Source organism: Mycobacterium sp. NGS49 (genome assembly GCF_059812565.1).
Map to the genome: position 1 here is coordinate 1 of NZ_JCALCX010000019.1, position 56,497 is coordinate 56,497.

General features: G+C 66.5%; 55 protein-coding genes, 1 tRNA gene and 1 pseudogene (1 of these 57 cut by a window edge). 28 read left to right on the forward strand and 29 right to left on the reverse strand.

Annotated features, from left to right (window positions below; all coding sequences use genetic code 11):
* Nucleotides 1-5,962: PPE domain-containing protein (locus AC5Y7D_RS19855; protein ID WP_499926950.1), on the reverse strand; the 5,962-nt coding region annotated here is incomplete at its 3' end.
* Nucleotides 5,963-6,444: 482 nt separating this feature from the next.
* On the opposite strand from AC5Y7D_RS19855, the gene AC5Y7D_RS19860 reads away from it, so the two are divergent.
* Both AC5Y7D_RS19860 and AC5Y7D_RS19865 read left to right on the forward strand, forming a co-directional pair.
* Entirely contained in the window at nt 6,445-7,503 is a 1,059-nt protein-coding gene (locus tag AC5Y7D_RS19860) for an NAD(P)H-dependent amine dehydrogenase family protein (RefSeq protein WP_499926951.1), read from the forward strand.
* A 30-nt stretch (nt 7,504-7,533) separates the two neighbouring features.
* Nucleotides 7,534-7,683: a hypothetical protein gene (locus AC5Y7D_RS19865; RefSeq protein WP_499926952.1), complete on the forward strand. Its 150-nt coding sequence runs from the start codon at nt 7,534-7,536 to the stop codon at nt 7,681-7,683.
* A gap of 7 nt (nt 7,684-7,690) precedes the next feature.
* Here the strand turns inward: AC5Y7D_RS19865 and AC5Y7D_RS19870 are convergent, their stop codons facing one another.
* Entirely contained in the window at nt 7,691-8,692 is a 1,002-nt protein-coding gene (locus AC5Y7D_RS19870) for a D-2-hydroxyacid dehydrogenase family protein (RefSeq protein ID WP_499926953.1), read from the reverse strand.
* Nucleotides 8,689-10,239 carry a carboxylesterase/lipase family protein gene (locus AC5Y7D_RS19875; protein ID WP_499926954.1) on the reverse strand — a complete coding sequence of 517 codons (1,551 nt, stop codon included), beginning with the start codon at nt 10,237-10,239 and terminating at the stop codon, nt 8,689-8,691. Before AC5Y7D_RS19875 ends, AC5Y7D_RS19870 begins: the two co-directional genes overlap by 4 nt.
* Nucleotides 10,240-10,746: 507 nt before the next feature.
* Between AC5Y7D_RS19875 and AC5Y7D_RS19880 the strand changes: the two genes are divergently transcribed.
* The gene (locus tag AC5Y7D_RS19880; RefSeq protein WP_499926955.1) at nt 10,747-14,643 is read left to right on the forward strand and encodes a Pls/PosA family non-ribosomal peptide synthetase; all 3,897 of its coding nucleotides are present in this window, start codon (nt 10,747-10,749) and stop codon (nt 14,641-14,643) included.
* Entirely contained in the window at nt 14,640-15,974 is a 1,335-nt protein-coding gene (locus AC5Y7D_RS19885) for a M1 family metallopeptidase (RefSeq protein WP_499926956.1), read from the forward strand. Before AC5Y7D_RS19880 ends, AC5Y7D_RS19885 begins: the two co-directional genes overlap by 4 nt.
* Here AC5Y7D_RS19885 and AC5Y7D_RS19890 read toward each other — a convergent pair whose 3' ends face one another.
* On the reverse strand, nt 15,975-16,361 hold the full coding sequence (locus AC5Y7D_RS19890) for a DUF2237 family protein (RefSeq protein ID WP_499926957.1): 387 nt from the start codon (nt 16,359-16,361) through the stop codon (nt 15,975-15,977).
* A 22-nt stretch (nt 16,362-16,383) separates the two neighbouring features.
* Nucleotides 16,384-16,719, reverse strand: a complete 336-nt coding sequence (locus AC5Y7D_RS19895) for a PE family protein (RefSeq protein WP_499926958.1) — start codon at nt 16,717-16,719, stop codon at nt 16,384-16,386.
* Nucleotides 16,720-16,891: 172 nt separating this feature from the next.
* On the opposite strand from AC5Y7D_RS19895, the gene AC5Y7D_RS19900 reads away from it, so the two are divergent.
* The gene (locus AC5Y7D_RS19900; protein ID WP_499926959.1) at nt 16,892-17,287 is read left to right on the forward strand and encodes a hypothetical protein; all 396 of its coding nucleotides are present in this window, start codon (nt 16,892-16,894) and stop codon (nt 17,285-17,287) included.
* A 323-nt stretch (nt 17,288-17,610) separates the two neighbouring features.
* On the opposite strand, the gene AC5Y7D_RS19905 is transcribed toward AC5Y7D_RS19900, so the two are convergent.
* The 5 genes from AC5Y7D_RS19905 to AC5Y7D_RS19925 form a co-directional block, all read right to left on the reverse strand.
* A complete protein-coding gene (locus AC5Y7D_RS19905) occupies nt 17,611-17,769 on the reverse strand; it encodes an LLM class flavin-dependent oxidoreductase (protein ID WP_499926961.1) in 159 nt (52 codons plus the stop codon).
* Between the two features lie 176 nt (nt 17,770-17,945).
* Nucleotides 17,946-18,413 (reverse strand): VOC family protein, encoded by a 468-nt coding sequence (locus AC5Y7D_RS19910; protein WP_499926962.1) that lies wholly within the window; start codon nt 18,411-18,413, stop codon nt 17,946-17,948.
* A 9-nt stretch (nt 18,414-18,422) separates the two neighbouring features.
* Nucleotides 18,423-19,172, reverse strand: a complete 750-nt coding sequence (locus AC5Y7D_RS19915; protein ID WP_499926963.1) for an SDR family NAD(P)-dependent oxidoreductase — start codon at nt 19,170-19,172, stop codon at nt 18,423-18,425.
* The gene (locus tag AC5Y7D_RS19920; protein ID WP_499927128.1) at nt 19,169-20,365 is read right to left on the reverse strand and encodes an MBL fold metallo-hydrolase; all 1,197 of its coding nucleotides are present in this window, start codon (nt 20,363-20,365) and stop codon (nt 19,169-19,171) included. Before AC5Y7D_RS19920 ends, AC5Y7D_RS19915 begins: the two co-directional genes overlap by 4 nt.
* A 55-nt stretch (nt 20,366-20,420) precedes the next feature.
* Complete coding sequence (locus AC5Y7D_RS19925) at nt 20,421-21,671, reverse strand: sulfotransferase family protein (protein ID WP_499926964.1); 1,251 nt, start codon at nt 21,669-21,671, stop codon at nt 20,421-20,423.
* 101 nt (nt 21,672-21,772) lie between these two features.
* Here AC5Y7D_RS19925 and AC5Y7D_RS19930 point away from each other — a divergent pair, with 101 nt between their 5' ends.
* The 7 genes from AC5Y7D_RS19930 to AC5Y7D_RS19960 all read left to right on the forward strand — a co-directional run bounded on the left by AC5Y7D_RS19930 (nt 21,773) and on the right by AC5Y7D_RS19960 (nt 27,003).
* On the forward strand, nt 21,773-22,156 hold the full coding sequence (locus tag AC5Y7D_RS19930) for a YbjQ family protein (RefSeq protein ID WP_499926966.1): 384 nt from the start codon (nt 21,773-21,775) through the stop codon (nt 22,154-22,156).
* Between the two features lie 54 nt (nt 22,157-22,210).
* Entirely contained in the window at nt 22,211-22,570 is a 360-nt protein-coding gene (locus AC5Y7D_RS19935) for a hypothetical protein (protein WP_499926968.1), read from the forward strand.
* Between the two features lie 168 nt (nt 22,571-22,738).
* The gene (locus AC5Y7D_RS19940; protein WP_499926970.1) at nt 22,739-23,875 is read left to right on the forward strand and encodes a glycoside hydrolase 5 family protein; all 1,137 of its coding nucleotides are present in this window, start codon (nt 22,739-22,741) and stop codon (nt 23,873-23,875) included.
* Between the two features lie 176 nt (nt 23,876-24,051).
* Nucleotides 24,052-24,345 carry a hypothetical protein gene (locus AC5Y7D_RS19945; protein WP_499926971.1) on the forward strand — a complete coding sequence of 98 codons (294 nt, stop codon included), beginning with the start codon at nt 24,052-24,054 and terminating at the stop codon, nt 24,343-24,345.
* A gap of 10 nt (nt 24,346-24,355) precedes the next feature.
* A complete protein-coding gene (locus AC5Y7D_RS19950; RefSeq protein WP_499926973.1) occupies nt 24,356-25,591 on the forward strand; it encodes a cupin domain-containing protein in 1,236 nt (411 codons plus the stop codon).
* Nucleotides 25,588-26,475 carry a ferredoxin family protein gene (locus tag AC5Y7D_RS19955; protein WP_499926975.1) on the forward strand — a complete coding sequence of 296 codons (888 nt, stop codon included), beginning with the start codon at nt 25,588-25,590 and terminating at the stop codon, nt 26,473-26,475. Before AC5Y7D_RS19950 ends, AC5Y7D_RS19955 begins: the two co-directional genes overlap by 4 nt.
* Nucleotides 26,476-26,478: 3 nt before the next feature.
* Nucleotides 26,479-27,003: a hemerythrin domain-containing protein gene (locus AC5Y7D_RS19960; RefSeq protein WP_499926977.1), complete on the forward strand. Its 525-nt coding sequence runs from the start codon at nt 26,479-26,481 to the stop codon at nt 27,001-27,003.
* A gap of 18 nt (nt 27,004-27,021) precedes the next feature.
* Here the strand turns inward: AC5Y7D_RS19960 and AC5Y7D_RS19965 are convergent.
* Nucleotides 27,022-27,305, reverse strand: a pseudogene (locus AC5Y7D_RS19965) (Ig-like domain-containing protein); the annotation flags it as partial.
* 97 nt (nt 27,306-27,402) lie between these two features.
* On the opposite strand from AC5Y7D_RS19965, the gene AC5Y7D_RS19970 reads away from it, so the two are divergent.
* On the forward strand, nt 27,403-28,221 hold the full coding sequence (locus AC5Y7D_RS19970) for a hypothetical protein (protein ID WP_499926979.1): 819 nt from the start codon (nt 27,403-27,405) through the stop codon (nt 28,219-28,221).
* 114 nt (nt 28,222-28,335) lie between these two features.
* On the opposite strand, the gene AC5Y7D_RS19975 is transcribed toward AC5Y7D_RS19970, so the two are convergent.
* The 3 genes from AC5Y7D_RS19975 to AC5Y7D_RS19985 all read right to left on the reverse strand — a co-directional run bounded on the left by AC5Y7D_RS19975 (nt 28,336) and on the right by AC5Y7D_RS19985 (nt 29,431).
* A tRNA-Ser gene (locus AC5Y7D_RS19975) sits at nt 28,336-28,422 on the reverse strand.
* Nucleotides 28,423-28,451: 29 nt separating this feature from the next.
* A complete protein-coding gene (locus tag AC5Y7D_RS19980; protein ID WP_499926980.1) occupies nt 28,452-28,913 on the reverse strand; it encodes a nucleoside deaminase in 462 nt (153 codons plus the stop codon).
* Nucleotides 28,910-29,431, reverse strand: a complete 522-nt coding sequence (locus AC5Y7D_RS19985; protein ID WP_499926982.1) for a tRNA adenosine deaminase-associated protein — start codon at nt 29,429-29,431, stop codon at nt 28,910-28,912. The genes AC5Y7D_RS19980 and AC5Y7D_RS19985 overlap by 4 nt, the downstream gene beginning before the upstream one ends.
* Nucleotides 29,432-29,543: 112 nt before the next feature.
* Between AC5Y7D_RS19985 and AC5Y7D_RS19990 the strand changes: the two genes are divergently transcribed.
* On the forward strand, nt 29,544-30,482 hold the full coding sequence (locus tag AC5Y7D_RS19990; protein ID WP_499927130.1) for a prephenate dehydrogenase: 939 nt from the start codon (nt 29,544-29,546) through the stop codon (nt 30,480-30,482).
* Here the strand turns inward: AC5Y7D_RS19990 and AC5Y7D_RS19995 are convergent.
* From AC5Y7D_RS19995 to AC5Y7D_RS20015, 5 genes are read right to left on the reverse strand one after another with little or no spacing between them, the layout of a single operon-like run.
* On the reverse strand, nt 30,445-31,044 hold the full coding sequence (locus tag AC5Y7D_RS19995) for a putative glycolipid-binding domain-containing protein (RefSeq protein WP_499926984.1): 600 nt from the start codon (nt 31,042-31,044) through the stop codon (nt 30,445-30,447). The genes AC5Y7D_RS19990 and AC5Y7D_RS19995 overlap by 38 nt on opposite strands.
* A 4-nt stretch (nt 31,045-31,048) precedes the next feature.
* Entirely contained in the window at nt 31,049-31,783 is a 735-nt protein-coding gene (locus AC5Y7D_RS20000) for an ABC transporter permease (protein WP_499926985.1), read from the reverse strand.
* Nucleotides 31,780-32,463, reverse strand: coding sequence for an ABC transporter permease (locus AC5Y7D_RS20005; RefSeq protein WP_499926987.1), 684 nt, complete (start codon nt 32,461-32,463; stop codon nt 31,780-31,782). The genes AC5Y7D_RS20000 and AC5Y7D_RS20005 overlap by 4 nt, the downstream gene beginning before the upstream one ends.
* 10 nt (nt 32,464-32,473) lie before the next feature.
* The gene (locus AC5Y7D_RS20010; protein ID WP_499926989.1) at nt 32,474-33,568 is read right to left on the reverse strand and encodes an ABC transporter ATP-binding protein; all 1,095 of its coding nucleotides are present in this window, start codon (nt 33,566-33,568) and stop codon (nt 32,474-32,476) included.
* Between the two features lies 1 nt (nt 33,569).
* Nucleotides 33,570-34,484, reverse strand: a complete 915-nt coding sequence (locus AC5Y7D_RS20015; protein WP_499927132.1) for an ABC transporter substrate-binding protein — start codon at nt 34,482-34,484, stop codon at nt 33,570-33,572.
* Nucleotides 34,485-34,606: 122 nt separating this feature from the next.
* Here AC5Y7D_RS20015 and AC5Y7D_RS20020 point away from each other — a divergent pair, with 122 nt between their 5' ends.
* The gene (locus AC5Y7D_RS20020; RefSeq protein ID WP_499926991.1) at nt 34,607-34,981 is read left to right on the forward strand and encodes a LapA family protein; all 375 of its coding nucleotides are present in this window, start codon (nt 34,607-34,609) and stop codon (nt 34,979-34,981) included.
* Here AC5Y7D_RS20020 and AC5Y7D_RS20025 read toward each other — a convergent pair.
* Complete coding sequence (locus AC5Y7D_RS20025) at nt 34,978-36,024, reverse strand: phosphotransferase family protein (protein ID WP_499926992.1); 1,047 nt, start codon at nt 36,022-36,024, stop codon at nt 34,978-34,980. The two genes, AC5Y7D_RS20020 and AC5Y7D_RS20025, sit on opposite strands and share 4 nt — an antisense overlap.
* A gap of 35 nt (nt 36,025-36,059) precedes the next feature.
* On the reverse strand, nt 36,060-36,668 hold the full coding sequence (locus tag AC5Y7D_RS20030) for a histidine phosphatase family protein (protein ID WP_499926994.1): 609 nt from the start codon (nt 36,666-36,668) through the stop codon (nt 36,060-36,062).
* A gap of 85 nt (nt 36,669-36,753) precedes the next feature.
* Between AC5Y7D_RS20030 and AC5Y7D_RS20035 the strand changes: the two genes are divergently transcribed.
* From AC5Y7D_RS20035 to AC5Y7D_RS20055, 5 genes are read left to right on the forward strand one after another with little or no spacing between them, the layout of a single operon-like run.
* The gene (locus AC5Y7D_RS20035; RefSeq protein WP_499926996.1) at nt 36,754-37,794 is read left to right on the forward strand and encodes a phosphotransferase family protein; all 1,041 of its coding nucleotides are present in this window, start codon (nt 36,754-36,756) and stop codon (nt 37,792-37,794) included.
* Between the two features lies 1 nt (nt 37,795).
* Nucleotides 37,796-38,560 carry an SDR family NAD(P)-dependent oxidoreductase gene (locus tag AC5Y7D_RS20040; RefSeq protein WP_499926998.1) on the forward strand — a complete coding sequence of 255 codons (765 nt, stop codon included), beginning with the start codon at nt 37,796-37,798 and terminating at the stop codon, nt 38,558-38,560.
* A 17-nt stretch (nt 38,561-38,577) separates the two neighbouring features.
* The gene (locus AC5Y7D_RS20045; protein WP_499927000.1) at nt 38,578-39,879 is read left to right on the forward strand and encodes an acyl-CoA dehydrogenase family protein; all 1,302 of its coding nucleotides are present in this window, start codon (nt 38,578-38,580) and stop codon (nt 39,877-39,879) included.
* Nucleotides 39,880-39,881: 2 nt separating this feature from the next.
* Nucleotides 39,882-40,484, forward strand: coding sequence for a TetR/AcrR family transcriptional regulator (locus tag AC5Y7D_RS20050; protein ID WP_499927001.1), 603 nt, complete (start codon nt 39,882-39,884; stop codon nt 40,482-40,484).
* Entirely contained in the window at nt 40,484-41,449 is a 966-nt protein-coding gene (locus AC5Y7D_RS20055; protein ID WP_499927003.1) for an NADPH:quinone oxidoreductase family protein, read from the forward strand. The genes AC5Y7D_RS20050 and AC5Y7D_RS20055 overlap by 1 nt, the downstream gene beginning before the upstream one ends.
* Nucleotides 41,450-41,521: 72 nt before the next feature.
* On the opposite strand, the gene AC5Y7D_RS20060 is transcribed toward AC5Y7D_RS20055, so the two are convergent.
* A complete protein-coding gene (locus tag AC5Y7D_RS20060) occupies nt 41,522-43,417 on the reverse strand; it encodes an alkyl/aryl-sulfatase (RefSeq protein WP_499927134.1) in 1,896 nt (631 codons plus the stop codon).
* 132 nt (nt 43,418-43,549) lie between these two features.
* On the opposite strand from AC5Y7D_RS20060, the gene AC5Y7D_RS20065 reads away from it, so the two are divergent.
* Nucleotides 43,550-44,023: a lipoprotein LpqH gene (locus AC5Y7D_RS20065; protein WP_499927005.1), complete on the forward strand. Its 474-nt coding sequence runs from the start codon at nt 43,550-43,552 to the stop codon at nt 44,021-44,023.
* On the opposite strand, the gene AC5Y7D_RS20070 is transcribed toward AC5Y7D_RS20065, so the two are convergent.
* The 5 genes from AC5Y7D_RS20070 to AC5Y7D_RS20090 all read right to left on the reverse strand — a co-directional run bounded on the left by AC5Y7D_RS20070 (nt 44,020) and on the right by AC5Y7D_RS20090 (nt 47,267).
* Nucleotides 44,020-45,522, reverse strand: coding sequence for a sensor histidine kinase (locus tag AC5Y7D_RS20070; protein ID WP_499927007.1), 1,503 nt, complete (start codon nt 45,520-45,522; stop codon nt 44,020-44,022). The genes AC5Y7D_RS20065 and AC5Y7D_RS20070 overlap by 4 nt on opposite strands.
* The gene (gene tcrX, locus AC5Y7D_RS20075) at nt 45,500-46,204 is read right to left on the reverse strand and encodes a two-component system response regulator TcrX (RefSeq protein WP_499927009.1); all 705 of its coding nucleotides are present in this window, start codon (nt 46,202-46,204) and stop codon (nt 45,500-45,502) included. The genes AC5Y7D_RS20070 and tcrX overlap by 23 nt, the downstream gene beginning before the upstream one ends.
* 142 nt (nt 46,205-46,346) lie before the next feature.
* A complete protein-coding gene (locus AC5Y7D_RS20080) occupies nt 46,347-46,502 on the reverse strand; it encodes a DUF6131 family protein (RefSeq protein ID WP_499927011.1) in 156 nt (51 codons plus the stop codon).
* Nucleotides 46,503-46,513: 11 nt separating this feature from the next.
* Nucleotides 46,514-46,777, reverse strand: a complete 264-nt coding sequence (locus AC5Y7D_RS20085; RefSeq protein ID WP_499927013.1) for a hypothetical protein — start codon at nt 46,775-46,777, stop codon at nt 46,514-46,516.
* A gap of 76 nt (nt 46,778-46,853) precedes the next feature.
* Entirely contained in the window at nt 46,854-47,267 is a 414-nt protein-coding gene (locus tag AC5Y7D_RS20090) for an MmcQ/YjbR family DNA-binding protein (protein WP_499927014.1), read from the reverse strand.
* 90 nt (nt 47,268-47,357) lie between these two features.
* Between AC5Y7D_RS20090 and AC5Y7D_RS20095 the strand changes: the two genes are divergently transcribed.
* Nucleotides 47,358-48,194 (forward strand): hypothetical protein, encoded by an 837-nt coding sequence (locus AC5Y7D_RS20095; RefSeq protein WP_499927016.1) that lies wholly within the window; start codon nt 47,358-47,360, stop codon nt 48,192-48,194.
* Between the two features lie 14 nt (nt 48,195-48,208).
* Here AC5Y7D_RS20095 and AC5Y7D_RS20100 read toward each other — a convergent pair whose 3' ends face one another.
* A complete protein-coding gene (locus tag AC5Y7D_RS20100; protein ID WP_499927018.1) occupies nt 48,209-50,167 on the reverse strand; it encodes a PE family protein in 1,959 nt (652 codons plus the stop codon).
* Between the two features lie 113 nt (nt 50,168-50,280).
* Complete coding sequence (locus AC5Y7D_RS20105; protein ID WP_499927020.1) at nt 50,281-51,228, reverse strand: class I SAM-dependent methyltransferase; 948 nt, start codon at nt 51,226-51,228, stop codon at nt 50,281-50,283.
* Nucleotides 51,229-51,343: 115 nt separating this feature from the next.
* On the opposite strand from AC5Y7D_RS20105, the gene AC5Y7D_RS20110 reads away from it, so the two are divergent.
* The 6 genes from AC5Y7D_RS20110 to AC5Y7D_RS20135 all read left to right on the forward strand — a co-directional run.
* The gene (locus tag AC5Y7D_RS20110; RefSeq protein WP_499927022.1) at nt 51,344-51,691 is read left to right on the forward strand and encodes a nuclear transport factor 2 family protein; all 348 of its coding nucleotides are present in this window, start codon (nt 51,344-51,346) and stop codon (nt 51,689-51,691) included.
* A complete protein-coding gene (locus AC5Y7D_RS20115; protein WP_499927024.1) occupies nt 51,688-52,719 on the forward strand; it encodes a phosphotransferase family protein in 1,032 nt (343 codons plus the stop codon). Before AC5Y7D_RS20110 ends, AC5Y7D_RS20115 begins: the two co-directional genes overlap by 4 nt.
* A gap of 337 nt (nt 52,720-53,056) precedes the next feature.
* Entirely contained in the window at nt 53,057-54,334 is a 1,278-nt protein-coding gene (locus tag AC5Y7D_RS20120) for an ATP-binding protein (RefSeq protein WP_499927025.1), read from the forward strand.
* Nucleotides 54,335-54,560: 226 nt separating this feature from the next.
* Entirely contained in the window at nt 54,561-54,692 is a 132-nt protein-coding gene (locus AC5Y7D_RS20125; RefSeq protein ID WP_499927136.1) for a DUF2256 domain-containing protein, read from the forward strand.
* A gap of 316 nt (nt 54,693-55,008) precedes the next feature.
* Entirely contained in the window at nt 55,009-56,418 is a 1,410-nt protein-coding gene (locus AC5Y7D_RS20130; protein ID WP_499927138.1) for an NAD-dependent epimerase/dehydratase family protein, read from the forward strand.
* Between the two features lie 14 nt (nt 56,419-56,432).
* Nucleotides 56,433-56,497 carry the 5' end (the start) of an SDR family NAD(P)-dependent oxidoreductase gene (locus AC5Y7D_RS20135; protein WP_499927027.1) on the forward strand. 784 nt of this gene lie beyond the right edge of the window, so the window shows 65 of its 849 coding nt (coding positions 1-65); it begins with the start codon at nt 56,433-56,435; its stop codon lies off the right edge, out of view.

Here is a 56,497-nt window from a genome sequence, read left to right on the forward strand (position 1 = left end):
TGTTGTCGCCGAGGTTGCCCAGGCCGAAGTTGCCGTCGCCTCGGTTGCCCAGGCCGAAATTTCCATCGCCGACGTTGCTGAATCCGATGTTGCCGAGGCCGATGTTGGCCAGACCGACATTGGAGAGTGCGCTGTTGTTGAAGAACCCGGAGATGTCGGTCCCGATGTTGCCCAGGCCGGAGATGTTGGCCGGCGTCGCCAGGTTCAGCGTGCTGGTGTTGAAGAACCCGGAGACGGTGTTGCCCAGGTTGGAGATACCTGAGACCAGCCCGCCCAGGTTCTTGTATCCCGAGATTCCGGGTGCACCCGCGTTGAGCAGGCCGGACATATTGGCACCGGTATTGCCGAAGCCGGATACCGTACCCGGCCCGCTGTTGAAGAATCCCGACGACGGTACGTCTGTCCTGTTCCCGAATCCGGGGCCCGTCGGAATGTCGATGAACTGCAGCCTGATCGGCAGCAGCCCGCCGCTGCCGTTGATGTCGATGAACGGTTGTAGCGCTTGGGAACCGATCTCGATGCCCATGTTGGGCAGCCGAAGCCTGATCTCCGGGATCGTGATGGGGTTCACCGTCAGAACGTTGGCGACTGGTTGGTCGAAGAACGTGATGTCGGCGGAGATCGCCGGCAGCGAGAAGCTCTGGACTGTGACGGTGCCCAGCCTGCCGGTGATCGGGATGTAGAGGTGGATCGGTATGTGCAGCTTCACCGGGATGGCGGTGTCCGGAATGCTTTCGGAAGCTTCGATACCCCACAGGCCCTGAAAGTCGCCGCGCCAGAAGAGGCCGTTGCTGTAGTTGCCCGCGTTCAGTGCGCCGGTGTTCACGTTCCCCGAGTTCGCGAACCCGGTGTTGTAGTTACCGGTGTTCCACCAGCCGGTGTTGTAGGAGCCGGGGTTGAAGCCGGCGGTGTTGAAGTCCCCGCTGTTGAAGCTGCCCGAGTTGTAGTTGCCGGTGTTGCCGAGGCCGGTGTTGACCATGCCGGCGTTGAAGAAGCCGGTGTTGACATCGCCCGGGTTGAAGAAGCCGGTGTTGACGGCGCCGGTGTTGCCGATCCCCCAGTTGCCGGTACCGGAGTTGCCGATGCCGACGTTGCCGCTGCCGGAATTGAAGAACCCGGCATTGTTGGTGCCGGAATTGAACAGCCCGGTGTTACCGGTGCCCGAGTTCAACCCGCCGGCGAGATCGACGCCCTGCCGGTTGTCACCGGTCAGGCCGACACCGATGGAGTTGTTCCCGGTGTTGGCCAGGCCGATGTTGGAGTTGCCGGTGTTGGCCACACCCTGGTTGGCGTTGCCGGCGTTGCCGAAGCCGATGTTGAAGCTGCCCACGTTGGACAGTCCGACGTTGTTGTCGCCGAAATGGCCGAGGCCGATGTTGAAGTCGCCGAGGTTGGCCAAGCCGAAGTTGTTGCTACCGAGGTTTCCGAAGCCGATGTTGTTGTCACCGGTGTTTCCGAACCCGATGTTGTTCTCACCGACATTGCCGAACCCGATGTTGTTGTTGCCGACATTGGCCAAGCCGAGATTGAGCACCGCCACCATGGGAGGGGGTAGCTGGCTGTAGAACGCGCCCGCGAGGTTGGCGCCGACGTTGTACAGACCCGAGACGTTGGCGGCTGCCCCGATGCCCGTGTTGTACAGGCCCGACACCGTGTCGCCCAGGTTCGCCACTCCCGAGAGCAGCGAGCCGTAATTGTTGAAGCCCGAGACGCCGAGCGAAGCGTTTTGAAAGCCGGAGATGTTGGCGCCGAAGTTGGCGAAGCCCGACACCGTGCCCGGGCCACCGTTGAAGAATCCCGATGACGGCAGGGCGCTGGAGTTGAAGAAGCCGCTGCCCGCCTTGTACTCGAACAACGTCCATTTCGCGGGTCCGATACTGGCCGTGGCCGGGATGAACACCTTGGTCGACCCGTCCACGGCGCCGACGTTGAACACGACCTCGGGACCGATGACCCGCACCTGCGGGATGGTCATGCTTGCGATCGTGACCGCCTCGATCGGCAGCGGCGGGATGATGCCCAGGTCGATGTTGAAGCCGAAGGCAAAGTCCGACAGGGTTATTCCGCTGAAGAAGGCATCGGTGAAGGTGGCCGTTATGGGGATGTTGATGGGCGCTTCCACGGTGACGTGGGCGGGAATCTCGGTCAACTCGATCGCGTAGCCGACACTCCAGTGACCCTGTTGATCGCCGCGCGAGATGAGGCCATTGCTCATGTCACCGGTCATGAATGCGCCGGTGCCGATATTGCCCGAGTTGGCGAAGCCGGTGTTGTAGTCGCCGGTGTTGTAGAAGCCGGTATTGAAGTCGCCGGGATTGGTGATGCCGGTGTTGGTACTGCCCGTGTTGTACAGCCCGGTGTTGAAGTTGCCCGCGTTGGCTACGCCGGCGTTGACGAGGCCCGCGTTGAACAAACCGGTGTTCGTGCTGCCGGTGTTGCCGATTCCGGTGTTGTAGCTGCCGGAGTTCCCGATGCCGAAGTTGCCGGTGCCCGAGTTTCCGATTCCGATGTTGCCGGTGCCGGAGTTGAACAGGCCGATGTTGCCGGTGCCCGAGTTCAGTGCGCCGATGCCGAATTGGCCGTTGCCGGTGAGCCCGATGCCGATGTTGTTGCTACCGGTGTTGCCGAAGCCGATGTTGCCGTCGCCGGTGTTGCCCCAGCCGTAATTCCGGCTGCCGGTGTTTCCGGCGCCCACGTTGCCGCTGCCGGCGGTCAGTCCGGGGCCCGCGTTGCCGAGGCCGACGTTCGCGTCGCCGATATTGGCGCTGCCGAAGTTGCTGTCGCCGACGTTGCCCAGGCCGAAGTTTGCGTCTCCGAGGTTACCGCTACCCAGGTTGAGGTCACCGGTGTTGCCGCTGCCGAAGTTCCACGCCCCGCTGTTGGCCAGACCGAAGTTCAAGATCGGCCCCGCCGGGGTGTTGAATACCCCGGACATGTCGACGCCGAGGTTGAAGATGCCCGAGACATTGGCCGCGCCGGCGTTCAGCAAGCTGGTGTTGTAGACGCCCGACATGGTGTCGCCGAGGTTGGCGATGCCGGACAGCAGCGAACCGTAGTTCAGCAGGCCGGAGCTTCCCACCGCTCCGTCGAACGCACTGTTGAAGACGCCCGAAACGTTGGCTCCGAGGTTTGCCAGCCCCGATACACCGCCGCTTCCGGAATTGAAGAAGCCCGATGACGGGTTGGTAGTCGAATTCCCGAAACCCGGCGCCGCGGGGATCCGCAAGAAGATGATCTCGCCCTTTTCCAGCGCGCCGAAGATGTTGATCGGGATGTTGATGGAGGGTCCGCCGATGGTGATTGTCACCGCGGGCGTGGTCAGCGAGGAGGCCCCGAGAATGATCGGGCCGAAGAACAGCACACCGCCGGGTGTGTCGTCGGTCGGCAGGATGTTGGTCTTCGGGATGATCTGCCCGTCCACGGTCAGCGGAATCACCTGGCTCGGGATGTTGATGACCTGGTTTATCGGGATGACCATCGACTGGTTTATCGGCAGTTCGGGTGTCTCGTAGGAGAGGTCGATGCCGAAATGACCGGCGTTGTCGAACTCTTCAAAGAACCCGTTGTTGAAGTTGCCGGTGTTGAAGAAGCCGGTGTTGACGTTCCCCGCGTTGTAGCCGCCGGTATTGGTGTTGCCGACGTTGTAGCTGCCGGTGTTGGTGTTGCCCACGTTGAAGCCGCCGGTGTTGAAGCCGCCGGCGTTGTACCAGCCCGTGTTGTTGTTGCCGACGTTGCCGAACCCGGTGTTGATGTTGCCGACATTATTGAAGCCGGTATTTCCGATGCCCGGATTCTGGATTCCGGTGTTCTGGATCCCTGCGTTGAGCAAGCCCCAGTTCCCGGTCCCAGAGTTCCCGATCCCGACGTTCCCGGTGCCAGAATTGAACAGCCCGACGTTGCCCGTGCCGGAGTTGAACAGGCCGAAGTTGGCCGCCCCTGAGTTCAGGCCGCCGATGCCGATCTGACCGTCGCCGGCGAGGCCGATGCCGACGCTGTTGTTGCCGGTGTTCGCGAATCCGATGTTGTTGCTGCCGGTGTTCGCGAAACCCTGATTGAAGCTGCCTGCGTTAGCCCATCCCAGGTTGTTGGCGCCCAGGTTGGCCCAGCCGATGTTGGAACCGCCCAGGTTGCCGGATCCGACGTTGAACGATCCGATGTTCGCGCTGCCGAAGTTCTGGTTCCCGATGTTGCTGGAGCCGAAATTGAGGTTGCCCAGGTTGGCTGCCCCCAGGTTCGAGTTGCCGAGATTTCCGAAGCCCAGGTTTGCGTTGCCGAGATTGCCGTTCCCGACATTCGTGTTGCCGAGATTGCCCAGGCCCAGGTTGTTCACACCGGAGTTTCCCGGCGCCTCCGGACCGCGGAAGAAGCCCGCCACATTGCTGCCACTGTTGAACACACCGGAGATGAAGGCGGTCGTCGTAATCGGTTCGAAGCTGACATTCTCCAGGCCGGACACCGTGTTGCCGATGTTGAAAAAGCCGGAGGCCAGCACCCCGCTATTGGAGAACCCGGAATTGGTGCCGATCGCATCCAGGGCCGCGTTGAGGAAACCGGAAGTAGCCGCTCCGGTGTTACCGAAGCCGGATGCGCTCCCGGTGCCGCTGTTGAAGAATCCTGACGACGGAACGGTGGTGGAGTTGCCGAGGCCGGTACCACCCAGAAACAGGCCCTGGAAATCGCCCCGCCACAGCGCACCGTTACTGAAGTTGCCGCTGATGAAGACGCCGGTATTGACATTGCCGGAGTTCGCGACGCCAGTGTTGTAGCTGCCGGTATTGAAGTAGCCCGTGTTGACGTTGCCCGGGTTGAAGCCGCCGGTGTTGGTGCTGCCTGGATTGAAGCTGCCGGTGTTGTAGTTGCCGGCGTTGCCGAATCCGGTGTTGGCTATGCCGGAGTTGAAGAAGCCGGTGTTGGCATCGCCGGAGTTGCCGATGCCGGTGTTGTAGCTGTGCCCGGAGTTCCCGATACCGAAGTTGCCGGTACCGGAGTTTCCGATACCGATGTTGTTGCTTCCGGAATTGAACAAGCCGATGTTGCCGGTTCCGGAATTCAGTCCGCCGATGCCGAATTGCCCATTACCGGTGAGCCCGATTCCAATGTTGTTGTCACCAGTGTTGCCGAAGCCGATGTTGAAGTTGCCGGTGTTGCCGAATCCCCTGTTGCCGCTGCCGGTATTGCCGATGCCGATGTTGTTCAGCGCGGCCGTCAGCCCGGGCCCGACATTTCCGAACCCGAAGTTTCCGCTACCGAGGTTGCCGCTGCCGTAGTTGGAGCTGCCCCGGTTGCCACTCCCGACATTGCCGCTGCCGATGTTGCCGAAACCGAAGTTGAAGTCACCGAGGTTGGCGTTGCCGATGTTGCCCTGACCACTGTTGGCCAGGCCGAGGTTGCGGAAGCCGAATTGCGTCGCGGCGGCCGCGCCGGCGGGCAGCGCACCCGCCAGGCTCGGTACCGCGGTGAAAGGTGTCAAGGCGGAGACGGCCGCAGCCGCCCCCGCCCGGTAGTCGAACATGGCGGCTACGTCCTGGGCCCACATCTCTTCGTAGTGGCCCTCGGCCGCTGCGATCGCCGGCGCGTTCTGCCCGAAGAGATTGGTCAACACCATCTGCACGACAGCCCGGCGGTTGGCCGCGATGAGCTGTGGATCCACCGTCGCGGCCAGCGCTGCCTCGAATGCGGCCGCGGCCAACCGCGCCTGGATCGCGGTCTGCTCGGCCTGCTCGGCCGCCGCGCTCAGCCACCCAAGGTATGGCGCGGCGGCGCCCGTCATCGCTGCGGCGGCCGGCCCCTGCCACGAGGCACCGGCCAGACCCGCGGTCACCGCACCGAATACGGACGCGGCCGACCCTAGCTCGGTGGCCAGGCTCTTCCAGGCCGCCGCCGCGGCCATCGTCGGGCCAAGGCCTACCCCCAGATACAACCGTGCGGAATTGATCTCTGGGGGTAATACCGCAAAACTCATTGCCCGCCCGTCATTGAAGTCCTGGACCACTGAGGCCACATTGCCGTCCGTCAGCACCTGTCGGGATGGCTGATTATGTAGCAAATGACGGCCGAATGGTCCCGATTTTGCCCCGAAGTCAAATATTTCTGGTCGGCCATCTCGGGGCCGCGCCGATGCAAAGAATTCAACTGATCAAGTGGCTCCGGTGGGGTGACGGCGGCGTTGGCAGGAGTGTGGGCCCGAGTCGCATTCAGGATCGACTCCAGACCGAGTTAAGGCGCACTCCGTCCGTTTCAGAGTTTACGAGTGCCGCTGTATTGAATCCAAAATCGCGGATCTTAGATTCAAAATGATGGCCAGGAATTCGGTGCTCCCGCCGGCGTCCGGTTGCCTGGTCCCTTGACGCGCACCTGGGCCCAGACCCCCTTCGGATACGGTGACAGTTGCTGTCATTCAGGCAGGTCTGCCGTGAGATTGCACGGTCGTTTCGGAGGTGCCGGATGCGCAGCCCGTCCAGTTTCCGTGTCATCCAGTGGGCCACCGGCGGGGTCGGCAAGGCCGCCATCGAGTGCGTGCTCAACCATCCCGAGTTGGAGCTGGCCGGGTGCTGGGTGCACAGCGCCGACAAGAACGGCCTCGACGTCGGGCACATTCTGGGCGCCGACCCGGTGGGGGTTACGGCAACCACCAGCATCGACGAGGTGCTGGCGTTGGATGCCGACTGCGTGATGTACAGCCCCCTGGTACCCAACGACGAGGAAGTCATCGCGATCCTGCGGTCAGGCAAGAACGTCGTGACCCCGGTGGGCTGGGTGTACCCCGACTTGGACAGCCCTCGAGTCCGGGCCATCGCCGACGCCGCGGTCGAGGCCGGGGTCACACTGCACGGTTCGGGTATCCATCCCGGCGGCATCACCGAGCGTTTCCCGCTGATGGTGTCGTCGCTTTCCGCAGCAGTCACCCACGTACGCGCTGAGGAGTTCTCCGACATCCGCACCTACAACGCACCGGATGTGGTGCGCCACATCATGGGATTCGGCGGCCCCCCCGAAGCGGCGGTGCAGGGGCCGATGGCCGGCCTGCTGGAAGCGGGATTCAAGCAGTCGGTACGAATGATCGCCGACCACATGGGTTTTCGGATCGATCCCACCATCAGGACGATCCAGGAGATCGCGGTCGCGACCGGCGACATCGACTACGAACCGGTTGCCATCACCAAGGGAACGGTGGCGGCGCGCCGGTTCCGCTGGCAGGCGATCGCCGACGGAGAACCGGTGATCACCGCGGCCGTCAACTGGCTGATGGGTGAGGACAATCTGGAACCGGCCTGGACGTTCGGCGAACAGGGTGAGCGCTTCGAGGTCGAGATCACCGGTGATCCCAGCGTGAGCCTGACCTTCAAGGGCCTGCAACCACAGACCATCGCCGAAGGGCTGCGCCGCAATCCGGGCGTGGTGGCCACCGCCAATCACTGCGTCAACGCAATTCCCTACGTCTGCCCGGCCGCGCCGGGCATCAAGACCTATCTCGATCTGCCGCTGATCGCCGGGCGCGCATGACGAACCTGGCGGGCCGAGCGCGATGAGTTATTGCTGGTCCAACTTGGCTTCGCCGCAGGTGATTTCGCGTTCCAGCGGTGGATACGCCAGCACGGGACGTCACGCTCGCTGGACCATTACGTGACCGAGGCCATGCAGGCGATCAACAGTTCCTACTGGCAACGCGGTGCCTGGTCGTGAGCGCCGGCTAGGCCGGCAACGCCGCGGGGTTGGCGATGCGCAGCGGTGAGCCCTGCAGCCACGCCACCACAGCCTCCACGGTGTCGGCGTAGAAGGAACCAAGCATTTCGCGGGTCACGTACCCGAGGTGGGGCGACAGCGTGACGTTCGGTAGCTCCCGCAGGGGATGCTCGGCCGGTAGCGGCTCGACATCGAAGACATCGAGCCCCGCCCCGGCGATTCGATTGCCCCGCAGCGCAGCGATCAGGGCCGGCTCATCGACGATCGGGCCGCGAGAAGTATTGACCAGGAAAGCGTTCGGCCTCATCAGCGCCAGCTCGGGTCCGGCGACCAGACCACGTGTGCGTTCGGAGAGCACCACATGGATGGAGACGACGTCGGATTCTGCGAACAGCGCCGCCTTGTCGACCCGGCGGGCGCCGACGGCCGACGCCGCCTCGTCGGTGAGGTTCTGGCTCCAGGCGATCACCTCCATGCCGAAGGCTTTGCCATACCCGGCCATCCGCCTGCCCACCCGGCCAAGACCCAGCAGTCCCAGCGTCCTGCCGTGCAGCGTCATCCCGGTCGTCGTCTGCCACGCACCGGCACGCATGCGCCGGTGCTCCTCGGCCAGATTGCGCACCGTCGCGATCAGCAGCCCCCATGCCAGCTCGGGCGTAGCGTCGCGGACAGCGGCAAATCGGGGATGGGCGAAGTCCGAGTGCGCGACCAAGACGCCGCGCTCGGTGGCCGCGGCCAGGTCCAGGTTGGGCAGGCTCCGGCCGACGATGGTGATCAACTTCAGGTTCGGCAGCCGCTCGATGAGGGTGCGGGGCAGCGCCATGCGCTCGCGCATGGTGCATACCACGTCGAACGGCCGCAGCAACTCGGCTGCCTGTTCCTCGCGCAGGTGCCGGCCGAAAACCGTGATCCGGGCCCGTTCCTGCACCGCGGCCCAGTCGGCGAGTTCCAGCGCGGCACCCGCATAGTCGTCGAGTATCGCCACCTGTGGCGTGCGGGCCGGCGTCAATGCTCTTCCTGGTGCGCGGCCGGGAATTGCGGCCCCCGCTGTGGGCCCGCGTAGTGTCGCCACGCCTCCCGCGTGCTGTCGTGCAGGCCCGGAACCAGGCGAGGATGGGGACCGTCGATGACCAATGCGGCCTGGTCGCCGGAATACGGCGCCCAGCCGGGCGCACCCGTCCGCACGAATCGGATCCAGCGTTGTTGCACGAAGTCGCGCACCGACTCATACCGCCGACGCTCGCCGATCGTGAGCAGTTGCAGGGCCGGCATTTCAGAGCCGAACGCCATCGGCACGTCGGTGGCATGGATGGCGCCCATGCCGATCCATCGCAACACCGACGGGGCGTAGTCGAGGCGGTAGAGGTACGTCGGCGCGTGGCGGGCGTGTCCCTCGGCCACCGCAATCATCGGCCGCACGAAGAAGCAGTCGGTGGCCAGCCGGATCAATGCCGACGGGCTCGGATAATCCGGGTAGTGGGCCAGCACCCTCGAACGGGCGCCCGGATCGGTAGCGGTGAACATGCGGTCCACCCGCGCCGGGGTGGTCGGAACGATGTCGACCACGCGTCGCACCGGGCCCCAACCCGCGTGACCCAGCTCGTCGCGCATCGAGCCGATCAGCAGCGGCACGCGCTCGGCGCGGCCGGCCGCGATCGCCGTCGTCGGATCCTCGGGCAGGAAGTCGCCATCGATGACCGGCGCCAGTGACATCTGGCACGGAACCTCACGCGCCGCCGTCATCATGACCTGAATCGCCGCCCTGGTGATGGCGGTGGCCGGCGCATTGCGCAAGACCTCGGCGGCCCCGGCTGAGTCGGCGCCGAGCGCCTCGACGCATCGACGAGCAGTTTCGGCGGCCTGCGCGGGCGTGCGCACGGCATCGGGCACCGGACTCTGGGCGATGGCGCGGTGAAACAAGCCGCGCGCGGCCGGCAGCGTGAGGTGGGTCAGCACGGCGCTCGCACCGGCGGACTGACCCCACACGGTGACATTGTCGGGATCTCCGCCGAAGGCGGCGATGTTGCGCCGCACCCACGCCAGGGCGGCGACCTGGTCGCGCAGACCGAGGTTGGACTCGAACTCCGACGCGTACTGAGAGAAATCGACGAACCCCAGCCCGCCCAGGCGGTAGTTGACGGTCACCAGCACGATGCCGAACTTGGCCACCAAGGGCTTGGGGTCGTGCACCGGCAGCGCGGAGGTGCCCTCGAAATAGCCGCCGCCGTGGATGAACACCAGAACCGGGCGAAGGGGCGAGCCGGGCTCGGCCGGCGCGCAGACGTTGAGCGTCAGGCAGTCCTCATGCTGTACCTGCCGCTTGAGTATGCCCAGCGGCGAACTGAACCGGTGGGAGTGCGCCGCGAAGCCGAATCGGGTCGCGTCGAGAACGCCGGTCCACGGCGCAACGGGTTGAGGCGCCCGCAAGCGCAGCCGCCCGACCGGCGGAGCCGCATAGGGAATCGTGCGCCACAGGTGGACGTCGCCGAAACGCCGTCCGCTGACGACGCCTGACTCGACGGCGACTTCCACCCCCGATCCGCCGCGATCGTCCATGGACTCACCTTCCTGCCGTGTGAGTTGCGCCGCGACTTCTCTTGCGACGGCACCGGCACGACACGGGATTCGACATTAGCCCCGGCGCCTGGTCGCCGGACAGCTGCACCTGGACTTCCGGTTTCAGCCCGATACGGATCGGCTAATGGAACCATCTCGAAACGGTCCGGTTTCGGCTGCGAGACCACGCGTTGTGGCGGAGAACACGTTCCTCCTGTCAGCGTCGGCGCGAATTCCCAACTGCGACGGCCGAATTAGCGATAAAAGCGGCATTTACCGCGGAAAGAACGTGTTTGCCAGCCGCTTTCATTGCCGGCCGGAAGCGAGCGGCACTGCAAGCCGCACAGAGCCATTCCACACGGCGGACCCGAGGGACGGATGAAAATCATGTCAGAAATCGACTTCGCACCAGCCCGGTACTTTCTCGATCACGCGGGAAGACCAGCCGCGCCGCCGGCAGGCGGCGCCCGACTCGCGCGGCCCGCCGGCGTGGGTAGGGTTCCATGCGTGCCCGAGATCCCAGCGCAGTACCTGCTTTCGGCTGACGCTCCGAGGCCGCGCACGTTGATCGACATCATCCGAGCCACCGCCGAGCGCTACCCGGACGCTGCAGCCATCGACGACGGGGAGGTGCAGCTCACCTACAGCGAGCTCATCGAGGACATGTCCGACAGCGTGGCATGGCTGGCCGCCCGGGGCATCGGGCGCGGCGACCGGATCGGTATCCGGATGGCTTCGGGTAGCTATTCGTTGTACACCGCGATCCTCGCCGTCCTGGCCGCCGGTGCCGCCTATGTGCCCGTCGATGCCGACGATCCCGACGAACGTGCCGAACTGGTGTTCCGGGAGGCCAACGTCGTCGCCGTCATCACCGACAAGGGCATCGAGCGCACCCGGGGTGCGTCGCGCGGCTGGCGGGCCGAGGCCCCACTGGCCCGTGACGACGCGTGGATCATCTTCACCTCCGGATCTACCGGAACGCCGAAGGGGGTGGCGGTCAGCCATCGCAGCGCTGCCGCCTTCGTTGACGCCGAGGCGCAGATGTTCCTGCAGGACAGTCCCATTGGCCCCGGCGACCGCGTGCTGGCCGGGCTGTCGGTGGCATTCGACGCGTCGTGTGAGGAGATGTGGCTGGCGTGGCGGCACGGCGCCTGCCTGGTTCCCGCACCGCGATCGCTGGTGCGCAGCGGGATGGACCTCGGACCCTGGCTGGTCACCCGCGACGTGACCGTGGTCTCGACCGTGCCCTCACTGGCGGCGCTGTGGCCCGCCGAGGCGCTGGAGGCGGTGCGGCTGCTGATCTTCGGCGGCGAGGCCTGCCCGCCCGAGCTTGCCGAACGGTTGGCGGTGGATGGTCGCGAGGTGTGGAACACCTACGGCCCCACCGAGGCCACCGTCGTCGCCTGCGCCGCCCGGCTCGACGGGTCGGGGACCATCAGCATCGGACTGCCGCTGCGCGGGTGGGATCTGGCCGTCCTCGACGGCGAGGGCCGGCCGGTCGGCTACGGCGAGACGGGCGAGCTGGTGATCGGCGGTGTCGGCCTGGCCCGCTATCTGGACGACGACAAGGACGCCGAGAAGTACGCTCCCATGCCGACACTCGGTTGGCAGCGGGCCTACCGCAGCGGTGACCTGGTGCGACTGGAGGCCGACGGGTTGTACTTCTGCGGTCGCGCCGACGACCAGGTCAAGGTCGGGGGCCGACGCATCGAACTCGGCGAGGTGGACTCCGCACTGGTCAACCTCACCGGGGTGAGCGGCGGTGCGGCGGCGGTACGGCGCACCGCGACCGGCACCGCGGTCCTGGTCGGGTACGTGGTCAGCGCCGACCCGTCCTTCGATATCGCCGCGGCGCGCAGCGAACTCGCCGAGCACCTGCCCGCCGCACTGGTGCCCCGGCTGGTGCGCATCGCGGAGCTGCCCACCCGCACCTCGGGCAAGGTCGATCGAGACGCATTGCCCTGGCCGCCGCCGGGCAGCACCGACACCGAGGAGGCCGCCGACTTGGCCGGCACGGCGGGCCGGCTGGCCGGCATATGGCGGGATCTGCTCGGCGCCAACATAACGGGGCAGGAAGCCGACTTCTTCGCCCTCGGCGGTGGCTCGCTGGCCGCCGCGCAGCTGGTTGCCACGTTGCGACAGCAGTACCCGCAGCTCACCGTCGCCGACCTGTACGACCATCCGCGGCTGGGCTCGCTCGCCGCTTTTCTCGACGAACTCGGTCCGCCCCCGCCGGTCGACGAGCGGGTGGTGAAGCCGACGCCGCGGCCGGCCCAGTTGACCCAGACCGCGCTGACCGTGCCGCTGGCGACGCTGTCGGCGCTGCAATGGCTTACCTGGCTGGCGTTGGGGAACAACATGGCGCGTGCTGTGCACCTGGTGCCGTGGACGGTGGCGGTGAATTGGTGGGTGGTGGCGAGCGCGTTCGTTCTGTTCGTCACCCCGCTGGGACGGATGGGCATCGCGGTGCTGTTCGCCCGACTGCTGCTGCGGAACGTCAAGCCGGGCAGCTACCCACGCGGCGGGTCGGTGCACCTGCGCGTGTGGTTGGCCGAACGGCTGGCTGAAGCAAGCGGTGCGGAAAACCTGGCGGGTGCACCCTGGCTCGTCTACTACGGCCGGGCGCTGGGCGCCGAGATCGGCAAGGGGGTGGACCTGCATTCGGTGCCTCCGGTGACGGGCATGCTGACCGTCGGCCAGCGCAGCGCGATCGAACCCGAGGTGGACCTGCGCGGACACTGGGTCGACGGGGACGTGTTCCACGTCGGCACGATCACGATCGGCAATGACGCGACGATCGGCGCGCGCACGACCCTGCTGCCCGGCGCGGTCGTCGGCAAGAACGCCGACGTGGCCCCGGGCTCCGGGGTGATCGACAAGATCAAGAACGGCCAGTATTGGAAGGGCTCGCCGGCGGCCAAGTCGGGCCGGGTGAATCACCCGTGGCCGGACGAGCGGCCGGCCCGCAAGTCGTATTGGGTAGTCGGCTACGGATTGACGTCGCTGGTGCTGGCCGGGTTGCCGCTGCTGGCCCTGGCCGGCGGGCTGGCCATCATCGCCTCGGCCGTGCACCGCACCCGGACCCTGTCGGAGGCGGTGTTACCCGCGCTGCTGTGGACGCCGGCGGCCGCGCTGGTCGGGTTCGCTGCCTACGCGGTGGTGACGGTGGTGACCGTGCGGGTGCTGTCGGTCGGGCTGCGTGAGGGCTACCACCCGGTGCGCAGCCGCGCGGGCTGGCAGTTGTGGACCACCGAGCGGTTGATGGACGCGTCGCGCAACTACCTTTTCCCCCTGTACGCCAGCTTGTTCACCCCGGTTTGGCTGCGCATCCTGGGTGCCCGGGTCGGCCGGGGCACCGAGATCTCCACGGTCTTGCTGACTCCCAAGTTCGCCGTAATCGAGGACGGGGCATTCCTGGCCGACGACACCATGGTCGCCTCGTACGAGCTCGGCGGCGGCTGGATCTACGTGGCCGAGACCACCGTCGGCCGGCGCGCATTCCTGGGCAACTCGGGGATCACCCAGCCCGGCCGCCGGGTTCCCGACGACGGTCTGGTCGCGGTGCTGTCGGCGACACCGCCGAAGGCCAAGCGCGGCTCGTCGTGGTTGGGCAGTCCGCCGATGCGCCTGCGCCGGCGCCCGGCCGAGGCCGACGAGGAGACGACTTACCGTCCCCCTGCCCGGTTGAAGTGGATGCGGGCCGCGGTGGAGATCGGCCGGTTGCTCGCGGTGATGGTGACGGTCGCGATCGGGGTGGCGGTGCTGGGCACATTGCAGGCACTGACAATTGCTTTCGGAATCTGGTGGGCAGCGCTGGCCGGCGGGCTGGTGTTGTTGGGCGCGGGCGCGATCGCCGGAGTGGTGACGGTCGCCGCGAAGTGGGCGCTGGTCGGCCGGATCAAGTCCGGCGAGTTCCCGCTGTGGTCGTCGTTTGTGTGGCGCAACGAACTTGCCGACACATTCGTGGAAACCGTTGCGGCCCCGTGGTTTGCGCGTGCCGCCAGCGGAACACCGGTGATGAACCTGTGGTTGCGCGGTTTGGGTGCCAAGGTCGGACGCGGCACATGGTGTGAAACCTATTGGCTGCCCGAGGCCGACCTGGTCGTCCTCGGCGAGGGCAGCACCGTCAACCGCGGGTGCGTGGTGCAGACGCACCTGTTCCACGACAGGATCATGCGGATGGACAGCGTGGTGCTGGAATCGGGTGCCACCCTCGGTCCGCACTGCGTTGCACTGCCCGCCGCCCGGTTGGGCGCCGGAGCTTCCGTCGGTCCGGCATCACTGGTGGTACGCGGTGACGAGGTGCCGGCATCGACGCGGTGGCAAGGTAATCCGGTGCGACCCTGGGTGCCTCGGAAGAAGGGCCGCAAGAACACGGTGGACGTCAAGGACGACGCGGCGTGAAGTCACCGGTGCGCAAGTCCGCCAAGAACGGGGTCGGAGCCGATCCGCTGGATCCGTATCTGCCGCAGAACGGCAACTTCGGCTATGCGGTGTCGCGCTACGAACTCGATCTCGAGTACAAGGTCGCCATCAATCGGTTGTCGGGCACGGCGACCATTACCGCGGTGGCCTTGACCGAATTGTTGGATTTCAGCCTCGACCTGTCCAGCGCGTTGTCGGTGTCCAGGGTTTCGGTGAACGGTAAGCGCGCCGCCCGGTTCAGTTGTCGCGGCGGCAAGTTGCGTATCGTCTTGGCGTCGAAGTTGGCGTCCGGCTCCGCAATGTCGGTGGTGGTGCGTTATGGCGGCACCCCCAAGCCACTCCGAACCCTATGGGGCGAAGTGGGATTCGAGGAGTTGACCGAAGGTGCCCTGGTGGCCGGGCAACCCAACGGGGCGGCTTCCTGGTTCCCCTGCAACGACCATCCCAGCGCCAAGGCCGCCTTCCGGATTCAGATCAGCACCGAGAGTGCGTACCGGGCGATCGCCAACGGCAAGCTGGTCTCGCGCCGGGCGCGGGCGTCGCAGACCGTTTGGACCTACGAACAACCGGAGCCGACATCGACCTATCTGGTCACGTTGCAGATCGGTGTCTACGAGTCGCTCCGGCTGGCCAGGACGCCGGTGCCCATCCGGGCGGCGTTGCCCCATCGGCTCGAAGAGAATTTCGACCACGACTTCGCCCGCCAGCCCGAGATGATGGAGCTGTTCGTCGAGCTGTTCGGGCCATACCCGCTCGCCGACGGGTACACCGTGCTGGTCACCGACGATGTGCTGGAGATTCCGCTTGAGGCCCAAGGCATTTCGATCTTCGGCGCCAATCACTGCGACGGCACGCGAGCCAGCGAGCGGCTCATTGCGCACGAGCTTGCCCACCAGTGGTTCGGCAACTCGGTGACCGCGCGCCGGTGGCGCGACATCTGGTTGCACGAAGGGTTCGCCACCTACGCCGAGTGGTTGTGGTCGGAGCGCAGTGGCGGCCCGGACTCCGATGAACTGGCCCGACACCACCATGACCAGCTGCGTCAGAAGCCGCAGGACCTGGTACTCGCCGATCCCGGGCCACGGCGCATGTTCGACGACCGCGTATACAAGCGTGGCGCGCTCACCTTGCATGCGCTGCGCGAGCGGCTGGGTGACGAGAAGTTCTTTGCGCTGATGCAGGACTGGACGACCCGGTATCGGCACGGCACCGCCACCACGGACGACTTCACCGGGCTGGCCGCCAACTACACCAACCAGTCGTTGCGGCCGCTCTGGCAAGCCTGGCTCTATTCGACGGAAGTCCCCTGACTACAGGTTAGCCAGGTCGTCCGGCACGTCCACCGCATGTGACTGCAGGACCTCGAGCGGCACCACCTCGAGCGTGCGCTCGTGCGTCGAAGCCAGCACCACCGGAGCGGCGCAGCCGTCGTGGTGGGCCCGCAGCCAATTGCGGGCCGTCACGCACCAGCGGTCGCCCGGCAGTAACCCGGGAAACCGGTACTCCGGTATGGGCGTTGACAAGTCGTTGCCGATGGCACGCTGATGCTCGAGGAATTCGGTGGTCACCACCGCGCAGATGGTGTGCAATCCACGGTCCTCGTCCCCGGTGCTGCAGCAGCCGTCACGATAGAAGCCGGTGACCGGCTCGGTGCCGCACGGTTCCAACGGGCCACCCAGCACGTTGCGATCAGGCATGGGCCCAGTATCGCGCGTTGCGTCAAACCCCAGACATGCTGGTGCCCAACTGCAGGCCGATTCCCATCACGCTCTGTGCAGCTTCGGCGTCCACATCCGAGTACATCCGGGCGATGTCGCCGATGGCCGCACCTACTCGCATCAGCTCCTGCTGAGCGGCCTGGTGCAGCGCGATCACCTGGGCTGCGTCACTGGTGAATGCCGTTACGGCCTGCGCGGAGACCTCGTCCGCGCCGGCGGGCAGCAGTGAGGTCAGTACATCGGCGGCAGTTGCGCCGGCCTGCAGACCTCCGAATGCGTTGTCCGAAATCTGCGAGCCGATGTCGGTGGTAGCCGAGCTGAAAGTCATGGACTGCATTGGCGTCTCCCGTAGTGCAAAGAACGACAACTGCCATAATAGTATTGATGGGATATTGTTTGCGTCAACAAGGCTTGAGGTAGGCATTCATTTCGTGTGTTCGGTTCGGCCGGATCGCTCGGCTTGCAGGGGCACATGCAGTGGGCCACCCAGATGGACTAGGTTCATCGGCGTGATACTTACGGGCGCTTTCCTGGCCGACGCGGCCGCCGTCGTCGACAACAAACTCAATGTGTCGGGTGGAGTGCTGTCCCGATTCGCGCTCGGCCCCGATCGGTCGGCCCGGTTCGTGCTGGTGGTGTTGACTCAGGCCGAGCCGGGGAACGAGGACCGGACGCTCAAGATCGAGATGCGACCGCCGACCGACGAGGACCCGATCCGCCTGGAGTTCGAGGTACCGGAGGCCTCGGTCGCCGAGTTCCCCGGGTTCGCCTTCTTCGAGCTCCAGTTGCGTCTGCCCAGCGACGGCCGCTGGGTGCTGGTGGTGACCGGTGGCACTGCGGCCATCTCGCTTCCGGTGCTGGTGACGGAGTTTGCGCCGCCGCCGCCCTCTTCGTTCGGCCTCTAGCCGCTGGGCCCCAGCACCTTTTCACCGCGAGCGACCCCAAAATGCCGGCCGCCGCGGCCCCGAGGCCTCCACGCCTGGTCGATGGGGCATGCCCCCGACCAGCGGATCCAGCACGATAGGCCCGTAAGAGTCGGCGCCCCGGGCAGGTGCACAGGTGCATCAGGGAGCGTTCCTCGGCTGACCATCCGCCGTAGGTGACCGCTTCCCACAGGATGTGCTCGCCCAGCTCCGCCCAGGCCCGGTCGGGGTCCTCGTGCAGGTAGATCATCCCGCTTGCCGTGCCGCACGAAATCTACGCCCAGCGAGTCGAATTCAACGTTGCGTTAGCCCAGACCCACGGTGGTGTGCAGGCGGCCGCGGCTCATGTTGTCCACCAGGGCGATGTCCTCGGCGAAGCGGACGGGGTTCCACAGTGGCCCGAGCGCACAGTCCACGCTGGCGATCATCGTCGACGTGCGCGCCAGAAACATCGACGCGGCCATGATGGGATTGCAGCTCCACCGGTCACATGGTGTTCGTCGACGCTCACGGTGGTGATTCCTCGCGACTCGCCCCACTGCACCAATTCCATTGCCGCATTGAGTAACTCACTCTGCTTACGCGGATGGACCTGGGGCGAGGCGAAATTGAAGCGCCGCACCGTCAGGATCAGGTGCGACTACCGGGCCTGGCCCTGCAGGAATGCCGGAAAATCGGGGAACAATGCACGGTCGACGATCTCGATACGGGTCCCGCCGGCATCGACGTAGTAGGCGAACATAGACAAGGTCGAGCCGGGCACGTCGGCGGTCATCTCGAAGGAAAACCCGTTGTCCTCCAGGCCCCTGGCGGCCTCCGCGAGGTTATCCGCGAAGTAGCCCAGGTGGTGAACGGCGTTGCCTGGTGCCGCCACCCACGGTGTCCCCGGCGTCTCCTGGATCAGTTCGAGGTACGGGGCCTGCACGGAGTAGACAAAGTTGGAGGTCAGTTCACGGGTGCCCCTGCCAGTGCGGAAGGGCAGCGTGTAGCGCATCGGCTTGATCCACCGGTAACCGGCCAGCGCGGTGAAGCGGGCCATCGCAGCGTCGAGATCAGGCACCACGATGCCCGTGTGGTAGAAGTCTTCGGGCCGAAGCGCCAGGGCCATATTCCGTCCTCAGATGCAGTCCGATGCGCCGTCGACGACGAACACCGCACCGGTGGTGTAACTGCTTTGTTCGGTGCACAGGAAGGCTACCGTGGGGGCGATCTCCCCCACCGATCCGAAACGTCGCAGCGGGACGTGGGCCAACTCCGCCTCCATCAGTTCGCTAACCGCATGCATGGGCGCGGTCATCGGAGTGTCGATCGCGCCCGGCGCCACCGCGTTAACCCGGATCCCATGCGGCGCCCACTTCACCGCGAGATTTCTGGTCACACATATGATTCCGGCCTTCGCAGCACCGTAACCGGGTACCAGCGGGACGGCCCGCAGCGCCGACATCGAGGCAAGGTTGACCACGCTGGCACCGCCGCTGGCCGTGGACGCCTTCAGGGCTCGGCGCAGTCCGACGGTGAGCCGATACGGTCCGGTCAGATTGAGCGCCACCGAGGCCTCGAAGCCGTCGGGCTTCGACTCGTCGAGTCCTCCCGGGAAGTTCGCTCCCGCGTTGTTCACCAGCACGTCGAGTTCGGTAAACTGCCGCGTCAGCGCGTCGACGGAGTCCGGGTCGGTGATCTGCAACCGGTGATACGTCATACCGGACAGATCGGCGTCGTAATCGCTTGCGTCCGGCTTGGTTCCGGTGATGACGACCCGGGCGCCGGCGTCCCGAAACAGCGTGGCGATCCCGTGGCCGATGCCGCTGGTGCCACCGGTGACCAGCGCCGTGGTTCCGGTGAAGTCGAAGCTGACGCGTGCGGTCATGAGTTACTCGCTATCTGTTGCTTGAGCCAGGCTGATTCCCAGAAGTTCGCACTGCCGGCCAACAGATCCTCGTGCGCCTCTCTGAGCACTTCGCGCGCACCGGGATGGTCGGGGGCCACCAACTCGGCGAGGTGGATGGCGTGCAGGGGCCGGCCCGCGCACAGGTGGGCCCGGGCACGGTCGACGAGTGCGTCGGCGCCGGCGAGGTCGACAATGTCGGGCGCCACCTCGTCGAACCCGACCGGATAGAGCTCGGTGGTCGAGCGGTGATGGAACCAACCGGAGTAGTTCTCCCAGATGGCCCGCACGTCCCAGCTGACCTTGCCATAGCCTTGGCCCACTTCGTATTCCGGCGGCAGCGCGACCTCGCGCATCACCGAACGGACATCCTTGCCGGCGTTCATGCCGGCGACGGTCTGGTCGTGGATGTACTCGATGGCGTCGCGCAGCCGGGTCAGCTCGGAGTTGATCAGCTCGGCGCCGGCGATCGGGTCGAAATGGCCGGTGACCAACAGCTCCGGCTGCAGATCACGAACCCGCTCGACCGATGCTATGGCCGTCAGCGCGTCGCGGTACCGATCGCCGCGGATGGTGACCAGATTGGGGATGTGCCCGAAGATAGGCCCGAAAGTGTTTCCGCACAGGCAGATCCGCTCCTCGGGGAGCCACACGACCAGCGAGTCGGTGGTCTCTCCCCCGGGCACCGAGATCAGCTCCAGCCGGCGGTTGCCCACCTGCAGGGTCAACGTGTCGTCGAAGTCGAGGTCGACGGCGGGAACACTCTGCCCGGGAAGCCTTTTGGTGCCCAGACGCTGTTGGATGGCCCCGATACCAGTGGCGAGCGTTTCTTTGAAGGCAAAGGCGCTGCGGCTGGCGCGATACGGGATGAGACGTTCGTTGTCGTCGCGCCACAGCTTCCAGTTAGCTTGTGCGACAACGGTGGTGTCGGGATCGCGGACGCTGTCCAGCCCACCGACATGGTCGACGTGGCCCTGGGTGAAGATGACATAGCGCACCGGCGAAGAGTCGACGGCGTCGAAGTTGGCCCGGTGCACCGGACCCTCGAAGCCCATACCCGTGTTGACGATCACCCGCCCCTCTTCGGTGGTGAGCAGATAAGCATTCGACAACCCCGGCGAGCACCACAGCCCGGGGGCGACCTGCTCGGCTTGTTCGGCGGATGCGGGGCGCATGGCAGCTGCGCCGGGGCGGCTCCGGTACACCGGCTCGGATGTCACTGTGGCTCCTTCATTCGGCGCGGACGTCGAACCTGTCGAAATAGAAGCCGAATCGCGCACGCAATTCCTCCGGGGAGACACCGAAGTGCCGTTTCAGGTCGTAGCGGATCCGGCCACGCTTACCGCGCGGATTGGCGTCCAGATACTTCTGAAATCGCCCGCGTACCCGGTCGGTCAGTTCCTGCCCGCCGCGGCGGTAAAGCTCAGTCAGCAACGGTAATTCGTTGCCATCGAGGTGATGGAAGCTGATGTCGATGCTCCGCTCGGCCGGCACCAGTTCGCGGTCACGCACACATGCACTGAGCAGTCGGTGCACGCGGTCGCTCCAGTAGTCCAACAGCCAGCCCGGGTCGATGCTGGTCCGGCGCAGCCGGTCGGAGTAGGCCATCATGGTGATCGCCGACTGGATCACCGCGACCGGATCGCGGTGGGTGAAAGCCACCGTGGCGTCCGGGAAGGTCGCCGTCAACGCGCCGAGTTGCTCGCAGTGCTGCGGGCTCTTGAGCACCCAGGTCCGCGGTCCGCGCAGAAATGTCAGAGCCTGCAGCACTTTCCGCAGGTATCGGTAGTGCCGATGCTGGTCCAGCGTCAGGTAGTAGTCGCGCCAATCCGGCACCCGCGCATGCCATTCCAGCACATAGGAGGCCAGGTCCAGGTCCAGGATCTCGACTTCCTCCTCGATGGCCTCCGGGAAGCGGTCGTGCATGGCGGCCACCACCGGTGCGCTGACCATGAGCGCGTCGTGCTCCTGTTTGCACCGCGTGTAGCGCGGATCCACGCCGTGGGCGTCCGGGCCTTCGCCTCGCGCGGGTATCGGGTCCTGGCTCTCCCAGTACGGCAGCGCGCGCCGGTGCGGGTCGGCGGCGATCAGGTTCACCAGATGCGTGGTGCCCGATCGCGGCATCCCGACCACGATGTAGGGCCTTTCGATCGGGATCGACTCGATCTCGGGATAACGCTTGATCAGGTCGGTCAGCGACAACCGGTTGCGCAGCAACCGCACCACCCGTTGACGCAGGGTGGACCGGGAGAGCTGCCGCAGCCCCTCGTCGTTCTCGATTGCGGCGACGTGCGCGGCCAGCCGGTCGGTGAAGCCGTCGGCGTCGTCGAGATCGTCGGCGCCTGCCTGTGCACGGGCCTCGGCAAGCATCTTGTCGGGGCTGAAATCGACGGGTCGCGACTCGGTGAATTCCAGGATCTGCCGCTGGACGTCGGTCAGCTGCGGCGACGTCAGGTCGTCGAAGTCGATGACATCATCCACCGACGCCTCCTCGACGTTGACTTCGTCGAATATAGCGATCGCCGGAACGGTACCCTGCTGCGGGGAACACCCCCGTTCAGCTCGGCAGAAAGGCGTGTCCGGTGCTCGTCGTCACTACCAATGACATCCCCGGCTGGGAGATCCAGCGCGTGTGTGGAGAAGTCTTCGGACTCACCGTTCGGTCTCGAAATGCCTTCGCGCAGTTCGGCGCCGGGTTCAAGTCGATGTTCGGCGGCGAACTGCAGGGCATGACCAAGAACCTGGCCGAGAGCCGCAACGAGGCGATGGCCCGGCTGATCAACGAGGCACGCGCCAAAGGCGGCAACGTGATCATCGGGATGCGCTTCGACACCACTGAGCTCGGCGACGTGTGGACCGAGATCTGCGCCTACGGCACGGCGGTGCAGGCCGTGCCGGTCACCGACGGTGCCCGCTACACCGCCTCTCAGCTGGGGTACGGTGGCGCGCCACAGCCTGCGCAATAGCCGGCTGGCCCCTCGGCCGTGCTTACGTCCGAGCGGAGCGGTAGGTTCAGCCAGGTGATAGTGGGGGCGTTTCTGGCCGAAGCTGCGTCGGCGGTAGACAACAAACTCAGCGTTTCCGGGGGTGTGCTGCTCAGATTCGCCGTGGAGGCCGATCGGCTGGCCCAGTTCCTGCTCGTGGTGCTGACTCAGTCGGAGACGGGCAGTGCGGAGCGGCGAATCGGCGTGGAGATCCGGCCGCCGACCGACGACGAGCCGCTGACCATCGAGTTCGAGTTGCCCGAGGCCGCTACCACCGCCGAACTCGGCTTCGCGATTTTCCCGATCGAGGTGACCCTGCCCGTCGACGGCCGCTGGGTTCTGGTGGTGAGCGGCGGGGCGGGCATGATCTCGCTTCCACTGATCGTCAGCGGTTGAACGGAAACCCATGAACACCGCCCGGGGGCTCAGATGGCCGACAATCACGGACGCTGGGCGGGCGCTCGGTTCCCCGAAGTGACGGCGGAATAACAATTCCCACCCTCAAATTGTCGCGGGCCGGTATGCCGCGGCGCCCGGCGCACCCCCGGAAATTACCGTCGCGTGGTGCACCGTCGAACCGCTCTGAAGCTGCCACTGGCGCTGGCAGCCGGTACGGCCCTGACCCGGCCGCCGCGCGCGTCCGCCGAGGCGGGCCGGTGGCCGGCCGACCGGGCACACAACTGGTATCAGGCGCAGGGCTGGCTCGTCGGCGTCAACTACGTCACCTCGACGGCCATCAATCAACTCGAGATGTTCCAGGTCGGCACCTACGACCCGCGGCGCATAGACAATGAGCTGGGGGCGGCCCGCTTTCACGGGTTCAACTCGGTGCGGGTCTTCCTGCACGACCAACTGTGGGCGCAGGACCGCGCCGGCTTCCAGGGCCGGCTTGCCCAATTCGTCGGGATCGCCGCGCGCCACGGCATCAAGCCGCTCTTTGTGCTGTTCGACTCCTGTTGGGACCCCTTCCCGCGGATAGGCCGGCAGCGCGCGCCCAGACCAGGCGTACACAACTCCGGATGGGTGCAAGGGCCGGGCGCCGAACACATCGACGACCGCCGCTACCTGAGCATCATGTACGAGTACGTCACCGGTGTGTTGAGCCAGTTCCGCAGCGACGACCGCGTGCTGGGCTGGGACCTGTGGAACGAGCCCGACAACCCCGCCCGCGAGTACCGGAAGGTGGAACGCAAGGACAAGCTGGAGCGGGTGGCGACCCTACTGCCGCAGGTCTTTCGCTGGGCACGGGCGGTCGATCCCGCCCAGCCTCTGACGAGTGGCGTCTGGCAAGGCAACTGGGGCGATCCGGGCCGGCGCAGCGCCATCGCCGGCATCCAGCTCGACAACGCCGACGTGATCACCTTCCACAGCTACGCCCCGCCGGGCGAGTTCGAGGGCCGCATCGAGGAACTGTCGCCACTCGGGCGGCCGATCATCTGCACCGAATACCTCGCACGCTCACTTGGCAGCACGGTGGAAGGCGTGCTGCCGGTCGCCAGGCGCCACAACGTCGGCGCGTTCAACTGGGGACTGGTCGCCGGCAAGACGCAGACCTATTTCCCGTGGAGCTCCTGGGACCACCCGGCCACCGCACCGCCCAAGCAATGGTTCGCCGACTTGCTGCAACCCGACGGACGTCCGTTTGCGGACGGCGAGATGCAGACGATCCGCAAGCTGGCCACCGGGCGGGACCGGGATTGACACTTCAGCCCGGCAGGTCCACGGGGCCCGTCGCTGGTATGCGGTTCGAAAACCGAAGCTCGTGCAGTCCCGCGGCCCGGCCGGCACGCGCGGCACTGACTTCTTGGCCCCTTCGCGGCCTCGCACCGTTTCGTCGACGCATCACCAGGCTGATGCGTTTGGCCGAGGCTCCACGGGTGAACACCCTTGACGCGTGGTCGCTGATACCGCAGCGCCGCGCGGACATCAACTGGCCGGCATTCCGGAACGAACGAGAAGGGATCATCATGGCACTCGACGATGACGACATCACCACAACGGGCGGCGGTGGAGAAGGCACGGCCGACGGCGGCTCCAACCCCGAAGGCCACGACGGCGGCGCCGACGGAACCGCGAGCAAAGGATCCGAAAGCGAAACCGGCGGCGAAGGCCAGGCCGACGGCGGCTCCAACCCCGAGGGCCACGACGGCGGCGCCGACGGTACCGCGTGACCGCTTCTTGATGCTGAGTCGCTGCACAGCCACCGATGCTGGGTTGTTCGCAACCCAGTATTGGGGCCGGCGCCCCCTACTCAGCCGCGCTGAGGCGCTGCCCCGCGACTTCGCCGACCTGCTGTCACCGTCCGCGGTCGACGAGTTGATCGCCGAGCGCGGGGTGCGAGCACCGTTTATCCGCATGGCCAGGGCCGGCGACGTCCTCGCCCGGGACTGCTACACCGGTCCGGCCGGCTTCGGTGCAGAGATGCCGGACCAGGTGGATTCGGCCAAGGTGCTGGCGGAGTTCGCCTCCGGTGCGACCATCGTGCTTCAGGGGTTGCATCGGTTGTGGCCGCCCCTGATCAACTTCGTCCGGTCCATGGTCGACGACGTGGGTCACCCGGTGCAGGCCAACGCTTACGTGACCCCGCCCGGCAGCCGCGGATTCGACCCGCACTACGACGTCCACGACGTGTTCATCCTGCAGACGTCGGGTGAGAAGCGCTGGACGGTGCACGAGCCGGTGCACCAGCACCCGCTGCCTACGCAACCATGGACCGGGCACCGGGACGCCATCGCCGCGCGGCTCGACGACGAACCGGTCATCGACACCGTCCTGTCCGCCGGCGACGCCTTGTACCTGCCCCGCGGGTGGGTGCATTCCGCTCGATCCTTGGCAACCACCTCGATCCACCTGACCATCGGGGTGTCCGCCCTGACCTATCTGGACGTGGTTCGTGCGGTCGTTGACACCCTCGCCGCGGACGGTGAGTTCCGAAGGCCGCTGCCGTTGGGCATCGACGCCGGCAACCGCGACGAAATGGCAGCGACGACGGGCAAGGTCATGGCGCAACTGGTCGATGCCGTGCGGGACCGCGCCGCGGAGCTCTGCGACGGAGCCGCAGCGCGGTTGTGCGACCGGCACGCCAAGGACACCCGGCCTGCCGCGGTCCGTGTGCTGGAAACACTGGACGCCGCCGAGGCGGCCGGCTCGATCTCCGTTCGATGGCGCCACGGACTCGTCGGCGCACCGCGGGTCGACGACGGCCGCGTCGTCCTACGGCTGCCGGACCGGACCATGACCTTTCCGGAGTCGTGCGCGCCGGCGATAGAGGCACTTCATCGCGGGCTCACCGCCGATGCCGACACCCTGCCCGGCCTCGACCGCGCAGACTCGACCGTGTTGATTCGCCGGCTGTTACGCGAGGCGGTCGTGATACCGGCCGAGCACCCCGCTGCGACGGCGCCGGAGGACGAATGACCGCCACCAAGGTGAGCCCGTGCAGCGACCAATCGCTGCTGCGAGATGACCCCGTCTACGGCACGGCCTCCGCGGGACACGCGTGGGCAATGCTCGAACTGAGCGGCGGGTGGGGGCCGTCGGCATTTCTCGACTCACCGGCGATCATCGACCGCGCCCTAGGACGCAACATCTGCCGCCGCATCGAGACCGCGGGCATGCGGGTCGCTGCGATACGCCGCCCGGGACGCCGTCCCGCGACACCGCGTTGGCGATGGTTCATCGCGCAGTGCGACGAGGGCAGCGAGACGCTCTACACCGGAGAGGTGAACGAACCTCGCGAATACCTTGACATCGCGCTGGATGGCTCAGACGGTGACGTGAGCGCCGGACCACTGGTAGCGGTGTGTGCGCACGGCAAACACGACCAGTGCTGCGCCGTGCGAGGCCGCGCCGCGGCGGCAGCAATCGCGTCGCAGTATCCCGAGTTCGTTTGGGAATGCTCGCATTTGGGCGGCGACCGGTTCGCGGCGACGATGCTGGTGTTGCCCGAGGGCCTGTGCTACGGACGGGTCGACTCAACCGACTCCGCGGGTCTGGTGCGGTTGTATCTCGACGGTCGGCTGGACCACCGGTATCTGCGCGGCCGCACCTGCCTGCCGCACGCGGTCCAGGCCGCGCAGCACTTCGCCCGGGAATCAACCGGCGAAGACCGCATCGGCGCCTTGTCGCCGTTGAGCATCGAGCACCGCGAGGACGGGATCCACATCGAGCTCGCGGCGAAACCGGGTCCTCTCGAAGTCGTCGTTGCCGAGAAGATGTCCGAGCCGCTGCTCTCCATGTGCCGCTCCTCCGTCCTCGGCTCGGTGCGCACGTACGTCCTGGTGTCCCTCAGGTCGCGGTGAACCATGGCGGACATCATTGATCTCATCTACGCCGATCACGACTGGATTCGTCGTCAGTTCTTCCGCCTCGACGAGGCCGAATTACACGGCGATCTGGCAGCGATCTGGGACGTCCTCAGCACCCGCCTCGACCTTCATGCCGAAGCCGAGGAGGCCGTCTTCTACCCGGCACTGTTGCAGCACGGCGGGCGCGACCATCCCGGCAATCCCGAAGGGGATCCAGACGACGAGACCGAAGACGCCATCACCGATCACAATGCGATTCGCGACGCCGTCCGTCGGTCCCGCCTGCACGAGCCGAGCAGCCCAGAGTGGTTCGCGGCGGTAATCGACGCACGCCGGGAAAACGGCAAACATCTCGACGAAGAAGAGCGAGAAGCGATGCCGGACTTCATCAAGAGTGCGTCCCTTGAGCTCAGGAACGAGCTGGCCATGCGCTGGATGCGGTTCCATGCCGAGCGCGATGCGACCAAAGGAGTCGACAACCGCGACAAAGACGCCGCGGACTACATCGATCGCCATTCGTGAGAAACCCAGGTACGGGATCAAGCCAATTCGACCGCCTTCCCGCAACGTGGCCTCTGACGTCATGGTGAACGACACCTTGGTCTGGTTCGACGGCCGCACCGTGGAGAAGGACGAAACTTGCGAGCTCTCAACGCCGTTGGGCCCTCGGCTTTAGACGGTGAGGGTGTAGGTGTGTGCGTAGCCCAGCGGACCGACCGGTTCCCACACGGTGCTGTCCGGTGTCATGACGCCGGCGTCGCCGGCTGAACATCATGCGCGTCCGGACTCGGCGTAATCGTCACCCGTGCCGGCGGCGCCGGCCGGGGATCATGTTGGCTTTCATCACCGAGCCAGTTAGCCAACGGCCATGGGCTTCAAACCATTGCGTTGCTCACCCGAACGCGAGGGATCATGGGCGTTATGGACGACGACGAGCTAGATGCCCTGTACTGGGCCCCTCCGGAAACGTTCACCGCCGAACGGAAGAAGTTATCGGCAGCGGCCAAAAAGCGGGGAGATAACGCTGCGGCCAAACGGATTTCAGCAGCCCGCAAACCCACCACAGCTGCGTGGATTGTCAACCGGCTGACGATCGGGCACCCGGAGGCACAGACCCGCCTGGCTGAGCTGGGTGACAGCCTGCGCACCGCGCACGCCGCGATGGACGGGGCGCAGATCCGGGAGTTGTCCGCCCGGCAACACCAGCTGATCAACCAACTCACCGAAGCCGCACTCGATGCGGCCGAGGTGAAGAACCCGTCGTCGACGCTGCGCGACGACATCGTGGGCACGTTGCAGGCCGCGATCGCCGACCCCGAAGTGAGAGCGCGCCTCGGTCGCCTGGCCAAGGCCGAACGTTGGTCGGGCTTCGGCGACTTCGGCGCCAGTGCGGCGGTGTCAGCGACCACCAAGCCGACCGCGCCGGCGGCCACACGATCCCGGTCGTCGACAGAGCCGCAACGCGAGCAGGAAGCACAGGCCGACACGCGGGAGCGCGAACGGTTGACGGCAGCGGTAGCCGCAGCCGAGCAGGCAGCGGCGCAGGCCGACAGCGTGCTGTCCGACCGGCGGGCCGAACGTGACGCGGCCCGTTCGCACCGTGACGAGGCAGCGGCAGCCCTGAGCAAGGCAGAACGCGCGGTCGCCAACGCTGAGAGCAACTACAAGAAGGCGCGCCAAGCCGTCCGCGATGCTGCGCAGGCGCTAAAGCAGGCCAAGGCCCACCTCAAACGGACGTAGCGGGCGCGGGACCCCACCAGGGAGCACCAACACCCCGCCACACGCCCCAAAAAGAAGCCCGAACCCTAAAAACGAGGGTTCGGACTATTCCGATGCCTTGAGACATCACATTTGCGGTGGCGGAGGGATTTGAACCCTCGGACGGTTTTAGCCGTCACACGCTTTCGAGGCGTGCTCCTTAGGCCGCTCGGACACGCCACCGCCGAGCAGCTTACCCAACCAACCGCGTCTCACCCCAATCGCTGCCGGGCGAAGAACTCTGCCAAGGGCGCGGCGCACTGCGCGGCCAGCACGCCGCCGCGAACTTCGGGCCGATGATTGAGCCGGCGGTCGCGCACCACATCCCACAGCGAGCCGACCGCCCCGGTCTTGGGTTCCCAGGCGCCGAACACCAGCCGGGCCACCCGGGCCAGCACCAGCGCCCCGGCGCACATGGTGCACGGTTCGACGGTCACCGCCAGCGTCGCTCCTTCCAGCCGCCATCCGTCGCCCAGCACGCGGGCAGCCGCCCGCAAGGCCAGAATTTCCGCGTGAGCGGTGGGATCGCCGTCGGCTTCGCGGGCATTGACCGCGCCGGCCAGCTCGGTGCCGTCGGGACCGACGACGATGGCGCCGATCGGCACATCGCGGGGCCCGGCGGTCGCGGCGACCGCCAGCGCGGCGCGGATCAGCTCCTCGTCAGACGCACTCACCGAGCGAGACGGTCAATCACCGCCGACAACTGCTCGGCGAAACCCATTTCGCGGGCGATACGGCCGATCTGCTCGTCGGCGTACAGGTCGCTCTCATCGAGAATGACGCCCAGCACCGCCTCCGGCAGCCCGATGTCGGACAGCAACCCGAGGTCGCCTTCCTCGAAAGGCTCGGCGTCCTCGAGGTCTTCGGGGTCGATTTCGGCATCCAGGTTGTCCAGAACCTCAGCCGCAATGTCGTAATCCAGCGCGGCGGTGGCATCCGAGAGCAGCAACTTGGTTCCCGAAGGCGCCGGGCGCACGATGACGAAGAACTCGTCGTCGACGTCCAACAGCCCGAATACGGCGCCCGCACTGCGCAGCTCCCGCAGTTCAGTCTCGGCGGCCGACAAACTGGTCAGCGCTTTCGGGCCCATTGGCGCACAGCGCCACTTACCCTCTTCGCGTACGACCGCGACGCCGAAGCCGTCGGGGGTGTCGGTGGACGGGCCTGTTGCTGAAGCCCGTTGTGCTCCCATGGCCGCCTACGCTAGTCCCTGACCTGGCCGGTGGCCAGATGAAGCCATACCGGGCGACCCGTTGCGCGCCGAACTGTGCCAACCTTGGACGGTGGGGAAGACACCGGTATGCGTGCTGGGGCTGGGTCTGATCGGCGGTTCGATCATGCGAGCCGCCGCCGGGGCGGGCCGCGAGGTGTTCGGCTACAACCGCTCGGTGGAGGGTGTTCAGGGCGCGCAGTCGGAAGGATTCGATGCGTCTCTCGATCTCAACGACACCCTGGCCCGGGCCGCCGCCTGCGACGCGCTGATCGTGCTGGCCGTGCCCATGCCGGCGCTGCAGAGCATGCTGGCGCACATCAGCGACGCGGCCCCCGACTGTCCGCTGACCGACGTCACCAGCGTCAAGAAGGCGGTGCTCGACGAGGTTGTCACGGCCGGCCTGCTGGCGCGCTTCGTCGGCGGACATCCGATGACCGGCACCGCTCATTCAGGGTGGGCGGCCGGCCACGGCGGTTTGTTCAACCGGGCGCCCTGGGTCGTCAGCGTGGACGACCACGTCGACCCCCAGGTGTGGTCGATGGTGACGGAACTGGCCTTGGACTGCGGCGCAGTGGTGGTACCCGCCAAATCAGACGAGCACGACGCCGCGGCCGCGGCCATATCGCACCTGCCGCACCTGCTCGCCGAGGCGCTGGCCATCACCGCGGCCGAGGTCCCGCTGGCGTTTGCGCTGGCCGCCGGCTCTTTCCGGGACGCCACCCGGGTAGCCGGCACGGCCCCGGAGCTGGTGCGCGCGATGTGCGAGGCCAACACCAGCCAGCTGGTGCCGGCCGCCGACCGGGTCATCGAACTCCTCGCCCGCGCGCGCGATTCGCTGGCACACAACGGTTCGGTGGCCGACCTCGTCGACCAGGGTCACGCAGCCCGCGTCCGCTACGAGAGTTTTCCGCGTTCGGACGTCGTCGCCGTCGCCGTCGGCGCGGACGGATGGCGCCAGCAGCTGGCCGCGGCCGGCCGGGCCGGCAGCGTGATCAGATCCGCTCTGCCAACCCTGGATAGTCGACGATGAATCCGTCGACGTCCACGGTCACGGTGGTGTCAGCCACCGGCGACCGCAGCTTGATCCCGTCCAGCCGGCCTTCGCTGGTGTAGCTCACGGTGGCCGCATCGACGGTCATCTCCGGCACATTCACGTAGACCATCGGCAGCACGATCGAGTCCGCCCGCTCGTGGATGCCCAGCCGCCGGATGGGCAGCGCGTTGAAGAACGGGCTGAACACCAGGTCGACGTCCAGGGCGCCGTTGTATCCCGACCGCCGCTCGCCCTGGTGATCGGTGATCAACCACATGTTCTCCTCGTCACGGGCGATGGCGAGCTGGCGCTCCCGCTCGGCCAGGGTGACGGTCAAGCCGAACCGCTTGGTGGCACCCTTCTCGTCGGTCTGCAGTTCGTAGAACGCGCCGAACGCCGGGTTTGTTGCGGTGGCCGCTGCCACGATCCGGCCGTTGGCCTTGATTCTCTTGCCGGACAACTGGATTCGTACAGATTCCATGCGGGAGATGTCCTGCGCGCGCCAGGTCAGCATCTGCGGCCAGACGCTTGCGGTCGGATCAGAAGGGGCTGCGGTCACGTATCTACCGTAAGACGTCTTGGTCAACCGCGGCGGGTTTGTCCCCAACTGCACCATTACCGCGACCATTGCGCCTGCTCAGCCGCCCGCTGCCGGGCACCGCAGCCCACACCGCCGCCGCCAGCAGCCCGTCCAGGACCAGCGCCAGCGCCGCCACCATCAGCGCGCCGACCAACGCGATGTGAAACTGGCGTTCCTTGATCCCGTCGATCAGGTAGCGGCCCAACCCGCCCAAACTCGCGTACGCCGCCACCGAGGCGGTCGCAACCACCTGCAGCGTCGCGCTGCGCAGCCCGCCCAGCATCAGCGGCAGCGCGTTGCGCACCTCGACCCGAAGCAGCACCTGATGCTCGGCCATTCCCATCGCGCGCGCGGCATCGACCACCAGCGGGTCGACACTGGCGATCCCCGCGTACGTACCGGCCAGCAATGCGGGGATGCCGAGCAGCATCAGCGCTACGATCGGCGGCCCCAGGCCGAGGCCGCACAGCAGCACGCCGAGCAACAGCACACCCAGCGTCGGCAAGGCGCGTAGCGCGTTGACCGCGCCGACCACCAGCAGTTGGCCCCGGCCGGTGTGCCCGATGATCAACCCGACGGGGACGGCGATGACGGCCGATGCCACCACGGCCAGGGCCGTGTATTGCAGGTGCTCGCAGGTGCGCGCCGCCAATCCGGTGGATCCGGTCCAGTTGCTCGCGGTGGCCAGGAAGGACACGGCCCGCTCGATGAAGTTCATCGGGCACCGCCCACGATCGGGGACTTGAACGGGCGTCTGGGTACCCGTGTCGCGCGCTCCCACGGTGTGGCGAGCCGGCCGAGAACGCCGATCAGTGTGTCGACGACGACCGCGAGCGTGAACATCGCGATGATGCCGGCGATGATCTGCTCGCTCTTGTTCATCTGGAATCCCGCGGTGAACCAGGTGCCCAGGCCACCGACCCCGATCACCGAACCGACCGACACCATCGCGATGTTGGTCACCACCACCACCCGCAGCCCGGCGACGAGAACCGGAATGGACACCGGGAGTTCAACTTTGAGCGTCCGGGCCCACGGCCCGTAGCCGATCGCGGTAGCCGCCTCGCGCACCTGCGCCGGCACCGCATCCAGAGCTTCCAGGACCGCCCGGACCATCAGTGCGGTGGTGTAGGCACTCAGCGCGACGATCACGTTGGCCTCGTCGAGGATCCTGGTTCCGATGATCATCGGCAGCACGACGAACAGCGCCAGCGAGGGGATCGTGAAGATCACGCCCGCGATCGCCGTCGTCAGTCGGCGCAGCGACGGGGCACGGTGCACCACCAACCCGAGCGGCAACGCGATCGCCAACCCGATCACCACCGGAGTCAGCGCCAGCCGCAGGTGGATGACGATGAGCGCCCATGCGGTGCCCAGATGCGTCAGCAAATAGTGCATCAGGCCCGCCTCAGATCCGTCTGCGTGCTTGAGCCGCGGCCAGCACATCGACCGCCAGCACGCCACCGACGACCTTCCCGGTCCCGTCCACGGCCACACCCACCGACGACGGCGACGACAACGCCGCATCCAGTGCCTGACTGAGGTTGCCGTCGATGTGGAACACCGAACCGACCTGCGCCATGGCCTCGGCCAGCGGTCCCCCGTCGCGGTGGCGGCGCAACCCGTCGGCATCGATCCAGCCCGTGGCGGTGCCGGCGTCGTCGACGACCAGGGCCCAGCCGTCGGGCGGTGCGGTGCTCGTCAGCGCGGCCGCGGGGATCGTCTGAATCTCATGCAGCGGCAGGCCCGTCGCGTCGATGAACTGCAACCACCGGTAGCCGCGACCCAGGCCGAGGAACTTGGCCACGAATTCGTTCGCCGGCCGCGCGAGCAGCCGCGCCGGTTCGTCGTACTGCTGCAGCACGCCACCCGGCCCGAACACCGCGACGCGGTCGGCGAGCCGCAGCGCCTCGTCGATGTCGTGCGTGACGAAAACCACGGTCTTGCGCAGTTCGCCTTGCAGCCGCAGGATCTCGTTCTGCAGTGAGTGCCGGACCACCGGGTCGACGGCGGAGAAAGCCTCGTCCATCAACAGAATCGGCGGATCTGCGGCCAGCGCCCGGGCTACGCCGACGCGCTGTTGCTCCCCGCCGGACAATTGAGCGGGATAGCGTGACGCGAGCTTCGGATTCAACCCGACCCGCTCGAGTACCCGATAGGCGGCGGTACGGGCGGCTCGCCGGGACTGGCCACGCAGCACCGGCACGGTCGCGACGTTGTCGATAACCCGTTGGTGGGGCATCAGACCCGCGCTCTGGATGACATAGCCGATGCCGCGGCGCAGCTGCACCGGGTTGACGGTCGACACGTCCTTGCCGGCCACGGTAACCGTGCCCGAAGTCGGGTCGACCATCCGGTTGATCATCCGCAGGGCGGTGGTCTTGCCGCATCCCGAGGAGCCGACGAAGACGGTCAGCTTGCCCTCGGGGACATGGAGACTCAGTCGGTCGACACCCGTGGCGCCGCCGGCGAATACCTTGCTGACGTTGTCGAAGGTGATCATGTCAAGGCTCGATCGGGTGGTCGAAGCCGTTGGCGCGCACCCATTTCCGGGCCGCCTGATCGGGGTCGACACCGCCGTTGCCCGAGACGGCGGCGTTGAGTTCGGCAATGCCTGCGGTGGTCAGCTTCGCCGAGACCGCATCCAGCACATCTTTGAGCCGATCCGACTTCTTCCGCGAATTCACCAGCGGCACAATGTTGCCGGCCAGGAAGTTGTGCTCGGGGTCCTCCAGTGCCACCAGGTGCTCCTGCACCACGGCCGGTGAGGTGCTGAAGATGTTCGCGGCGGTCGCCGTTCCGTCTACCAGTGCCCGCACCGTCACCGGCCCGCCGCCGTCGTTGATAGTGATGAAGTTGGCTGAGCTGATGTCCAGCCCGTACTTCTGCTTGAGGCCGGGCAGTCCGGCCGGCCGGGTCACGAACGCCGACGGCGCGGCGAATTTCACCTCTGCGGAATGCGCTGCCAGATCGGCGATGGTCTTGAGGTTCCATCTGGCCGCGGTCGCGGCGGTGACGGTGACGGTGTCGGTGTCGGAGGCCGGCGACGGCGTGAGGATGGAGAGGTCGCCGGGCAGCCGTTGGTAGAGCGCCAGCTCGACGGCATCGAGAACGGTCACCCGGGAGTCCGGCTGGAAGTAGAGCAGCAGATTGCCGATGTACTCCGGCACCAGGTCGATGGAGTGGTCTTTGAGCGCCGGAATATACGTCTCGCGACTGCCGATGCCCATCCTCCGCCCGACGTCGAAGCCGTTGGCGTGCAATGCCTGTGCATAGATCTCGGCGACGATCTGCGACTCCGGGAAGTCGCCGGACCCGACCACGATGGACTTCGGACCGCCGGCGCCGGACCCGAACGGGTCCGGGTTGGCGCAGGCCCCCGCCGGGTACACGACCAGCCACACGGCAACGGCGAGCATTGCCCGCCGTAGCCCCTTCACCCTGCCGAGACTACGTTGCCGCAACGCACCCGCAGCCGAGCGCGCCAGGAGTTTTCTTGTGATTGGGTTTCATTCCGGCCCGGATGGAGAAAGATGAACATATGACCAGCACGCCTCCTGGCTCGCTTCCCCCCGAGCAGCCGCGGCCCGATCCCGCGCCGTCTCGCCGTCCCGCGCCGCCGCCACAGTCCCGCCCGCTGCCCAAGGACAAGGCATCCGCGTTCACCCGGGCCGGCGCCCTGTGGTCGTCGCTGATCGCGGGCTTCCTGATCCTGATCCTGCTGCTGGTCTTCATCGCCCAGAACACGGTCCCCACCGCGTTCACGTTCCTGGGCTGGCACTGGACGCTGCCGCTGGGTGTGGCGATACTGCTGGCTGCCGTGGTCGGCGGGTTGATCACCGTCGCCGTGGGTACCGCCCGCATCCTGCAGTTGCGCCGGGCGGCCAAGACGAACCTGACCGCCGCCACCCGCTAAGCCAGCTTGGCGATCTCGGCCAGTCCGCGCGAGATCAAGGGCGCCACCACATCGGTCGCGTCGTCGGGGGCATCCTGTCCGTCGTCCTGCTCGGACATGCGCCGCCGGAAGTCGATGCCCGCGGCGATGATCGCCAGCTTGAAGTACGCCAGCGCCATGTAGAACTCCCACTGCCCGAGCGGCTGCCCGGAGACCAGCGAATACCGATCGGCGAGTTCGTCGGCCGACGGCAGCAGCGGCGAGGTCCACGCGGCCTGGGTATCGATGATCAGGTCCAGCGCGGGGTCGCGGTAGACACACATCAGGGCGGCGTCGCTGATCGGATCGCCCAGCGTCGACAGCTCCCAGTCGACGACCGCCCGCACGATGGTCGGGTCGTCGGCGTCCAGGATGGTGTTGTCGATTCGGTAGTCGCCGTGCACGATCGAGGTCCGGCTCTGTTGCGGAATGGCCTGCTGCAGCGCCGCATGCAATCGGGCGACGTCGTCGTCCCGACGGTCTTCGGGCAACCGCACCAGCTCCCACTGCGAGCCCCAGCGCCGCACCTGGCGTTGCAGATAGCCGTCGGGCTTGCCGAAGTCGCCCAGCCCGATGGCGGCTGGGTCGATGCTGTGCAGGTCGACGAGGACCCGGATCAGCGAGTCGACGCAGCCGTCGATGGCACGGCGGCCCAGTACTTCGAGCTCGGAGCGCCGCCGCACCACCTGTCCGGCAACGAATTCGACGATCTGGAACGGTGCGCCCAGCACCGTGTCGTCCTCACACAGCGCGATCGCGCGCGCCACGGGCACCGGGGTGTCCTGCAGCGCGGCCACCACCTTGAATTCCCGGGACATGTCATGCGCGGACGGCGTCAGGCCGTGCAGCGGTGGACGCCGAACCACCCAGCTCGTCGCATCGTCGTAGACGCGGAAGGTCAGGTTGGAGCGGCCGCCGGAGATGAACTCACCGCGCAATTCGCCCTGGCGCGGGATGTCCAGTGAGCGCAGATACCCGTCCAGCGCAGCCAACTCAAGGCCGTCAAGTCGGTCCACCGAAGTCACCGCACTTGTTTACCACCGTGGGGTCGACGGTCGACTCACCACCTTTGGTTTCGGGGCAGCAGATCCCACACATGCTCGGTGGCGTTGACCGTCGCCACCGTCGCCTGCCCGGTCCGCGAGAACAGTAGCCGCGTCACCGACGCGTAGTCGATGGGAAACGACAGCAACCGCGCGGTGCCGAGAATCTCGTGCAGCACCACGTTGATCACCCCGCCGTGGCTGAACGCGGCGATGGTCTCCTCGGGTTCGGCGGCGGCGACCAGGTCGTCGATCGCGGAACGCACCCGCGTGCGGAAGGCATCCTCATCGACCGCACTGGGCAGATGCCCCTGCGCCATCCGCTCCCACTCCTGCGGGAACTCGGTGCGAATCTGTTCGACCGGGATGTAGGACGCCAGGTCGCGGTCGTACTCGGCCAGTCGATCCTCGATTTGGACGGTCAGCTCGCGGGCGTGCGCGAGGGGCTCCGCGGTCTGGATCGCCCGGCGCTGGGGGCTGCTCACCACCCGGGAAATAGGAAACCGGGCCAGCGCCTCCGGCAGCCGCGCGACCTGCTGCAATCCCGTCTCGGACAGGTCGGGATCGGAGCCCTGGCCATGGTCGCTGCGCAGCGGCAACGCATGCCGGACCAGAAGGAGTTGCATGCGCCAAGCCTTGCATGCAGCTCCGGAGCACCTTGCCGACCCAGTAGAGAATGCTATTCTCCGAGCAGAGAGTGAGTGTGCAGACATGGCCGATTCACCGGCGACCGCGAGTGAAACCGCACTGGATGCCGGCGTGCTCGGTCGGTGGCTCGATGCGCAGGACGCGCCGGGACACGGCGAGGCTCCTGTCCTGGATCCACTCAGCGGCGGTTCGCAGAACACCCTTTATATGGTCCGGCGGGGGCCGGAGCGGATGGTGCTGCGGATGCCCGGTCCGCGGGCCGATGCTGCGCGTATCGACGGCTTGCGGCGCGAGATCCGGCTGGTACGGGCGCTGTCCGGCACCGATGTGCCGCACGCGGACCTGATCGCCGCCGACGAGACCGGCTCGATACTGGGTCTGCCGTTTTACGTGATGCGCGCTGTCGAGGGCTGGAGCCCGATGGACGGCGGGTGGCGGGCACCCTTCGACACCGACCTGGCGGCGCGCCGCGAACTGGCGTTCCAACTCGTGCAGGGCGCAGCCAAATTGGGCCGGGTGGACTGGCGCGCGCAGGGCCTGGCAGGCTTCGGGCGCCCCGACGGATTTCACGAGCGTCAAGTCGACCGCTGGCTGGCTTTTCTCGAGGCCTACCGGGTGCGTGAACTGCCCGGCCTGGGCGAGGCCGCGAACTGGCTGCGTCGCCATCGGCCGGCGCACTACACGCCCGGCATCATGCACGGCGACTACCAATTCGCCAACGTGATGTTCGCGCCCGGGGCGCCGGCCCGACTGGCCGCGATCGTGGACTGGGAGATGACGACCGTCGGTGATCCGCTGCTCGATCTGGCCTGGGCGCTGTTGGGTTACGACGGGGAGCAACCCCGCACCGGGGGGTTCTACCTCGACATGACCGGCATGCCCCCGCGTCGCGAACTGCTGTCCCGCTACGAGTCGGTCAGCGGGTTGTCTACCGAGAACATCGACTATTACCTGGTGTTGGCGAACTGGAAGCTCGGCATCGTGCTGGAGAAGACCTACGCGTCCGGCGTGCGCACCGGAAGGATCGACCCGAAGATCAAAGAGGCTTTCGGGGCGATGATTCCACAACTCATCGCGACCGCCGCCGAACTGACCCGGTGCTGACATGGGCTACGCGGACGAACTTTTCGACCTCACCGACCAGGTGGTGCTGATCACCGGCGGTAGCCGTGGACTGGGGCGGGAGATGGCATTCGGTGTCGCGCGTTGCGGTGCCGACGTGGTGATCGCCAGCCGCAACATGGACAACTGCGTGGCCGTCGCCAAGGAGATCGAAGCCCAGACCGGCCGCACCGCACTGCCTTATCAGGTGCACGTGGGCCGTTGGGATCAGCTCGACGGACTGGTGGAGGCGAGCTACGACGCTTTCGGCAAGGTCGACACCTTGATCAACAACGCCGGCATGTCGCCGCTGTACGGCAAGCTCTCCGAGGTCAGCGAGAAGCTGTACGACTCGGTCTTCAACCTCAATCTCAAAGGGCCCTTCCGGCTTTCGGCGTTGGTAGGTGAACGGATGGTGGCCGCCGGCCGCGGCTCGATCATCAACGTCAGCTCGGCGGGCTCGTTGCGCCCGAGCCCCGACATCATTCCCTACGCGTCGGCCAAGGCCGGACTCAACGCGATGACCGAGGGCTTCGCGCGCGCGTTCGGACCTACCGTGCGGGTCAACACGCTGATGGCCGGGCCGTTTCTGACCGACGTCAGCAAGGCGTGGAACCTGGAAGAGCGCAATACCGATATGTTCGGGCACCTGTCGCTCAAGCGTGCCGGGGAACCGTCCGAAATCGTAGGCGCTGCATTGTTTCTGGCGTCCGACGCGTCCAGTTTCACCACCGGCTCGATCGTTCGGGCCGACGGCGGCATTCCCTGACAGTCAGGAGGTATTCGATGGCATGGGACTTCTCCACCGAGCCGGAATTCGAGGAAAAGCTCGAGTGGGTCCGCAGTTTCGTTCACGACGAAGTGGAACCGCTGGAAGTACTGTTTCCCGGCTGCGAATTTCTGCCGCTGAACGACGAGCGGCGACGCATCGTCGATCCCCTCAAGCAGCAGGTGCGCGACCAGGGATTGTGGGCACCACACTTGGGCCCCGAACTCGGCGGTCAGGGCTTCGGCGCGGTGAAACTGACGCTGATCAACGAGATCCTCGGCCGGAGTCCCTGGGCGCCGATCATTTTCGGGACTCAGGCCCCCGACACCGGCAACGCGGAAATTCTGGCGCGCTTCGGCACCCAGGAACAGAAGGACCGCTACCTGGCCGGGCTGCTCTCCGGTGAGATCTTCTCCTGCTTCTCGATGACCGAACCGCAGGGCGGCGCCGACCCGCGGGTATTCACCACCGCGGCCGTGCGCGACGGTGACGAGTGGTTGATCAACGGACAGAAGTTCTTCTCTTCCAACGCCTCCGTCGCCTCCTTCTTCATCGTGGTCGCCATCACCGATCCGGACGTGCCGGTGCACCATGGTGCGTCCACCTTCCTGATCCCGGCCGGCACACCGGGTCTGACCATCGAAGCCAACCATCACCTGGTCGGGGCGGACCCGCACGAACCGGGCCATGCGCTGGTTCGCTACCGGGACGTACGGGTCGGCGCCGACGCGCTGCTGGGCGAGCCGGGACAGGGTTTCCAGATTCTGCAGACGCGACTGGCCGGGGGCCGCCTGCACCATGCCATGCGCTCCATCGGAATGGCGCAACGAGCCATTGAAATGATGTCGCGGCGCGCGAAAAGCCGTTTCACTCAGGGCAGTTCGCTGGCCGACAAACAACTGGTGCAGGAGTTCATCGCCGACTCGCACACCGAGTTGGTTCCGTTCCGCCTGACCGTGCTGCACGCCGCCTGGCTGATCGACAACGGCGACGAACGCGCGGCCCGCGCCGAGATCGGCGTCTGTAAGATCTTGGCCTCTCAGGTCCTGAAATCCATTGCGCTGCGGGCCATCCAGGTACACGGCGCACTCGGGCTGAGCGACCAGTTGCCGCTGGTCAACGTGTTGCTCGGCGGTATCGCCCTGGGACTGGCCGATGGACCGACGGAGGCGCACAAGGTCAATCTGGCTCGAATGCTGCTGAAGGGCTATGCGGCCGAGGAAGGCGAGTGGCCCAGCGAGATGCTCGAGGTTCGCCGCGAGGCGGCACGCAAGAAGTACGCCGGGGTGATCGATCGTGTTCCGGCACTTCCCGATTGACCGTGGCTGATCGTGTGACCGCGGCCGTCGAGCGCGCCCTCGACGACCGGCAGCGTGAGGCCACCGAAGAGGTGGAACGCATCCTGGCCGCCGCGGTTCGGGTGATGCAGCGGGTGGCCCCCGAACCGCCCCGGGTCAGCGACATCGTCGCCGAGGCGGGTTCGTCGAACAAGGCGTTCTACCGTTATTTCGCCGGGAAGGACGACCTCATCCTGGCGGTGATGGAGCGTGGTGTGGCGATCGTCGTGTCCTATCTGCAGCATCAGATGGCCAAGCAGTCGCGGCCGCAGGACAAGGTCGCCTGCTGGATCGAGGGAGCCCTGGCCCAGGTTGCCGACCCACACCTGATCAGCATGAGTCGCGCGGCTGCCGGGCAGATGTCGAACTGGCTTGCCGCCGACCGGGAAATGCTGCTGCCGCTGCGGGAGCTGTTGGTGGAACCGGTCGCCGCGCTGGGCAGCGCCGACGTCGAACGCGATGTCGAGGCGGTCTACGGTGGCACCGTCGCGATGATGCGACGGTACGTCGGTTCGGCCGACCGGCCGGCCCGGGAAGACATCGAGCACCTGGTGCAGTTCTGCCTGCTCGGGCTGGGAGTCGGTTGATGCGCGCCATCGTCTGCAACGCCTACGGGCCCCCGGAGGACCTGGTCCTCGCCGAGGTTGCCGACCCGGTGCCGGCGCCGGGACAGTTGCTGGTGCGGGTACATGCCGCGGCGGTGAACTTCCCGGACGTGCTGTTCATCGCGGGCAAGTACCAGATCAAGATCCCGCCGCCGTTCATCCCCGGCAATGAGATCGCCGGTGAGGTGGTGGGCGGCGACGGCGCGTCCTTCGCCCCCGGGCAGCCAGTGTTCGGCACGACATTCGGGGCGTTCGCCGAGTTGGCAGTGCTGGATGCCGCGACGGCCGCACCGCTGCCCGACGGGGTGGACTTCGGCTCTGCCGCAGCCTTCGGCGTGACCTATCGGACCGCGTACCACGCGCTGCGCTCGGTGGCCGAGGTCGCCGCGGGCGAGTGGGTCGTGGTGCTGGGGGCGGCCGGCGGAGTGGGACTGGCGGCAGTCGACCTGGCAGTAGCGATGGGCGCGCGGGTGCTGGCGGCGGCATCCAGCCCCCGAAAATTGGACCTGTGCCGCCAGCGCGGCGCCGAGGCGACCGTCGACTACGACGACGAGGACCTCAAGCTACGGATCCGGGAACTGACCGGCGACAGCGCCCGGGTGGTCCTGGACCCGGTCGGCGGATCCTATGCGGAACCCGCACTGCGGGGCCTGGCCCGCGGAGGTATGTTCGTCACGCTCGGCTACGCGGCCGGATCGATCCCGGCCATTCCGCTGAATCTGGTGATGCTCAAGAACATCACCATTCGCGGCATGGAGATCCGCACTTTCGCCGAAGACTATCCCGACGAGTGCGCCCGCGACCTGGCGGAGCTTTCGCGGCTCTTCGCCGACGGCAGGATCCGGCCCTACATCGGCGCCCGATTTCCGCTCGCCGAAACCTCCGCGGCGTTGCGTTACGTCGCCGACCGCAAAGTGCTGGGCAAGGTCATCATCGACGTCGCCTGACCCGCGGCGAGCAGACGCAAAAGCCCCCGGGAGCGCATGCTCCAAAGGAGCTTTTGCGTCTGCTCGCCCCTCCTACGGGACCACGATGTTGAAGTTGGGGTCAGGCTGATCGAGTACCGCCAGCAGCGACTGCAGCGCGCTCTGGTCGCCCGACACCTCTAGGCCGGGTGAGCTGAAGTCGCCCATCGCGACACCGAGAAGCCGAAACTTGGTGTCGAGCTTGACCGTAACCGTCGCGCTGGCGGGATCGGCGGGAACTCGGCGCCGTACCAGTACACCGTTGCGCAGGCCAAGCCGGTAATTCGCGTCCAGGTCGGCGAACGTGATGTCGATCGCGATGTCCAGATCCCAGCTGCGCGGACCGTTCACCCGGATGGCGAGGCCGTCGAAGATCTGCTCGGGTGTCAACTGCGAAAGCAGGGTCAACGAGGTGGCTTGCGTCGCCGTCCCGAAGTTGCCGACCCGCAGTTCGGTGGCGCCGCTCATGAAGAAGTTGCGCCACGTCGCGTTCTCGGCCCCGTAGCCCAACTGTTCCAGCGTGTCCGCGTACAGCTCTCGCGCCGCGCCGTGCTGCTCGTCGGTGAACATGGCGTGGTCGAGTAACGTTGCCGCCCAGCGGAAATCGCCGGAATCGAAGGCAGCGCGGGCCAGCTCGACCACCCTGTCGATACCGCCGAGAGCTTGAACGTACCGGGGACCCAGCGCCTCGGGCGGGTGCGGCCACAACCGCCCGGGGTTGCCGTCGAACCATCCCATGTAGCGCTGGTACACGGCCTTCACATTGTGGCTGACCGAGCCGTAGTACCCGCGCGCATGCCAGGCCTGATCCAAAGCCGGTGGCAACTGGAACATTTCAGCGATCTCGACGCCGGTGAAGCCCTGGTTGAGCAGTCGCAGCGTCTGGTCGTGCAGGTACGCGTACAGGTCGCGCTGCAGGGAGAGAAATTCGACGATGCGCTCGTGACCCCAGGTCGGCCAGTGATGAGAAGCGAAGACGACGTCGGTCCGATCGGCGAAGGAGTGGATCGCCTCGGTGAGATAACCGGACCAGGCATGCGGATCACGCACCAGCGCGCCGCGCAGGGTCAGCAGGTTGTGCAGGTTGTGGGTGGCGTTCTCGGCCATGCACAGGGCACGGAATTGCGGGAAATAGAAATGCATTTCGGCGGGGGCCTCGGTACCCGGCGCCATCTGGAACTCGATCTGCACTCCGTCGATGGTGTGCGTCTCACCGGTCTCCCGAATATCGACCGTGGGGACGATCAGCCCTACCTCACCGGTCGACGGCGTCTGGCCCAGCCCGCAACCGACCTGCTCCTGCGGCCCCCGTTGCAGCAGCGTGCCGTACATGTAGGTCGCGCGGCGGGTCATCGCCGGACCGGCATAGACGTTCTCCTGCACGGCGTGTGCGGTAAAACCCTCCGGTGCGAGCACCGCCACTTTCCCGTCGTCGACGTCGGCTTGCGAGGTCACGCCGAGCACGCCGCCGAAGTGGTCGACATGGCTGTGGGTGTAGATCACCGCTACGACTGGCCGGTCGCCGCCTCGATGGGAGCGGTACAACTGCAGTGCGGCCGCCGCTACCTCGGTGGAGACCAGCGGGTCGATGACGATGACTCCGGTGTCGCCTTCGATGAAACTGACGTTGGAGATGTCGAAGCCGCGCACCTGGTAGATGCCGGGCACCACCTCGTACAGGCCCTGTTTGGCGGCCAGCGTGGACTGGCGCCAGAGGCTGGGATGGACCGACGGGGGGGCCGGCCCGTCGAGGAATGAGTACACGTCGTTGTCCCAGACCACGCGGCCGTCGGCCGCCTTGATGACGCAGGGGGTCAGCGCGGCGATGAACCCGCGGTCGGCGTCGTCGAAATCCCTTGTGTCATGCAGCGGTAGCGCATGGCTGCGGTGCGCCGACTCGATTGTCGCGGTAGGAGACTTGTGATCCACCGGCCCTACCTTGCCATCAATCGAGCATTCCCGAGTAACAACCCGCGGGCAAATTATTTCGCCGGACCCTAGCCATTCAGTCGGGTCACGTCGCATACTTCCCGGGGCGGTCCGCAATGAGGATGGGCCGCTACAACGGGCAAAGGAGCACAGGTGAAACGTGGACTGACGGTTGCGGTGGCAGGAGCGGCCATTCTGGTCGCAGGTCTTTCCGGATGTTCGAGCAACAAGTCCAACACGAGCAGCGGGTCCTCGAGTGCCACGTCGGGCAGCAGCGGCGGCGGAGCTTCGGGCACGAAGGTCATCATCGACGGCCAAGACCAGCACGTCACCGGAACGACCGTGTGCACCACGGCGGCCGGCAACGTCAACATCGCGATCGGTGGCCAGGCGACCGGTATCGCCGCGGTGCTCACCGACGCCAACCCTCCCGAGGTCAAGTCGGTGGGTCTGGGCAACGTCAACGGCGTGACCCTCGCTTACACCTCCGGCACCGGCCAGGGCAAGGCCGAGGCGACCAAGAACGGCAACAGCTACAAGATCACCGGCACTGCCACCGGGATTGACATGGCCAACCCGATGTCCCCGGTCAACAAGCCATTCGAGATCGACGTCACCTGCTCCTAGGGTGACGGTGCGGGCGGTTGCCACCCATCGACCGGCAACCGCACCGCGAAGTCGGTGTGGCCGGGCTTGCTGTCCAGCGTGATCGTCCCGTTGTGCGCTTTGACGACGGCGGAGGCGATCGCCAGACCAAGCCCGGTACTACCGCCCTTGCGCGAACGTGAGCTGTCGCCACGGGCGAAACGTTCGAACACCTCCGACTGTTGCGCCGCGGGTATCCCCGGGCCGTTGTCGATGACCTGCAACACCGTGTGCGTCGGCTCTGCGCTCAGCCGGGTGGTGACGACGGTGCCTGGTCCGGTGTGAATCCGGGCGTTGGCAAGCAGATTCGCCAACACCTGATGCAGTCGTGCCTCATCACCGGTAACCATCACCGGTTCGGGCGGCAGGTCGAGTTCCCACTGGTGATCCGGACCCGCGATGTGCGCGTCGCTGACCGCGTCGACGGCAAGGCGCGACAGGTCCACCGGTTCTCGCTCCAGCGGCCGACCGGAATCCAGCCGCGCCAGCAGCAGCAGGTCCTCGACAAGACGCGTTATTCGCTCTGTCTCCGAGGCGACGCGGCTCATGGCGTGCGCCACCGCCTCGCGGTCGTCACCCATCCGTTGGGCAAGTTCGGTGTAACCGCGGATCGCGGCCAACGGTGTGCGCAGTTCGTGGCTGGCGTCAGCGACGAATTGGCGCACCCGGGTCTCGCTGGCCTGGCGGGTCGACAGGGCCGCAGAGATGTGGTCCAGCATCCGGTTGAGCGCCGAACCGAGTTGACCCACTTCGGTATACGGATTCGCGTCGGCTTCGGACACCCGGACCGGCAGCTCCACCTCGCCGCGGTCCAGCGGCAGGTCGACCACCCTGGCCGCGGTTTGGGAGACGCGCCGCAACGGCGCCAGCGCCCGCCGGATGATCACCACCCCGGCGGTCGTCGCCGCGACCAGTGCGATCACGGTGACGATGCCGAAGATGATCAGCATCCGGAACGCGGTGGCGTCGATGTTCGACATCGACAGGCCCGTGACGATGACATCGGTCCGGTTGCGGCTCGGGGCGGCGACGACCCGGTAGCGGCCCAGACCGTCGAGATTCAGCGTCACCGGCAACCGGCTGCCGGCGATCTGCTCAAGCTGGTGCTGGGCGGTCGGCGTCAACGCGGCCCGAGTGCCGCTGCTGGTCAGGTAACCGGCGTCCACGGTCTTGCCGTCACTGACCACCGCCGCGACCATGCCGGCCGGCTGGCCGGGCGCGTCCAGGAATCTCGGGCCCGGGCCGATCTTGGGTACCCGCGGCTCGCGCCGGCGCGGTGATTCGGGATACAGCAACGACGAGCGATACGAGGTGCCGCTGAGCTGGCTGTCCAGCTGGGCCAGTAGGTGGTGGCGCAGCGCGAGTTCGGTTGCGGCGGTGATGCCAATACACACCACGGCAAGCACGGCGACCTGTCCCAGGAGAAGGCGCAGCCGCAGCGACCAGACCCGAGGGCTCCTAGCGCGCCGGCTTGAGGACATATCCTGCGCCGCGCAGCGTGTGGATCATGGGTTCGCGACCGTTGTCGATCTTCTTGCGCAGGTATGAGATGTAGAGCTCGACGATGTTCGATCGGCCACCGAAGTCATAGCTCCAGACACGATCCAGGATCTGCGCCTTGCTCAGCACCCTTCTGGCGTTGCGCATCATGAAGCGCAGCAGCTCAAACTCGGTGGAGGTCAACGAGATCGGTTCGCCGGCCCGGGTCACTTCGTGGCTGTCTTCGTCAAGAACCAGATCACCGACGACGAGTTGGGCGCCACTGTCGACCGTCGTGACACCGGTGCGCCGCAGCAGGGCGCGCAACCGCAGCACCACCTCTTCAATGCTGAACGGTTTGGTGACGTAGTCGTCTCCGCCGGCGGTCAATCCGGCGATGCGGTCTTCCACCGCGTCCTTGGCTGTCAGCAGCAGAACGGGAAGACCGGGATTCTCCTGCCGCAAACGGTGCAGGACGTCCAGCCCGCTCATGTCAGGCAGCATCACGTCCAACACGACTACATCGGGGCGTTCGGCGCGGGCGGCGGCGAGGGCGGAGGCGCCGTCGCCTGCCGTGGCGATGTTCCAGCCCTCGTAGCGCAGCGCCATCGACACCATCTCGGCCAGGACGGGTTCGTCGTCCACCACCAGCACGGTGACCGGTTGGCCGTCGGCGCGACACATGACCACGCGTTCAGTTCGGGGAGCCGCCACGCGTTCCAGTATCCGCACCGGGCTGGGCCAAGGCTATGGCATCCCTATGCGCCGGCTGTGAAAGGCCGCGCGACCGCGACGGCGATCACGCGGCCTCCCCGGTGTGGCGTCGTTAGTACCAGTAGCGCCTGCCGGCCACCGGGCGACCGACGGACCCCATGGCCCACATCACCGCACCGATGATCAGCAGAATCACTCCGAGCACTGTCAACAAATGCACACCGAAGACAAAGCCGAGGATGAGCAAGAGAGCACCGACGACAATCATGGCGGTTTCCTTTACCTAGCAGGGATGTGATCAATGGGTTGCATCGAACTGGGCTGCGGCAACTTGGGCGTCCGGCAATCCTTTACTTTCGGATTCACGCCCATGTAATTCAGCGGCCCTGCGATCACCGTCACCGCGACGGTTCCCGCTGAGGCACAACTTGTTTGCTCGCCTTTGAAGTAGTCTCGTTGCCAGGCTGCGAGGACTCCTATGAGCAGCCAGATCAAAACAATCGCACCGAGAATTCCGCGACCGCGCACCATAGTGACCTCCATTGTTGCCCGAAACAATTCCCGCTCATGCAGCGTTGCCCGTTGTACTCATGCCTAAACATGAAAAGGGCGTGTCGAATCAGTCGCCTTGTTCGGCGAGCCACGTCTCGGCGCGCTTTTTCGATGCCCGGGACAGCCACGCGTCCTGAATGAGTTCGGTCAACTCGGAAACATCGATGTCGGCCAGGCGGCTCGAGCGCACCAGCACCGAGGGGTGCCCGTCGAAGTGGGCAGTGCTGAAGAACGGCGAGGCGGGGTCCTGGATGAGGGCGAGCTTGTCGCTTTGCGACTCGACCCAGAACATGATCACGTCGGCCCAGCGCTCGCCGGTGTCGGGGTCGGTGCAATCCGGTTGCGCGGTGCGGAAGAACACGAACGACTTTCCGCCCACTTGATAGATCGTGTTGCCCTTAGGCCCTTCCACTCGTTTGACGTGCGGCATGGACGCGGCGATGCGATGCACGTCGCCAACCTCGGCGGGTCGATGAGCCATACAGTGACGATACCGGGCTAGGCTTGCCGGTCCGCGGCTGTAGCATTGGCAGCCGGTAAAAGGGTTGCAGCAGAGGGGGATAACTACACGGTGACTGATACCTTGTTCGCCGACGTCTCGGAATACCAAGTGCCGGTGAATGACTCATATCCATACCGAGTGTTATCGATTCGCGTCAGTGACGGCACGTACCGTGACCATAACTTCGCACGCAATTACGCATGGATGCGACGTGCCATCGACAGCGGCCGGCTGACATTCGGCATCGTGTACACCTATGTGCGCCCCAATTGGCTGGCCAACGCCAACACGGTGCGGTCGATGATCGACGCCGAGGGTGGCCTGCATCCCCGGGTGGCACTGATGCTCGATGTGGAATCGGGGGGCAACCCGCCGGGTGACGGATCGGGCTGGATCAACCAGTTGTACTGGAATTTGGCTGACTACGCCGGCTCGCCGGCCCGAATTATCGGTTATGCCAACGCTTATGACTTTTACAACATGTGGCGGGTGCGTCCGCCGGGACTGCGGGTGATTGCGGCGGCATATGGGTCCAACCCAAATCTTCCCGGCCAGGTGGCGCACCAATACACCGACGGCCAGGGTTACAGCCCGAATCTGCCGCAGGGCGCGCCGCCGTTCGGCCGCTGCGACATGAATTCGGCCAATGGACTTACCCCGCAACAGTTTGCCGCCGCGTGTGGCATCGCAACGAGCGAAGGATGGTTGATGGCTCTCACCGATGACGAGCAGAACGAACTGCTGACGAAGGTGCGCGAAATCTGGGATCAACTACGCGGGCCCGACGGCGCAGGGTGGCCCCAGCTGGGTCAGAACAGCGAGGGTCAGAATCTGACCCCGGTCGACGCGATCGCGGCGATCAAGCTGGACCTGGAACAGCCGCCGTCATCCCAGTCGTCCAGCTGAAACGGACCGCGAAGCTATCCGATCAGACCCGGGCCGGCGCCCAGAACACCGTCCGCTCCGGCGCTGCCATCGAGCCCGTCGGGTCCGATGGCTCCCTGGGGTGCCGGGGCACCGCCGAGCGCTCCGGCGCCTCCGGCGCCGCCGGTGCCGAACAGCCGCGACGCCCCCCCGGCACCGCCGTTGCCGCCCGCGCCTCCTGCGGCACCGTTCTCGCCGCCCCCGCCCTCGGTGAAGGAAGAACCGCCGGCACCGCCGGCGCCACCGGTGCCGCCATTTCCGAACAGCAAGCCGCTGGCGCCGCCGCTACCACCGGCACCACCGTTGGCGCCGGTCCCGAAACGGTCCTCGAAGTCCGCGATGGCGCGGCCTCCGATTCCACCGTGTCCACCGGTTCCACCGTTGCCGATCAGCATCCCGCCGTTGCCACCCGCGCCGCCGGCGCCCCCAGCGCCCCCGGCGAAGTCGCCGCTGATCCCGCCGTCGCCGCCGGCCCCGCCGACCGCGCCGGCTCCGAACAGCCCCGCGTTGCCGCCGGCACCACCAGTACCCCCGGCGCCGGCGAGCAGACCCAAATAGACGTCGCCGCTGCCGTCGACAAGCCGGCCCGCACCGCCGGCACCACCATTTCCTCCGGCACCGGCAGCACCCAACAGCCAGCCGCCACGCCCGCCGCCACCACCATCGCCACCGCGGCCGCCGCTACCGATGAAGAAGCCCCCGTCGTCGGGCTGGGAGTCCACGAAGCCGGTCAATCCGCCTGACCCACCGGCTGCTCCGGCACCGCCCTTTCCGATCAAGCCCGCCGCACCTCCGGAACCACCGGCACCGCCGGCGCCACCGTAGGCGCCTTGCGGAGTCCCGTTGGTGTCGAGAATTCCTGCCGCCGCGCCCGCGCCTCCCTGCCCGGCCGCGCCACCATCGCCCAGAAGCCAACCGCCACGTCCACCACCACCGCCGGCGCCCCCGTCGCCCGCGGCGAAGAACCCGGCCGGACCACCGGCGCCGCCGGCAGCGCCGGCGCCACCGTTACCGAACAGGCCCGCCGCCCCGCCTGCACCACCGGCGCCCCCGGTACCGCCGCGCCAGCCGATTTCGGCCCAGTTTCCGTCGCCGCCGGCACCGCCCTGGCCGCCGGCGCCGGCGTTGCCGAACAACAGGCCGCCCGCCCCGCCGGTACCGCCGGCGCCACCGATACCCCCATTCAGGCCGAAGAGTGGTTGGAAATTGGGACCGAATCCGGTACCGCCGGTTGCGCCGCCTGCCCCGCCGGCACCGCCTTGTCCGCCGGCGCCCCACAGCCCCGCCGCGCCGCCGGCTCCGCCCGCGCCGCCGTTGAAGCCAGTCGCGCCTTTAACACCGGCCACACCCGAACCACCATTGCCGCCGGCGCCACCGTTGCCGTACAGCCAGCCACCCTGGCCTCCGGCACCACCGCCCGCGTTGGGCCCGCCGGCGCCGCCGGCACCACCGTTGCCGATCAGCCCGGCCGCGCCACCGCTGCCACCCACAGCGGCAGCCGCGGATTGCGAAAAGCCGTTTCCTCCACTGCCGTACAGCAGTCCGCCGGCACCGCCGTTGGGGTTCGCAGCCGTGCCGTCGGCACCGTCACCGATCAGCGGCCGGCCGAGAACGGCCTGCGTGGGAGCGTTGATGACGCCGAGGATGTCGTGTTGCCAGGCCTGCAGCGTCACGTTTGCTGCTTCAGCAGAGGCGTAGCTGTCCGCAGCTCCGGTCAAGGTCTGCACGAACTGGTCGTGAAAGGCCGCCACCTGGCCGCTGAGTGCTTGATACTGCCGGGCATGGCCGGAGAACAGCGCGGCGATGGCGGCTGACACCTCATCTGCACCCGCGGCGAAGATCTCGGCCGTAGGAACCGCCGCACGGAGATTCGCGGAACTCAGATTGGCGGCGACCGCCGACAGATCCGTCGCCGCTGCAGTCAACATTCCGGGAGCCGCCAACAGATACGACACAGTCGACCTTTCCACTTGCCTCAGCCGCATTCGACTGCTTGGTGGCCGTCACGATACCGATTCAGCGCACTGCTGTTGGACTGTTTAAGAGAACCGAAATCCTTTACTAGAAACTAATTCTGGGAGCTCGGCCGCTGTGCGGACACAAACAGGGTCGGCGGCATCGAAACTTCGGTGCCATCCGTGACGTTGCGGCCGTAACGGGCCATCAGTCCGGGGAAGTCCACCGCCGAAGCCTCCCAGCCGCGTTCCCGCAGCCACTGCGGCAGCGCCGTACGCTCCTCGGCGTACCAGAGGTCTTCAACGGCCGGCATCGGGGCGTCGGTGACTTGAGCGGCCACCGCGCGCATGCGTTGCATCTCTTGCCGCTGGCGCTGCACCAGATCGGCATCCATGAAGCCCTCGCCGGGAACGTTGGACGCCAACCAGCTGCCCGGCGCGCTGAGCGCATCGATCCGTTCGAACAGCAGGTCCTGGGCTTGCGCCGGTAGGTAGCGCACCAGCCCCTCGGCCGACCAGGCCGACGGCCGGGCGGGGTCGAAGCCCGCATCCTGCAACGCTTTTGGCCAGTCGTGGCGCAAATCGATCGGGACATTCACCAGCTGGGCGCGCGGCGTTGCACCGTGCCGGTCCAACGTGGCGGTCTTGAACTCCAGCACCTTGGGCTGGTCCAACTCGTAGACCACGGTGCCGTCGGGCCACGGCAGCCGCCAGGCACGCGAGTCCAGGCCCGCCGCCAGGATCACGACCTGCCGCACCCCGGCCCCGGCCGCCCCCAGAAAGTACTCATCGAAGAACGCCGTGCGCGTTGCCATGAAGTCGATCATCAGGTGCGCCCGCGACGCCATCTCCGGCTCGATCTCGGTGGCCCGGGCCAGCATCTCGGGGTTGGCGTAAATGCTCCACATGCCCTCCCCCGCCGCATCGAGGAACACCCGCGCGAACGGGTCTTGGATCAGCGGGCTGGCGCTCTCGGTTTCGGCGGCCCGGGCCGCCGCTACACCGAGAGCCGTCGATCCCACGCTTTGGGTGATCTCCCAGGAATCGTTCTCCGTGCGCATGACGGTCCCCTTCCCGAAAAAGTGAGCTTTACGAACTATTCTTCCCGCCGCCGGGGCAGCGCGCCGCTCCCCTACGCTTTTTCCCAGAGGGTCTACAGGTTGCAAGGGAGCACCAATGACACGTACGCCGCAGGAAGTCTTCGCCCATCACGGAAAGGCGCTCGTCACCGGCGACCTCGACGAGATCGTCGCCGACTACACCGACGATTCGGTGGTCATCAGCGCGGGCGGCGTTGCGCGAGGCCGCGACGAGATCCGCCGGGTGTTCATCAAGCTGCTCGAAGATTTGCCCAAGGCGGACTGGGATCTGAAGACCCAGATCTTCGACGGCGATGTGCTCTTCCTGGAGTGGGCAGCCGAGTCCGCCGTCAGCCGGGCCGATGACGGCGTGGACACCTTCGTCTTCGGTGACGGCATGATCCGCGCGCAGACCGTTCGCTACACCCCACGTGCCAAGGCATGAACAGCATAGATCTGGACGCCGTCGGCGGGTGGATGTCGCAGCAGGGCCTGGGCGAGGGCCCGCTGCAGGATGTCTCCGCCGTGACCGGGGGGACGCAGAACGTGATGCTGCGCTTCACCAGATCCGGTCGGCCGTATGTGCTGCGCCGCGGCCCGCGGCATCTGCGCGCCCGCAGCAACAGTGTGATCCTGCGGGAAACCAGGGTGCTTGCGGCGCTGGCCGGCTCCGACGTACCGCACCCGCGGCTGATCGCGACGTGCGATGACACCGACGTGCTGGGCGACGCCGTCTTCTACCTGATGGAGCCGATCGACGGGTTCAATGCGGGGGAAGGTCTGCCGCCCCTGCATGCCGGCAATCCCGAGGTGAGATTCGGCATGGGTCTGTCGATGGCCGATGCACTGGCCAAGCTGGGTGCCGTCGACCATGTCGCCGTCGGCCTCGCCGACTTCGGCAAACCTGACGGCTTCCTGGAACGCCAAGTGCCGCGCTGGCTTTCGGAGCTGGCGTCCTACCAGGAGTACGACGGCTACCCCGGTCCCGACATTCCGGGCATCGACGAAGTGTCCGCCTGGCTGGAAAGTCACCGCCCCGCACGCTGGACCCCCGGCATCATGCACGGCGATTACCACGCAGCGAACGTGATGTTCTCCCGCACCGGACCCGACGTGGTGGCGATCGTGGACTGGGAGATGTGCACGATCGGCGACCCCCTGCTGGACCTGGGCTGGTTGCTGGCCACCTGGCGCCAGTCGGACGGGTCGAGCGTGTTCGGCCACGCCCTGGGCGGCACCGACGGTTTGGCCAGCACCGACGACTTGCTGGAACGCTATGCCGCCAACACCGCTCGCGATTTGTCGCACATCACCTGGTACACCGTGTTGGCTTGCTTCAAGCTCGGCATCGTCATCGAAGGGACGTTGGCCCGTGCCTGCGCGGGTAAGGCCGAGAAGGCGGTCGGCGATCAGCTGCACGCGGCGACGGTGCACTTGTTCGAGCGGGCGCTGACCCTGATTGGGACGCCCTAGTGGCTTGAGCCATTAGTTCTCGCGAGCTGACGCACGGAGGTGTGGGGCGCAGCAGGTTATGAGCAATCGCGGCGCACAGAATCCAGGCCGAGTTAGCGCCAAATCGGCCTGAGGCATGAGCGCCAGGGGGCCGTAGATGAGGTCGGGGAACACGGTTTCGGTGGCCGACTTGGTCGGCACCAGCGAGAACTGTGCACCGGCGCGAGGGCAGGCTCACACCACGGTGCTGTTGCGGTAGGCCGAGTCGCGGCGCAGCGTGCCCGAAGGTGAACTGTGGGCCCCAAGCTCACTGCCCGCGCGCCGATGCGTGCTTCCCTGCCGGGACTTATCCTCAGGTGTGCCACTGTGGAGACTGCGTGACTATCACGAAGACGATCTGGACCAGGCCATTCACATCTGGGATCAAAGCCGTGCCGAAGCGTCGGCTGAACCCGTGTTCGCACTGGCCGAGCTGGTAGCGGCCGCCCGGGCCGGTCAGCCGACGGTCGTGGCCGAGGTGAGCGGCGAGGTGGTTGGCCTGGCTGTCGCCCGGATCGAGGGGGATCGGGCGTGGGTGTTGCTGATCGCACTAGCCTCGCGGTGGCGTCACCGCGGAATCGGTAGCGCGCTGCTGGCCGATCTGGAGCGACGGTTGCGCTCGCACGGAGTGTTCAGAATATGCACGATATTGCCGGTTGGCGCAACGGGATCCACGGCGCTGGAGAACTCGGGCTATACGCGGCGCGACGGGTTGGCTTACTACGAGATGATCGAGCATTTGCACCCGGATCAGACCAACCTGCTGGCCGCACTCGGCGGACGCCTGTTACCACCCGGGCTGTGGCAGGAACTTGCCGGAATGGAACAAGAGAAGGACATCATCGAGAATCGCGTCATCGCCCCGCTGGTCCATCCCGAAGTCGCCAATCGCTACGGCGTGCGGCCGCCAAAGGCAATTATCTTGTTCGGGCCCCCGGGTACCGGGAAAACCAGTTTTGCCAAAGCGATTTCGTCGCGCCTCGGTTGGCCGTTCATAGAACTGTTTCCCTCCCGCCTGGCCGCGGCAGCACCGGGGGGTTTGGCCGCGTCGCTTCGGGAGGTGTTCGCGGAATTGGCCGAACTGGATGAGATGGTGTTGTTCATCGATGAGGTTGAAGAAATCGCCATCGCGCGTGCGGGCGCCAGCACGGTGGAAACGGGTGTGACCAACGAGTTGCTCAAGCTCATTCCGGTATTCCGCGAACGCGACAGCCGACTGATGGTGTGCGCCACCAACTCGGTCCGCTCGCTCGACTCCGCGTTTCTTCGGCCGGGGCGTTTCGATTACGTCATTCCTGTCGGACCCCCCGACCTACCGGCCCGGATCGCGGTCTGGAAGCGCTATCTCGGCGACGCCGATTCCATGCTTGACGTTGACCTGTTAGCCTCCGCGTCGGAACTGTTCACCCCCGCCGATATTGAGTTTGCAGCCCGCAAGGGCGCTCAGGCCGCTTTCGATCGCGAGATGTCCTGCGGCCGAGGTGAACCAGCGACCACCGAGGACTATCTGACGGCGATCAGAGCCGTTCGACCCACGTTAACGACCGCGAACCTGACCGCATTCACTCAGGACAAAACGGAATTCGCCCGCCTGTAGCGCACGCCGGCGCTCAATCGCGGGTGCGCCGGCCCCGCCGCCTTTCCCAACCGCAGACCCTGCGCATGGTCCTGACCGGCCCGCCCAACGACATCTCATCTCTTGTCCAGCAGGCTCACAGAAGCCGGGACACACCGGGCGTCGAACGGGCGCTCTTCGCCCGAGCGACCGCAAGAACCGGGCCGAATTCGACGGCGGCTCGGAGTTCAAAGGAGACAAGCGGTCGCTGCCCAGCAAGCCGTGCATAACTTGCGGCCGGCCGATGACATGGCGCAAGCGCTGGGCCCGCAGCTGGGACGAGGTGAAATTCTGCTCGGAGGCCTGCCGGAGGGGTAGTAGGAACGGGACTGAAACCTGATCGTACGGCGAGCGCCGGTTGAGGACGCATCACGCCGCGGTTTGTTGTCGCCCTACATCACACCCGGCCTCGAGTGGCCTCCGCCGGACCTCCCCGGCCTCAATGACTTCTGGAGCACACCGGGCAGGCAGTCGACGAGGGCCCTTCACGGCAACAACAATTCGCCCCGTGTCATTGCAGAGACCGCGTTGCAAGATCCAGCCGAAGGGATTATTCTGAACTTAATGTTCATTAGTGATCATGTTAGCCATTATATCGACCAGGCGAACTCGTCGGCCGGCGTGTCGAACCGCGCTGTCTGAGCCACATGATCAACATGGAGGGTCACAACCCAGGCGAGGGGTCGAAGGACGGACACTCCCTTCAAAAACCCCTTCGGGTGGTGGTGACGGGCGCTTCCGGCAATGTCGGGACCGGAGTACTGCGAGCGTTGGCAGCCCGAGTGCCCGATGCCCAAGTCGTTGGTGTGTGTCGCAGGCCTCCGGCTTCGGGTCGCGGCTACGACTGGGTCCGCTGGTATGCGATAGACCTGTCAGCGCCCAACGCTGAGGCATTGCTCGAGACTGTGATGCGGTCGGCGGACGTCGTCATCCACTTGGCTTTGTCCGTCCAGCCGGTCCGTGACGTCGATTACCTGTACCGCGCCAATGTCCTCGGCAGCAAGGCCGTCTTCGACGCGGTGATCGCCGCCCGGGTGCCGCAGGTCATATACGCCTCCAGCCTAAGCGTCTACGCTCCCGGGCTCGGCGCACCTGTGACCGAGACGTGGCCGGTATCGGGCCAGCCCACATCGACGTACAGTCGTCATAAAGTCATCGTCGAGCAGCTGCTCGATAGCCTCGTCGCCGAGCATCCGGCGATGGTAGTTGCCCGTTTTCGGCCCACTGTGGTGGTGCAGCGTGAAGCGGCGTCGCTTTTTCGAGCGCTGTATCTGGGTTCGCATATTCCGAGTGCGTTGATCAAGCTGCTACGCGCCGAAGTCCTGCCGTTACTGCCGTTGCCGGATGGCCTGCGTTTGCAGTTCGTCCATGCAGACGATGTCGGCGAGGCCGTGGTCAGGCTGATGCTCAACCACGCTCACGGGTCGTTCAACATCGCCGCTGACGTTCTGGACGACCGCGCAATGGCCGCGTTGATCGGAGCCCGGCCGATTTCGGTAGACCCCCGCTGGATGCGACGGGCAGTCCTGTTCCTCAGCCACATCGGCGCAGTGGCGATAACTCCGGGCTGGTACGACGTTGCGACGAAGTCGCCCCTCATGGACACCTCGAAGGCGCTCCGCGAGCTGGGGTGGACACCCCGATGGTCGTCCGAGAAGAGCGCGCAGGAGCTCATTGACGGATTGGCTGAAGGTGCTGTCGGCGCGACCGCGGCAACCGGTTCGCAGGAGCGGGGTCGAATGACGAAAATTCAGAGCACTCGGCGGATTCACGACGTTACCTTGCTGCTGTGGGGGGCGCTGGCTGTGGTTCGCAGCGCCGGGGTCGGCCGGGTCGGCGCGGCAGACGCGGCCTTGATCGCCGCGAACCTCATATCGGGTGCCCCAATGGCCGTTGACCGCCTGCGAGCGCGCCGACGAGACGCGGTCGCGCTGCTCGCGCCGGTCGCCGTTGCCGCTGCGGTGCTTTCCCACACCCGAGGAAGCTGGACACGGGTGTTCGCGGTCGCAACCCTGGGTGCGCTGGCAGCCGCCGACCGCCGACGCACGAACGCGATCCGCAGGTGAGGCGCGCAGGCAGAGTGGTGCGCGCGCGGGTGGTAATTGTTACCGGAGCCTCCAGCGGCATCGGAATGCAGACCGCCAT

Bases quoted from the DNA above. Each gene is read 5' to 3' on its own strand.
- AC5Y7D_RS19875 (WP_499926954.1), bottom strand. From the start codon at position 10,239: ATGGACGATCGCGGCGGATCGGGGGTGGAAGTCGCCGTCGAGTCAGGC.
- AC5Y7D_RS20020 (WP_499926991.1), top strand. From the start codon at position 34,607: ATGACCAGCACGCCTCCTGGCTCGCTTCCCCCCGAGCAGCCGCGGCCC.
- AC5Y7D_RS20055 (WP_499927003.1), top strand. From the start codon at position 40,484: ATGCGCGCCATCGTCTGCAACGCCTACGGGCCCCCGGAGGACCTGGTC.
- AC5Y7D_RS20030 (WP_499926994.1), bottom strand. From the start codon at position 36,668: ATGCAACTCCTTCTGGTCCGGCATGCGTTGCCGCTGCGCAGCGACCAT.
- AC5Y7D_RS19950 (WP_499926973.1), top strand. From the start codon at position 24,356: ATGCTGAGTCGCTGCACAGCCACCGATGCTGGGTTGTTCGCAACCCAG.
- AC5Y7D_RS19960 (WP_499926977.1), top strand. From the start codon at position 26,479: ATGGCGGACATCATTGATCTCATCTACGCCGATCACGACTGGATTCGT.
- AC5Y7D_RS19895 (WP_499926958.1), bottom strand. From the start codon at position 16,719: ATGCAGTCCATGACTTTCAGCTCGGCTACCACCGACATCGGCTCGCAG.
- AC5Y7D_RS19910 (WP_499926962.1), bottom strand. From the start codon at position 18,413: ATGGCCCTGGCGCTTCGGCCCGAAGACTTCTACCACACGGGCATCGTG.
- AC5Y7D_RS19970 (WP_499926979.1), top strand. From the start codon at position 27,403: ATGGACGACGACGAGCTAGATGCCCTGTACTGGGCCCCTCCGGAAACG.
- AC5Y7D_RS19915 (WP_499926963.1), bottom strand. From the start codon at position 19,172: ATGACCGCACGCGTCAGCTTCGACTTCACCGGAACCACGGCGCTGGTC.
- AC5Y7D_RS20130 (WP_499927138.1), top strand. From the start codon at position 55,009: ATGGAGGGTCACAACCCAGGCGAGGGGTCGAAGGACGGACACTCCCTT.
- AC5Y7D_RS20080 (WP_499927011.1), bottom strand. From the start codon at position 46,502: ATGATTGTCGTCGGTGCTCTCTTGCTCATCCTCGGCTTTGTCTTCGGT.
- AC5Y7D_RS19920 (WP_499927128.1), bottom strand. From the start codon at position 20,365: ATGCGCCCCGCATCCGCCGAACAAGCCGAGCAGGTCGCCCCCGGGCTG.
- AC5Y7D_RS19890 (WP_499926957.1), bottom strand. From the start codon at position 16,361: ATGCCTGATCGCAACGTGCTGGGTGGCCCGTTGGAACCGTGCGGCACC.
- AC5Y7D_RS20015 (WP_499927132.1), bottom strand. From the start codon at position 34,484: ATGCTCGCCGTTGCCGTGTGGCTGGTCGTGTACCCGGCGGGGGCCTGC.
- AC5Y7D_RS20010 (WP_499926989.1), bottom strand. From the start codon at position 33,568: ATGATCACCTTCGACAACGTCAGCAAGGTATTCGCCGGCGGCGCCACG.
- AC5Y7D_RS20000 (WP_499926985.1), bottom strand. From the start codon at position 31,783: ATGAACTTCATCGAGCGGGCCGTGTCCTTCCTGGCCACCGCGAGCAAC.
- AC5Y7D_RS20005 (WP_499926987.1), bottom strand. From the start codon at position 32,463: ATGCACTATTTGCTGACGCATCTGGGCACCGCATGGGCGCTCATCGTC.
- AC5Y7D_RS20115 (WP_499927024.1), top strand. From the start codon at position 51,688: ATGAACAGCATAGATCTGGACGCCGTCGGCGGGTGGATGTCGCAGCAG.
- AC5Y7D_RS19955 (WP_499926975.1), top strand. From the start codon at position 25,588: ATGACCGCCACCAAGGTGAGCCCGTGCAGCGACCAATCGCTGCTGCGA.
- AC5Y7D_RS20110 (WP_499927022.1), top strand. From the start codon at position 51,344: ATGACACGTACGCCGCAGGAAGTCTTCGCCCATCACGGAAAGGCGCTC.
- AC5Y7D_RS20045 (WP_499927000.1), top strand. From the start codon at position 38,578: ATGGCATGGGACTTCTCCACCGAGCCGGAATTCGAGGAAAAGCTCGAG.
- AC5Y7D_RS20085 (WP_499927013.1), bottom strand. From the start codon at position 46,777: ATGGAGGTCACTATGGTGCGCGGTCGCGGAATTCTCGGTGCGATTGTT.
- AC5Y7D_RS19860 (WP_499926951.1), top strand. From the start codon at position 6,445: ATGCGCAGCCCGTCCAGTTTCCGTGTCATCCAGTGGGCCACCGGCGGG.
- AC5Y7D_RS19905 (WP_499926961.1), bottom strand. From the start codon at position 17,769: ATGGCCGCGTCGATGTTTCTGGCGCGCACGTCGACGATGATCGCCAGC.
- tcrX (WP_499927009.1), bottom strand. From the start codon at position 46,204: ATGTGTCGCGCCGACGGCCAACCGGTCACCGTGCTGGTGGTGGACGAC.
- AC5Y7D_RS20105 (WP_499927020.1), bottom strand. From the start codon at position 51,228: ATGCGCACGGAGAACGATTCCTGGGAGATCACCCAAAGCGTGGGATCG.
- AC5Y7D_RS20070 (WP_499927007.1), bottom strand. From the start codon at position 45,522: ATGTCCTCAAGCCGGCGCGCTAGGAGCCCTCGGGTCTGGTCGCTGCGG.
- AC5Y7D_RS20035 (WP_499926996.1), top strand. From the start codon at position 36,754: ATGGCCGATTCACCGGCGACCGCGAGTGAAACCGCACTGGATGCCGGC.
- AC5Y7D_RS19985 (WP_499926982.1), bottom strand. From the start codon at position 29,431: ATGGGAGCACAACGGGCTTCAGCAACAGGCCCGTCCACCGACACCCCC.
- AC5Y7D_RS20040 (WP_499926998.1), top strand. From the start codon at position 37,796: ATGGGCTACGCGGACGAACTTTTCGACCTCACCGACCAGGTGGTGCTG.
- AC5Y7D_RS20090 (WP_499927014.1), bottom strand. From the start codon at position 47,267: ATGGCTCATCGACCCGCCGAGGTTGGCGACGTGCATCGCATCGCCGCG.